Origin of the sequence: Pseudomonas bohemica (genome assembly GCF_002934685.1) — a bacterium.
Lineage (GTDB): Bacteria > Pseudomonadota > Gammaproteobacteria > Pseudomonadales > Pseudomonadaceae > Aquipseudomonas > Aquipseudomonas bohemica.
Genome location: NZ_NKHL01000094.1, coordinates 1 through 57,671, shown reverse-complemented (window position 1 = coordinate 57,671; position 57,671 = coordinate 1). Strand labels below are relative to the sequence as shown.

Below are 57,671 nucleotides of genomic sequence, written 5' to 3'. Positions count from 1 at the left end.
GCTTCCCTGCTTGAGTGATGTTGCACAATGCCACTACCGATAGTAACAACTGATCATTGCGCACAGAAACGTTTTGTATCATCCCTGATACAATATTTTTCAATCGATTATCACTGTCAGATTGAAGAATGAGATTTACAGGTTGGGAGGTAAGAAATCCCGGCTGGGTTCGTAGTCACGCTTGAGGTAAAACGATAAGACGTTGAGATCGTCTGGGCTAAGCGTACCCGCAGCGTACTTCAGTTTCAGGTTATCCAAGATGTAGTCATAGCGGGCATCGTTGTAGTCCCGCACCGCCGCATAGAGTTGACGCTCAGCGTTGAGTACATCGGCTACGTTACGTGAACCAACGTCGACGCCGACCTTGTTCGCCTCAACGGATTTGAGCCCTGAACGGATGCTTTGCCGACGCGCATTGATCTGCTCAATGTCTGCGTTGATTCCACGGAATGCATTACGGGTATTGAGCACCACCTCGCGACGGCGTTCTTCTTGCTCATCACGGGTTTGGTAGAGTCGCTCGGTTGATTCACGTACTTGCGAATTGACCATTCCGCCGGAATATAACGGGATGTTGAGCTCGATGCCGATACTGCTTTGCGCCACATCGCCACGATAGCCGTCTCGACCAAAATCCGTCGGATTGCTGTACCCAAAACTATCGTTGTCGCCCTTTCGGTAAGAGGCGACAGCATCCACGGTCGGGGCATGGCCAGCTTTGCGCTGGTTCAAGGTTTGTTCGGCAGCGTCAATAGCGTGCCCCGATGCCTGCAGTTGGAGATTTTGCCTGATGGCCGTGTCGACCCAAGTAGTCGAGTCGTTTGGTGTCGGCGGATTGACGGGCAACTGATGACCCATGCCGGCGATAGACCCATACGACTCTTTGGTCAGCCGCGACAAGGCTTCGTAAGCGTCGTCGACTTTACGTTGCGCTAACTGACGATTCGCCCGGGCATTGTCATAGGCAGCCTGCGCATCGTACACATCGGTAATGCTCGATGCCCCGTCTTCCAGCCGCCCTTGAGCTTGGTCTCGCTGTCGCAGCAATGCCGCTTCCTCAGCCTGCGCTGCGGCCAATGAGTCAAGTTGCCTTAGGGTCTCGAAGTACGCTTGTGCCGAAGTCAGGACAAGCTCCTGCTCCTTGGCCGATAGCTCAAGTTCTGATTGCAATACGGTGGACTGAGCGGCTTTCAGTTGGTACCAGCGATCAATTCTGAACAAAGGCTGGCTAAGGTTCGCCCGAAACGTGGTCCCACTTCGCTCTCGAGTCAACGATGGCTCATCACGATTGAGGCGAGTGACCTCGCTCGTCGCGCCAGCCGTCAGGCTAGGCAAAAGTCCTGAACGAGCCTGAGGGATCGCTTCGGTTTGGGCTTGGTAAGAGTGTCGAGCCGCGGAAAGCTTGGGATCGTTTTGGGTTGCGGCCTGGTACACAGACATAAGATCTGCGCGTTGAAGCGTCTCAACGGCAGACCACGCAGACAGCGAAAACATGGCGGCTGGAAGGCCAAGCCAAAGTCCAAAAACACGAATCTTCATGAGCAATCCCTGCAAAATCTTCAATGGCCCGCCAAAAGCGACATCAACCGGTATGCCCGGCCGCTCTCGGAGCGTGCGCAGGATATGATGGGATTTATACGTTCACAAGGTGGCCACGAAAGGATTTTGGCAATTGGCCATCAATCTGACGGATGGCCGTTGAGATGAATCCCAGAACTTGTCGATGAAGAAAGTCACTGAGTATTTGGTTATATCAATCTAGCCATCGTTTGTTGTTAGAAGCGTTGACGACCAAATCGTACTCAAAACATCCTTCAATTTTTCCATTTAAATAATATAGCCTCAGGGTCACGATATTGGCCTGGGTCGCACAATCACCATGACCCACAGCAGCGCGGTCAGCGTGATGATTGCCGACCGCGGAAGCAGTTGGGAATGAAGTTTGCCGATCTCTCGCAGCCTACCCCAAGAGACAGGGCGTCGACGGCGTAGAAGACTCTGATGAGTGCCACCATCCTTTTTATGGAGAAGACACGGTTTTGGCGCTCAAAACTGCTCAACAGACAGCAGGCTTGGATGTAGATTTTCGTTCATCCACGAGCAGCATCAAGAACTTCATGCAATTCAGCCCAAGGATGATCTGTAACTTCGCTCCGGACGGGACAAGACGCGGCATGCTGAAAAGCAGATTCTGCGTCAAGCAACGATTGAACTGACATGCAACTGGTACAGACTGCTAGGCCGGCTACAAGCGTCCAGGCCGCATTCCATGCTTCAATCTTCTCTCCGGTACCCATAAAGATATCCTCCTGCTCGATTGGTGCGTCAACATCCACAGGGGCCAGCATACTCATCCAGTCATGACACCGGAATCGTCAAACGGATACCCTCGAACGGAGATTTTATCCAAGCTTCATATGGGGCCATGAAGTTAAGTAAATCGGCATCGCCGAAGCCTGCTTTGAGGCCTGCAGTGGCGACCAGCACGGAAGAGTTGATGATGAAATGAGGCCCCCCTGACGCGGCTGCTTACGACGCAGCCGCATGTCAGACCTGCAGGTGCGCTATTCATGCGCCGTCAGCTTCCGGCGATCTCTCCGAAGTATCCCCTCAGCTATCAGACCAAACTCGTCTTCGACTGCTCCACCGTCTTCACTGAATAGGTTCTCGTGTTGAAGGCCGGCAATGCTCTGAAAGAAGCACCTCTCACATAGTGCAGCTCGTTGCGCTACCCATCATGCTTCGTTCCATCCCCCCAAAAGACTGAAGGTTGCGAATCGGATCTGATGGGCCTCTGCTCCAACTGCGTGAATTCGTACCATTTCGCTGTAAGCATCGCACAATCATTGCACCGGCTCATGAGAGGCCATGCCGTCGGCCCTATCGCCAATGCTGGGCTTCGACCGCTCGCGAAATTATCTTACATTTTTTGTAAGTTACATTTTTTGTAAGCTACATTTGAGACACATCTACTCTCTTTTCAATCACTTTCTGCTTAGCTGACTCACATGATCAAAGAGCCCGTGCCCCGTTCAGAACTGCTCAAAACCCTACTGCTATGGGGCGGCCGGCTAGGCAACGCGCGCCTGCGTGAGCTTCTTGGCATGAAGGTGACGCGAGTCAGTCAGCTCATGAGTGAATTTCAAAGCGAGCACCCCACCTGGGTGGAGTGGGATTCTGTGGCCCGGAGCTATCGAGCGACTCCTGCGGCTTATCGCACCAAAATCGACACATGTTCTTCACTGGGTCGCTATCTTTCGTTGGTCGGGATATCACATGCTCAAAGCGAGTCGACTCGGCACCGAATGATATGGAGCGCTTTTCCAGATATCTCCACTCCTGTTCCTCGCGTCTTTGCCCAGATCAGCGAGGCGATAGAGCTTTCAAAGCGAATCCAGATCAATTACCGCTCGATAAGCAATCCTGAACCCCATAGGCGCGAGATCTCTCCTCACAGCATCGTTCGAGCAGGGCGTCGATGGCATGTGCGTGCCTTTTGTTCAAATCGACAGGAATTTCGTGATTTTGCGCTTGGGCGAATTGACTCTCCAAAATTGCTACCCCTTTCAGCCGCAAAGCCAGCTGACGACGATTCTGCATGGAACACACAGATCCAAGTTCGGCTCATTGCGCACCCGAAACTGAACCTGGCTCAGCAGGACATGATTCGATTCGAATACTTTTCAGGCGCCGCTGCGCGCGTTGAGCGATGTCGCGCAGCGATGGTCTCGTACTTCATTCAAGACGTGCGGGCGGCAACGGATTTGTCCAAACACTCTCCCCCAGAGTATCAACTCGCGATCGAAAACATGGAGGAACTGCGACCATGGATGTTCACAACGTAGGTGGACTTGGGTCGAGGCTGTTCGAGCGTATCCCTGACCGCCTGTTCGGCCCGTTAGCATCCCCCAATCGACACCAATACTGGTCGCTTCTGTGCTACCTCTACCGTCGTCGTTTTGGCCCAGACGCACCGCTTCCGCCGAGCCGCGGTTTTGTTCCGCGTGACATCTTGCAAGATGTGGAAGATCACATCCGATACGCGCCTGATTGGCATCTGGAAGAAGGCGATGACTCAGGACTCAGCCTGGATCAACGAGCGGCAAATTACTTTCGCCGTCTGGTGCAAGCCGGCTGGTTCCGCACCGAAAAACACGGGTTGGCCCAAACCATTTCAATGGCGCCGTCCGTGAGCCAGATGCTCACACTACTCGTTGATTTCGCCGAGAAGGACCCGGTTTTCGTCTCTGGGAAAATCCATTCCATCGATGCGCTGATCTCCAAGATCTTGAATGGAGGTGGCGGCGGCGATGTCTTTCGTGAGGCGGCTGAGCAATGCCGAAACCTGCTCGTTTACATCCGAACTACAGGTACCAATGTTCGGGACTTGATGGCCTCAATCGCGACTCAGGAGACAACTGCCGAATATGCTCGGCGCTTCTTCCGCGACTATGTGCTCAACATGTTCATTGGCGACTACAAAGAGCTGCGCACCCAAGAGCATCCATTGTCCAGACGCCCACACATCCTGCAGGCGGTCGAAACGCTTTCCAGCGTTCCTGAACACCGCATGAGATTGATGGAGTGGTACACCTCTCGTCTGGCAGACGGTGACAAAACCAAAGCCACCGCCGCGTTTGATCGAGATCTAAGGCGCCTCGAAGAACTGAACCGCGTCGAGGAATATCTTGAGCGCCTGGACGACGAAGTCCGCAGTGCGAATAAGTGCGCATTGATTGTTTTGCAATATCGGATTCAGACGGTCCGCCCCATCGATGATCTTCTGCGGCAGGCCATCGACGGGCTGCTAGCCAACGGACAAGAGGAAAGCTTCGACGGCCCCATGGAAACCTGGCCTCATGTTTTTGCACCAGGGTCATTAATGAGTGGGGCCAAACTCGCGCAGCCGCGCAAGGAAATTCAGCGTCTCCCCCCTTCTCCGTTGCGTAAGGCGGTGCTATCGGAGCACACCCGAGCGATTGGCAATCTGGTCCGACGTGCCCAGGAACGCAGACGTATCACGCCGGCAAAATTAAGGGCCTATGCAACCTCAGCCCTGGACGGACAAGAGAAGATCGAGAGCGAAGTCCTACCCGTCGACAGCATCGAAAATCTCCGCGCTTATCAAAGCTTCAACACCCTCGCGAACTTGTTGAAATCGAAGATTGCCACCTCTGGCATGCAGGCCCGAAGGCAGATCGCAGGCTTTGATGTAGTGAGCGACGAAGACGGTCCGAACGAACACCCTTTTCTCATCGCGCAGTCGTTTGAGATTCGTCTGCGCAAGCCCAGATCCAACAACAAGGGGGATTAGTCATGAGCAGCTATTGGCAAGACCTTGCAATTAACTCTGACGGGTACTACGAAGCAGACGATTTTGCCTTGGCCACTTACCGATTGGTAACGGATCAAGTGATCTATTACTCGGACCGCGGCAGCCGAAAAGCCTTCGGCATCATCGACCAATATGAACGCCATGTCGCCAAAGCCTTGGCTCCCCTAGGAGTTACTGTTGGAGTGGACCGGCAGTTGATGTATGCCTACGCCCTTCCACAGCATTCCAGTCCTACCCCAGCGACCGTCCCTCAGACGATGTTCGCTCTCGTATTACGTGGGCTGTACGAAGACGGCATGCGCGCCGGGCAAGTATCTGATGAGAGCGGAGAGATCATCTGCGACTTCATCGAGTTGCAGGAAAAATACCGACTCATGACCAATCGAGAGCTTCCTCCCAAAGGTGAACTCGAGGCACTGATCCGAGCAGCCTCGCGGTGGGGCATTGTTCGCCGCTTGAAGCCCGGCAACACGGACCTATCCGGACTGGAAATCGAATCCGAAGACGGAGGCATCGCCATACGCCCCGCCATTCGCGTCATCCTGGGAGAGTCGGCTCTACAGCAGCTTGCCTTATGGGGCGCCAGGAACCAGGACACTGATTCGCCGGAGCAAGACAGCGATGCCGAAGAGCCAACGTTGGAGGACACTCCATGAAACGTCTTGAAAGCATCAAGCTGGTCCAGTTTTTACTGTATGAGAGCGAAGAATTCAGGGTAGGTGAGACAAGTGCCATATTTGGATCGAACGGCAGCGGCAAGAGCTCGGCGCTTGATGCAGTACAGATTGCGATGTTTGGCGCCAACAAAAGCCACATGGCATTTAACGCTCAAGCCGATGCCACCGGCTCTAAGCTAACCCGGTCGCTGCGATCCTATTGCCTAGGACAGTATGGCGATCAGATTGTCGACTGCGCGCGCCCTAATTCAACGACCTACATCACGTTGACATGGCGAAATACAGAAACAAACGAACCGACTACCACCGGCATTTGCATTGAAGCCTCGCTTGAAGCTGAAGATGCGACGGTCGTCGGCCGCTACGTGGTCAACGGGCTCGAACTGGCAATGTCTGATCATCTTCAATCTATCGAAGACGATTTCAGCCCTTTGCCGTGGAAAAGTTTTCGTACCCGCCTGAAGGAACGCGCAAACATCCTGGGCGAGGATCCTTTTTACGATGATCCCTCCAGCTTCACCAAGCAGGTGCTGTTCGCGTTAAGGGGCAAAAACGGACAGCCATCCTATGATGCCTTCATCAGAGCCTTTCGCTTCGCATTGCGGATGAAATTCGACAAGACCGTAGACCACATCGTCCGTAATGATGTGCTCGAGAGCAGGCCTACAAATGTTAAGAAATTCAAGGCCATCGTCGACACCTTCAAGCATCTCAATTTGCTCATCCAGAACGTAGAAAAGAAGATTGCCCAAGGCAAAGCAGTCGCCGGCCAATATCTCGCTGCACAGACCAAGCTTCGTCGCGCAGTATCTTGGCGAGCCATGGCAGCGATTGCTCAAGAGGAAGAGGCTCAGCTTGCGTATGAGAACGCTGACGACGTCCTTCAAAAAGCCATTCAGACCACGCAGCGGCTCACAACAACCAGCCAACGCCTGAGGGATTCTCTATTAGCGTCCGAATCTGAAATTCAGCACCTAACAACACGCCAGCACCTTCACGCTGCGCACAAGGAAAACGCTGATGCCCATTTGGGTCAGGTAAATGCCCAGCAGGCGTTGGCCAACGGCACACAAGCACTTCATGACGATCTTCAGAAAGTCTGCATTGCACTCGACACTGCTGTTGAATCGCCTTACCTGGCAGAGGTGCGAGAACATACGCAGTCTCTCGCAGCGCGTTTGCGCCTTTTGATCTCGACTCCGGGGCTAGCCAACGTGGCATCGCTTAGGGCGCCTCTTGAGGAGATGGCATCAGTCGGTATGGAGATCAAAACCATACTGGAAGCCATTGTTCATGAGCTAAGTGGTCAGGTGTCAGCCATTACTGAGGAAATTCGCGTCCTCGACGGTTCGCTGACACGAGTGATGGAAGGCCGAGCCCCCTTGAGCGACGATGCCCAAGTACTTTTGAGAGAGTTGCGCGATGAAGGACTCAATCCAACCCCGGTGTGCGATCTGGTCAAAATCATCGATCCTGGGTGGCAACCCGCAATAGAGGCCTACCTTGGCAAAAATACGGAAGCCTTATTGCTTCCTGAAGATCAAGAAGAGCAGGCGTTTGAAATCTATCGCGAATTGAAGGGTCGCAGAGCAGCGTTTGGCGTCAAGATCGTTCGCAGCAATCAGGTCAAGATCGCTCAGACCAGTCTGAAAGGTCTAGTTGCGGAACTGATTGAAGGTCTCAATCCGATCGCAGTCGGTTACCTGCGTGGCCAGCTTGGAAATTTGAAGCGAGCCGAGGGAAAAGATGACGCACTCAAGGGCGAACGGACCTTGACCATGGACGGGATGTACGTCAGCCCTCGAGATTTTGAACGCCTTAGATTGAACAATGAAAAATTGCGGATCGGTGCAGGCACGCGCAGTCAGGCAGATCGGCTCAAGGCGGAGCTCGCTTCGGCGAACCTCAAGCTGAGACGAAATCAGGATCAGCTTACGTCCACCAGGAGAACGCTGGATGTTATCTCAGGTCTGGGAAGCGAATTCGCCAGCCGCCTCATCCTCAGCCGGGCGACTGCGTATGAAGAAGCCGTTCGCCAGTGTGAGCTTGCAAATCAACGGGTTGCCAACATCGCGGATGCCGAATATGTCGAGATTTGCGAACGAATCAAGACGCTCCAGGCTGTCCTGAACCGACTCAAGACTGATGAGCGAAACGCGTCTAACGAAGCTATCAAAAGCGAGTCACTCATCCCGGGTATGGAACAGACGCTCGCCAGCAGCAAGCTTCGTTATGAACAGTGCATCCTGTTCAAGCAAAAATGCCGTGAGCACATCGATTATGACCCAGACTTTGTATCCGCTGAGTGGAGCAAGCTGATCGAGCGCTTTGATTCGCCCGACACAATGATTGCGCATTGCCAAGAAGCGTCACAAACAAACGAACGGACTGGTAACACGCAGGCGAACGGCGCGCAGAGAGATCTGTGGGCCTATCTTCAGGAGCATCGCGAAACGCTACCTCAGCAAGATGTGGAAGATTGGCGCTTGGCGAAGGCATGGATCGATAACTACGTGCAGAAGCTCGAAATCACCGAGCTTCCAGAATACAAAGCTCAAGCCGAAGAAGCCTACCGGGCTTCTCAGGAGACGTTTCGCCGAGACGTGGCGATCGCACTCAACACCAATCTCGAATTCCTTCGTCAAACCTTTGATCGCCTCAACGCAGCCCTTCTAAGCACTCCCCTGTTCACGAACGGGGAACGCTATCAATTCATGTACAAAAAACGGCCTCACCTTAAAGACTTGCTCGAATTCATCGAGAAGGTCGCGGACTACGGTGTAGACGGCGGGTTGTTTGGAGATGCCGGCAGCATCCCGCCCCAGTTCGAAGAATTGCTCAAGGATAAGGCTGCCCCGGGCAACTCTGGCGAAAAGAGCCCGCTGGATGACTATCGCGAGTTTTACGAATTCGACATTCGTATTGAGCAGGTCGCTCCCGACAACACCTTCAAAACCATCGGCCATTTGAGCAGCCGAATTGGCCCAGGCTCCGGAGGGGAGCACCGCGCCCCCCTGTACGTCATTGCGGGTGCTGGCCTTTGGTCTGCTTATCGTATGGACCATGGTGGCAATGATGGTCTGCGGCTGATCATGCTGGATGAGGCATTCGACAAAATGGATCCCTCCAACACTGTGGCCACGATGAAGTATCTGCAGGAGCTTGGCTTGCAGGTTTTGCTCGCCAGCCCGGGAGAAAACCTTGGAATTCTGAACGCCTTTCTCGATAGCTATTTTGAAATCCAGAAAGATGCTGTCCGTCACGTTGTCCAGGTAGATCGGATGGAGGTCACAGCGGCGATGAGAGACCAATTCCGCGAGGATCTTTGGGAATTCCACCCGGAACTGGTCGAAGAAGAAATCCTGGCAATAAGAAATCAGTCGAATGGATCGCAGCGCCTCGCCGATGGAGCGGCTCCATGAAGGACAAAATCGCCCAAGACATTCTTCTGAAATTGCTGACGATGGGTAACAAGTCGGCGGCAGGCGTGCGTAAACACGCCCCAGCCTTGACCGCGACCAAACTCAAAGCCTACGGATCGCTTAGAAACTGGCATCAAAAAAATCAATGCGAAGAAGTCTTCCTCGAAGCTCGGGACCTCGGAGCGATCAGAATCGTGCGCGACAAGCTCAATCCAAACGATGGGCTTATCGAACGGATTGAGCTTGTCGATACCGGCCTCCTTGCCCAGTTTTTGAATCAGACGACACATGCGGATGTCATGATCGATGCGATGACACTTCTTGAACCTTATTTGGCACAGCATGATGTGCTTGAAGAGGTCATCAGCAAATGGTCGCGCATGGCCAACGTCCGAGGCTCAGGACCGACAGATGCACGCGACTGGGTCGAAGCGATCACTGTTATCGATCGGTGCTCGCGCAGCCAAGATGCCACGCTCTCACCAGTGCGCGAAACCAGCGCTCGCCTGCTCCGCAATAGCAAGCGGATCGAGCAGTTGACCGCCCAACTGGATGTTCTCCTGCAAGGATCTATTGAAGCGGCCGCACGAGCACCAACAGAGGTATGGCAGGAACTGGGGCTGTTCAAGGAAGAGCAGCCGGTATTGCTGGCTGGCAATGTAACAATCGCCAGAACACGAGTGACAGCACTGCTTGATGAACCCTACACAGGGCTTCCCGCCAGCGCGGTACAGTCGATCTCAGGCCTGATCGATGCGGTGCTCACCATCGAAAACCTGACCACATTCCACTCTGAAGCTAAGCGTCATGCGAACCGCCCCACACTGCTGATCTATACCGCTGGCATGCCCTCTCCGGCATGGAGGGCGATGTATCATCGCTTGTTGACGGGAGTTCGCCCTGGAACGCCCATCTATCACTGGGGAGATGTCGACGAAGGTGGCTTTCGGATAGCTTCTGTTTTGGCCAAAACATCTTCAGCCGCAGGTCATACGCTCCTGCCCCACGCCATGACACCGGATCATGTTCCTGAAAAAATGAGACGAAGCGCCTCGAAAAGAACCCTGATGCGCATGAAGCATTTTGCAGAAGCTGCCGGCTGGCCAGACCTGGGAGAAGATCTGTTTAAAGCAGGATTTGTTGTTGAGCAGGAAGCTCTGTAGAGATTCGATCAGCACGATTACCGTGAAAGGCTGGGCAAAAGGGATCTAAACTGCGTTTACGATCAGGTCGTACGGGCACCATTGCTCGAGCAGCCTACTGATTTTTGAATTGGCTCTCTATCCCGCCTTGTCTCAGTTTTCGTATGCCTGAGCCCTAGGAGTAAGCACGGCTGTGCGCTATCGAGTAATGCTCCCATTCATGGCGGAATCAAGCTGAGATTATCCTTTGGTGATAACGCTATGCACATACTGACTGCTCGTGAAGCCGAGGCACATCTGGATCAGGTGATTGATGACGTCTGCAGAGATCATGAACCTACCGCCATCGTCCGCCGGCGCGGCCAGCCTGTGGTGCTGCTGTCGCTCGACGATTTCAACGCCATGAACGAGACAATCTATTTGCTCGCAAGCCCGTCAAACGCTTCCAGGCTTCGAAAATCCATCGTACAGGTAAGAGCTGGATTGGCCGCGTCTAAGCCGCTGAATAAGTCTGTCAGGTGAAAGCAAAGCCTCTAGGCACGGTGCGACGCGGCACCGTGCTGAGCCTGAGACAAGAAAGGAGCAAGTTCACCTGGCTGGCCACGTCAGATGTAGACGCCGTATTCGATCTGATAAAGGAGCGTGCGGACGCGCTGATAGCCCTGCGGAGTTGAAAGCACATCACACGGCGACTGGTAATTGAGCCCGCGAGCGGAATGAATCAACCACCGATCAGCGCCTTGCGCAGTTCCAAGCACTCGTTTGGCTTCATCCAGTGCCAATGCACGCCATATGATGAAATTGCGATGCTCGATGCTCCAGCATCTGCCATGAGCATGAAGCTCTCTCGAAAGCTTTTGGTAATTGCTCATTTAAAGACCTCAAGCCGCTGAGACCAAGACAAGGATATGACGACATACTACGCCGAGCCGCGCAGGCAGTAAGGAGTAAGCGACCAATTGCTTTCACCCCTGCGCGGAGCATCAGTGTCCATCTTTGAACATAGCCCTGCACAACGCCTGCCATCCAGTGATCAGCTTTCAGGGTCACACGCATCAGGGCCGAGACTGTGGAGATCCAGCGAGAATTCCCACAGGTTCCTCCCCCGCTGCTTGAGCGGCAGCCCGCAAAAAGCGCCCGCCCCTCTCCGGATCAGAAGCCAGCACGGCTCGGGCCTCCTTGATGAACAATTCCCGAAGCAACCACTTGTCCGTTCGAGCCTTACGACGCCCCTTCATTTCGCACCTCACTGACCAATTTCGATGATTTCTCAAACATAGCAAGGCGATGAAAAGCCTTCTATTAACGACCGGAATCCTTGAAAAAATCATCTCTGACAACGCTACCGAGATCACTGGAGAAATCCAGGGTGTTATCGCCTTTTCGGCTGCTCGTTGATTGCAGCGGACCTTACCAAAACCATGTTCTCGGCTCTCGCTCACGAAAATGCGGTGTTCGAAGACAAAGGGGACGCTTTCGAGCAAAGCACAATCGATCTTCTTCGAGAGCAAGGTCTGAATGCACGTAAGCTAAAAGTCAGACGAGGCCAGAACAATGAGCACGAATTCGACTATGACGTGGCGTTCACATGGGATGAGTACGTTTTCTTCATCGAATGCAAGAATCGCAGCATCCCATCAGGAAACCCGATTCTGATCAACAATTTCAATGAAGACATGCAGGCGCATCTGAATCAGGTACAACGCCTGCGACAAGGTCTGGTCGAGTACCCGGACATCTTGACCAGAGATTTTCCTGAGGCCGTCGGAAAGACACCTGTTTTCTGCATCCTCAACTCACTGCCCTACGCAATGGGGCAATACGAAGACATCTACGTAATTGACGATTCGATTCTGAGCCGGTTCTTCAGTGGCCCCACGTTTGGCGTTACTCAAGGACACTTGGACGGTGAGGGCCCTCAGGTACGAGAAGATCTTAAGCGCCTATGGGCGGGGTCCTCCCCCGGCGTGGCCGATTTCATCAAATACATTACTGACCCGCCTCAGATCAAGATTGCCATCAAGTACTACGAAGTGATTGGGCAGGTCCAACGCCTTTCGGTGAGAGCTGCTGCGGGTATCCATGACTATCGGAGAAAAGACTTCAGCAGTGACGCCCTGTCCTCTCTGCTGAGAGATCCTGATTAAGCTACCTTGCGTTCTGCTTTTGCATCATCGTCCAGAGTGCGTCCGCACTCTGGACGCTGGGTCCTGTACGCCCTCTGATAGCGTTAGCTGAGTGAAATGGACCTTCAGGATAGGTCCTTCAATCTGACCAGCACCGTCGCACGCTCTTGGCTGTCGCCTTCCTCTCAGAGCGCCTCCCACGGGTGCGGGGTGCAATAACCCATCCGCTGCTTCTGGCTGGGATTTGTGGGCGTCTTTTACGGTTGGTTGGAAGCTGGGACGACGGAGCAAGTGTTGACCCGTGTTGACAATCAGAGAGTTCGTGCTGATACTTTGCAGGCTGATGACCCGCTGCCGCCTTTCAGACAATGATCGGAGTAGGTAGATAATTGACCTGGCGGTGGGACCTGATAGCTGAAGATTACTAGGATCTCGACAGCGAGTCGCTTGCAGGCGACTGACTCACGCTCCGTCCAGATGACTGCCTCATATGCGCCCTAGTATTTCTGGCCCCTGCAAAAGCAATTACAGATATCACCCCTTAGGCACATGCCTAAGGGGTCTATTTTGCTTAAGGGATCAGCTATGGACATGTCAGCTTACTTCGATGAAGTCATTCGCATTGCTTCCAACACCGCAACCCTTGGGGGCGATCGTGTGACCGCTGCTGCGCTGGGAATGCACCTGCGCAAAGCCCATCCTTCGGTTGATTGGAAATCTTACGGTTTCAAAAAACTGTCCGATCTCTTGGCCGATCCTTTCTTTAGCTCCACGCTTGAACTCGTAAAGACAGAAAAAGGCGCTTTGGCCGTTGCTGTCATCTCCAAGAATACCCAGGGATCGACGCCTCACGTCGAGACGTACAATCCTTTGCGCAAGGCGGTTTGGGAAGCCTTTACCCTCCCTTCTCCACCTGGACGCCGGTTTTTCAATCGCCTGACCGGCGCCGTCAGAATTGGCCTCGATGCGACACCGACCCCTGCTGACGACTGGATCGAGCTGGAAAAAGTCGGATTGCCCGAACAACGCCGGTGGGCGGAATGCTTTGTCGAAGAACAACTCAAAGACACGCCGTCAGTTGATGACGCGAGAAACCTGGTTCACCTGCACACCTGGCATCCCCATCAATTCGGGCTGGACCTGGAAAGGCTCTGCGAAGGGCTAATGCGGCAGTGGAACCTGTATCGGTCTGCTCGCGTGTCTGCCTACGTCAAGAAGTGGCTTGCCGATCAAAACCTTCCGATCGACTGGGCATTTCAAACCAAGCTCAGTCTTCCAGAGCCGGCACAAGTTGAGACTTCATCACTGCCTTGGGCTCAGGAGGCGCTGCGCTGCTCTCCCGAAGAAACAAAGCGGCTTATTCTCGCCGCGCTCAGCCAGTTGCCCGTTGAACAGCTACTTGAGATCCCCATTCCTTCACGCCTGATTCTCTCTGCTCTTTCCTCTGCAAAGTCGCGCTAACGGAGGTGCGAAGCAGGAGGACTGACGATGACTTCACTGTACATGGGATTCCCGACCAACTGCTTTCTCGATGGAAGCAACGATATCGGTGCAGCCGTTGCGCGCCTGAGCCAAGCGTTCCCTGACGTGAAAATCAAGCATGTCATCTACGATGCCAACTGCTCACTGAACGTCCTTGATTTCTGTTCAATGGTCGGCCAAAAGCCAGGTCCGGTGCTGCTGTTGCAGCCGATCCAGGGGAACGTGCTTGAGCGTATCCGCGTACGTCTGGCCGCCAATGTCCCGGTCGAAGCCCCCACGATTGCAGGGGAGGCGGCGTTGCATGGCGCAGTGAAGGATGTCATCCGGCATTTCGACAACGGCGAACCACGAATCGCATTAGATATTGTCGTCGCGCTGCTCATCATGGCCAAGCTTGAGGCAAATCACATGTGGGCGGGCAACGCTAAAGGGTACATGTGGGCCGCTGACATTCCCAAAGGGCGTGGTGTCGACGAGAAATACAAGGATCGCACGCCCCATGTACTCAACCTCCTGCTCCAACACGACCTGTTGGTAAAGAAACCCAGCAAGGGCAAATCCAAATTCGCCCTCAACGATGAGAACAGAATCGAAATCTACGAAATCCTCAGAGGTAGAAAACTGCCTGCGCGTGTAGAGGGGTACCTGCAACGCCATCCGACCCTGGAATCGGTCAGAAGCCTCGATGCGTTACCGGACTACGAGGATTTGCGATAACCGTTTTGCAGAGAACCAGGCGCACCTTCGCCTACTAGCCGACATTTCCAACGATCCCACACGAGGACATGCTGTTGATAATGACAAACCTCAGGCGGCTGCATCAGAGCATGCTTGGCCAGTTGAATGAGTACGGCGAACCGATCGAGCATCAAAGCTTTCGCAGTGTGCATGGCGCCGTGTCATTCGAATGTATTTTTTCGACCAGTGAACGAGAGTACATGCTGTCCATGGTTAGCCGCGGTACCGAGCAACACCCGGACCCAGAGTTCTTTTTATTTGTCGTCAGCGATCGATATGAAATCTCACATCAATTCGATATTGAGGACTATCGGAGGCTGTCTCGTCTGCTACGAACCCGGAATGGAGAGGCTAACCACGTCTTGAGGCCTTTTGACTTCCTCACCCAACTGAATGCCAACACGCCAACCGTTGCCGCGCATCAAAGTACGCCGGACCTAAGAACCAGGCTGGAGAGCCGGCCAGACATCACCGAGGAACAGGATAAGCCGTATTTCAGCCACTGGCGGCACCCGCCACGAAGAGCGGACGGGACACCCGGCCAGGTGTCCAGAGGAAACCGCCAGAAGACCGCAATGATCAGTTCTGCCGCCCTCGCATATAGCAATCGGATGAGGCTGTCATCTTGCTGGAGCGCAGAACCCACCCAAGCGGATTGGCGACCACGAGATTAAGTCCGACGGACGACATGAGGGATTTCGTATGAGCGATGAGTTGGTAGCGACCGCCTGGGCATCAGATCAAATGCAGCGAGGTCCGGTTGCCTTGTTTCTGTCGAACTATCTGGACAGTCACAGCAAAATCAAGGTGCTGAACATCAATGCGCCTTGGGGCGCAGGCAAAACGTTTTTTCTCAACAACTGGATGTTGCAAGAGAAAACACACCGAGCCTGTGTCTACTTTAACGCATGGGAAAACGACTTCACCGGTGACTCGTTCGTGTCGCTGGTCTCCGCCATCCGTGACCAATTGCAAGACATCATCGGTCTTCCGGTGAAAGCTGATGGGATCGTTCAGGAATTCACCCAAAAGGCAGCCAAGGCAATGGTCGCCGCGACGCCTGCACTAGCCAAGGGCGTGCTCAAGAAGCTCACCGGGACGGATCTGGATGTCCTCAAGGAACTGATTGACGAAGATGCATTGGGAGATGCTGCAGAAAAGGCAGTGGAGACCATGATCACGTCCAGTCGTGACGCTCTTAATGCCGTGAACGATTTCAAGAAGGTCTTTCACGAGTTGCTCGTCGCGGCCGCGGACAAAGCACAATCCGGCGAAACTAAATGCCCCGTCTACATCTTCATCGATGAATTGGACAGATGTCGTCCGACGTTCTCGATTGAGCTGCTTGAGCGGCTGAAGCACCTGTTCGATGCCCCGAATTGCAAATTCATCATTGCAACGGATTCACAACAGCTCGGCGAGGCTATCAAGGCAGTTTACGGCAATGGCTTCGACTCACGGCGGTACCTCAAACGCTTTTTTGACTCAGAATTCACCTTGGACAACGCTGATTATGCGGCCTGGATCAAGGCCAATTTTGCACTGTTGCCTGACCCAGCACCGATGGAAATGGGGCATTCGATAGAAGATCCATTGGCTTCGCGCACTTATAGCTATGGCTCCGGTCGAGAGCGAGTTGCGGCAGACAAAGACACGGTACTGACAGGACCCCATAGGCTGGACGCAGACCAGGTCATATTTCTCGCGCTGGCATAAGCATTTCGCCCGCAGATTCGAGATCTGGAGCGCATAACGCTAAAAATCCGTGCGATGCAGGCCAGCATCAAATCTCACCGATTCTATTTCTTCTGGGCGGCCTACCTGGTGTTTCTCAAGGAAGAAAAGCCAAAGATTTACAGTGAAGCGATCGCAGGCGACCACAGCAAAATCAGAGACTTGCTAACAAGTGAGTTGCCTCCTGTGCGGCTCAGTTTTTTCACTGTAAACGTACTCATCAACGAGCTATTTCTCAGGTATGTGAACCTGTTCAGGTCTGGTTCAGAACAAGCCAGAAAAGCGGCACGGGAGGTTGATGAAGATCGACCGTTTTTGTACGCGATCAGTGATGCGTTCGCTCAGGACTACGCCAGCATAGCCAGCTACCCAAAGTTGGTGGACCTGTCCTATCACCTGCAATAGGACATGCGCCAAAAATTCGTGCTACGGATTCGACTTCCGCTATTCACCAACCCAAGCCTGATTGCTCGGAGCAAGCCTTGCATCCCCCTTTGAAACGCGTTCCTCCTCGCGACAACTTATGCACAACGGACGATGGAGAAGCTATTAAACAAGTCCACGGTACGGTGGTCGTTTGGTGGTATGAGCGTATCCGGGTAAACCCCGATGCAGCGACGATTCCAATGGTCGAGGTCGTATTTCGGTATCTGGACAAGCATGATCGGCCATCCGGAGTCACCATGGTTCCCATCGGTTTAAGTCGGATGGGCAGCTTTCGCATCGGCACTATCTGGCAAAGCGGGAAATGCATCGCGGAGGCAGACTTCGGTCAGGAGTATGAAGCGTCTGTCGACTTCACGGATGGCGCGTGGTCAATGCTGAGTGTTCCAGGCAAACACAACATTCCGTACTTGCGGCAGGACCATGAACTGCGTCGCACCAGCACCAACGGCATCGTCAGCGAACTGCTTAGCTTCCCCTTGCCCGGCAGGAACAAAAACCTGCTGATTCCTTGCATCGAGTTTCTGTTTCGTTGCTACGGGTCCACGTCCGATATCCCTAGAATTCTGGTTACGTACCCTTGGGAAAAAGTGCTGACGAAACTATACGCAACATTCGAGCACGACAACCCAGAGACCTGGGCAGTAAGCCCTGCAGATAACGTCCCTGACAGCGACGCGCTGTTGTTGGCCACGCTCAGGTACAACAAAAAAGCCGAGCTCGTTGCCAGACGCTTACATGCACAGCTTGATAATGCTCTGGCCGATAACAAAGCCTTGGAAAAAAGTCTGCAAGTCGAGCCTTGGTTTGAAGGTCCTGCGCGGCTGAGAATGCGGGGGCGCTGGATCAACGGCGGCAAGACGTTCTTATGCCTGGAGGTAACGGGCATGAGCGAGCCGCAACATCATTCCTACGACATCAGGCGCGAAAAGCAGTCAGAGGAACAACCAGAGCCACCAGATCCCGCAACGCCGCTGAAGACAACCACCATCGACAGGCCGAAGGATCAAGATCCATTCCGCATAACCGACCAGTTAGAGCCGGGTGGTAATGCGGGCTCTTGGGGTACACCAGATCCTCACTTTGTGACGCTGGGTACTCCCTGCCCATTCACTCGTACGCCGATTGCTCGCCCCAGAATCAAACGAGAGACGATGTCAGTCGAGGTCGCCCCCCCATTTATGTTCTCGACGGGCGATCCTCAGGGTGGACACAATGGTGTGAGTCACATCTACCATCGTGCCAAGCGGATTATTGGCAATGGCGGCGTGCTCAGCGCCCTATGGGCAGAGCTACAACACCTGAAACAGACCTACCCTGGCTTCACCAGCCTTGCCTGGTATTCAGAAAAGCAAGGATTCGTGCATACACCGGACTTCAGGCTCTATCCGCTCAAAGCATTCGCGGAAGACGACCGTCTGACGGAGGGGGCAAGCGCGTGGCTGAAGTACTCGGACAACGCGACGTTGAGGCGTGGTCTGCTGCTTATACAAGTGGTCATCCGTGGGCAAACGTTCTATCTGTTCGAATTGCAGCGCAAAAAGAGACGTGAGGGGAATGCATTCAAGGACGAGCAGATTTCGGGTTTGGTGGTAAACATCAATGACCCTCAAAAGGCTCGCGAGCTAATCTCCACAGTCTGCGATCAGATACGTAATGCGATGGGTAAATTTGCCCAGCTAGACATACCGGACTTTCCGCACAAGGTGTTTCGTCACTATAGCCGCAAGGGTGTTTTTACAGCCGATGTCACGTTGCGCAAAGCGTTCGAGCCACTAGGCATTTATCTGCCACACCGCAAATAGCCTCGCGTCCCTGAAGGCAAGTAAAGGGAAAAGCAGACGCCGTTCTCTTTCATTGTTCAGGTCTTTCAAGAGAGTCTGTGGAGCAGACAGCGACCCGAGCTGACTATGCCGTTGGTTCGATCGAAACAATGTCGAAATACTGAAACCGCTTTTTCTTGGCTGCCTTCTTCGCCTCTTGCTCCGCGACCAATGTACTCAAGGTGTTGGCTTCATAGACGAAAACCTCGACCAGGCCCTCGAATGTTTTTGTCACATTCATTGTGACCCTGAGCTTTGGTGTGAGAGGCCTACTCTTTGGCCGAGGTCCTGATGAAGGCGTTGGTTTGGTTGCTGGCGTTGCCGGTGTAGAAACAAGGCCGACTGAAGCTTCTTGCCCTGCCTTAACGCTATCCGAGCCAAACAACGCTCTACGCATTTCTTCTTCTGTCAGTTCTGCGTTCATTGCTTGATTCTCCGTCAGCCATTTGGCTTCGTTTCATTTACGCTGAAAAAGGTCGCCTGGTCCGTCGGACTGGGCACCCAATATTGTTTGTCTTTAAAGCTCACCCTAAAGCCTGAACGATCTCGAAAAACCTCTGGACAGTATTCCATCGCCTTCTTGTTCACGCGCTTCAGCCCGTGAAGCAACATGAGGGCTACCTTGATCCAGGCACGTTCAAACGCTTCGCCTGCACCGGCGCTGCGATACAGAGCGAGCATCTCTCCTTCCAATTTGCTCGTACGGGCCCGTGACGTTGCCAGAGCGTCTGCTGTGGTCTTGAGATCACAGTCATGCACCCGATTCAGGTAGCCAACGAATCCTTGAAGGGCTGCAGCTTGGCCAGGCGTATGAGCCAGGTATCCGGACACCGTTTTTTGCGAAGGTAATACGTCGAATGTTGGGGGCATCGTAGCGAGCAAATTGACCGCAGCCCTCAAAGAGAGGCGCACAGAACGGATGGAAGTCCGACCTTCCGCTTGCTTCGTCTGTAGATATGATCGATAGCCTTTCAGGGCATCAGCCGCGACGCCGGGAGAAACCAAATCGACCATCTGATCAATGCGGCGTTTTTCGGAATGATCTTCCTTCACCGTAGCGTCAGGCTCTGCGCCATAGCGAACTTTTAGCCAGAGCATTGGAGTCTGCATTCGGCGCAAACCGTCAGCAGTAAAATGTTCAAGCAAGGAAACGTAGGATGGTATGCCCTCTGGATGTCGATCCAGAAAGCTGAAAAACGTGAGGTAATTTTTCAGCTTGCGTGCTGCCGAATGAGTGCCCATTTCCTCTTTCAGCCACTGGCAGAAATCGGCGAATCGCTGGTGCGTAGCAGGATGTTCGAAGCTTTCAATGAACAGATTAGCTCGTCGTTTAAAGCTTTTCTCTCGCGAACAGTCATCACATTCTTGACCGCGACCTGCAGGCATCGGCTTATCACAAGCTTGGCACAAGCTCTCACCGACCTCGGTGCATCGCTTACAGCGTAGGCGACCATCCGGTCCCTTAATGAGGATCCTATGGCGTCTGCAATCAGGGCAGGTGGCAGCGTCCTGTCGAGCGCATTTTGGGCAAAGCCGGAGATCAGGATCAATGCTCAATACTCGCGACAGTCTTGTAGAAAGTTCGCCACACTTTTCACAAGGCTCAGGGTCACGGAAATAATGCGCGCAGCTACTACATGCAGGACCATATTTGGTCATTAAACCGACAGGCTTCTCGACCTGAGCACATCGCACACAGGGCGCCGTAGCCTCGCAGTGGCGACATACACCGTTTGGGTCCAACTCAGGGATCGGTAATCTGGCGTAGTTACCACAGCCTGGACAAAGCTTGCGCTTGAACACCCGTGCATAGCAGGTGCTGCAAAACGCAATTCCTTTGTAGACGCGATGTACTTTTTTTCCTACGCATAGGCATTCGGCGCGACGCTGCTTCGTCGAAGAGGCGTTCATCATCTTTGAAACTTCCTGAGCAAGCGGTTCCATCTCATCAATACGCTGGCAGGGGAACGCGGAGTGTCTGGATGAATGTGGCCACTCATGCCTCTTTGCCGAGCCTGCAGCACTGAAGCAAGCCCATCAAGAGCTACAGGCATACGACAGGAACGCGGCATCAAAAGCGAAGATCTGATTGTGTACTGAGTCGCGGCACTTATGAGTCTCTCGGGCCCAGCTGAGATCATTTTCCAAACATCAGAAAGCAAATTTGCGCGCTCTACAGGACTGAGCAGCTCGAACCGCAAACCGGTAGGTGGTTGATGCAATGTATCGAGATTGACTTGCAGGTTTTCGAAAAAACACGAAATGCATGGGTTGGCTGAGCGAACAGCGCTGCGCAATATACCAAGCATCCAGTGGGCAAGCTCGAACCACGCGCAAAGATCCAGTTGGACATTTCCATATTGCTGGGTGTAGCCACCAAACAATCTGTCAGTCGCTGCTTGAAATGCCGCTGCGTCCGGAGATTCGGGTTGGACTATTGCCTTGCTCAACGCAGCTGCGCATCGATGGCAATGACCGATATCTTCTTGGGGTGGTTTGACCAGATGCGGGCACAGAGGGGCATGGCAGCTCTCACAACGGTCCAACAAGATGACCTTATGGATGGGACAGCACGTATGCCAGGCAAGCCGACCCTGAATACGATAATAGGGTTCATCCTCAGCAAAACATCTCGGGCAGTACTGCAATCCGCCACATCTGCGACGGTTGCGAACACCCAGGCATAGAAACCAGAGCTCAGTTCCCTGCGCAAAGCAGGCATCGCCGGTGATGGATCGACACACCGGCATTAACGTCGAGGCTTGCAACGACTCTGGTGTCATGCCAGACAAGTCGCTCAAGACCTTCAAACGTTCGGGACTAAGACAACGGTCAGGATCGCTGCACCATATCCGATGCCCAGGCCAGACATCGTTAGTGAGTGTTGTAGGCTCACAGCCGTGCTTGAGGGCGCATCTCACCAGCCACGACGAGATAATTTCGTCCTCAAGCAACGAAGGTACGGCCGGCCATTGCGCGTTTACAGGACTCGTGTGCGCACGCCATTGGTAGCGGTTGGACGCATCCATGAATTTTTCTCGAGAAGTGATAGATCGATCACTTCTTTGCCGGTGTTGATGGCCTCTTTTGCGCACTCACGCAGAAGGTATTCGATGTTGCCGGTGTTACCTTCCGAGATGGTGTGGATGGATCGGGTGAGCTCAGGGCTGAACAACCGGGATGGCTTTTTCAACGGAAGTACTGATTCAAAAGACTTCAGGAATCGCTGCAGGTCCGGGTTGATGGACCAGTTGGGCAAGGCTGCGACTTCAAAACGACTGCAGTACTGAGGATCGAGTGCCAACAGTTGCAAAGCGGTTCTGGTGCCGACCAATACCAGAGGGATGTGCAAGGTATTCGAAAGCATCTTGATCTCGTTCATTGCATCCATTGCTTTGCGTGGCGAGCCGTTACTGATCGTATGAATCTCATCAATGACGAGCATACGAGTCCGCGCGACTCGCAGCAGATGGATTGCCTGATCTCGAAGCTTTGGAACTACAGCAGCCGGGTTGTGAGGAGCCCAGAACTCTCGGAGGATGGCGTTGTACAATTCCCGCTCGTCAGGCTTGTGAATTTCCACGTAGATGACGGGCCGGACGCTCACTGCATCATCGCTGACGTAGGGTTTTCCAGTGGTATTTTTGAAGCGAGTTACGACCGAGGTCTTGCCGGAGTTTGACATACCAACCAACAGTAGATTGGGCATGCGAGTCCGTTCAGGGACACGGAGCATTCCATCGAGAATGGCCCTTAGCTTGTTTGCAGCCGGATAGTCGATCCAGCGAGGCTCCTCCAGAAAATCCAGACGTTCGAGATCAGTCTTGAGCATGACCTCCCGAAACTGGGGAGCAATGTGCGAGTAATCGGTCACCAGACGTCTCCAAATGTGTCTACATCGTTAATCGATAGCAGCTCCGGAATATCTACAGGCTTCACCGGCTGAGACGAGACCGCTGGATTAGGGGCAGCAGGGGTCGTTTGTTTGGCGTTGTTGGTTCGCTTTTGAGTGTTTTTGCGGGCTGCCTTAGTACGTGCTGCAGCTTCAAGTTCTTGCTGGCGATTTTCTTCGATCAACCGCTCCAGGAGTTCATGGTCCACAGCGTCGCGGCCCATCTGCTTGGCTTTCTTCTTGGCCGCTACGTATTCGGCCACAGTGGTGCCAGCGTATCGACCTCGAAGGATCGGAATCTCAAAATACTCACGAAGGCCTGGATCGAAGAACCAGATACGGTTGATATCACGCGGATCGCGGCGAAACAGGAACTTGCGCGGATTACCGGTTGCTGGATCAATCGTACCGACGTAAGGCCTGAGGGCTTCGGCGTAATACATAGCGTCCATCTCGACGCCATCTGGCCGAATAGTGCGCCTGGAGGATGGCAAGAAATCCAGCTGAAATGCCCACGGGTCGGCCACTCGTGGCGGTAGCGGGAGCAGCGGGTTGGTTTCCTTGTCTCCAAAAAAAGCGGCATCCCACTTTTTGATGGGCGCGCAATCAAGTTCTTCGTGGTATTTGTTGTTATAGATAATGATATTTTTGACCAATCGCTCTTCGTACTCTGCGAAGGTGTACGTCGCTTTTTTCTCAGAGTTGTATTCACTGCGCTCTTGCGGATTGCTGAACGTCGCTCCCTTATCCCTCTTAGCCATTCCCGCGAATGTACCCATGAGACGCTCGATATGGCCGCCCCAATGAGGTTTCTTCTTGGGCCTGAACTCACGCTTGATCTCATGAAGGATGCACGACTGAATAAGGCTGTGGGAACGGAAGTCCGCACCGTTATCGCTGTGCAGCGTTCCCATTTTTCCCCATACAGGCCACTTGGCAGCGACGTTATGCAGAGCCAACCACTGCTCCTTGGGCAGAATCGAATGGACAACACACATTGCCACCGATACCGCGGACGGCGCATCCATCGATAGGTAATACCCAGTGACCATTCGGGTGTAGACGCAAATGGCCAAGGTCAGCCAAGGACGACCAATGGGACGGCGATGTATGTCGTCGACGAGTATCACATCCATAGGAGTGTGATCGATCTGAACGATTTGTAGCGGATACTCTGTGTGTAAGCCACCTGGTCGAGGCTCGTACTTGTTACCTGCCAACTCCTTGTCGCCGCGCTTGCGCAATCGAATGTGGTCGGGAATTTTGCGAATCCGGGCCTGAACTGTCGTGATGTTAGGGACCCGAAGTTTTAATTTCTTGCAACGCGTCCGGACTTCCTCGAACGTCGCCTTAGCGTTCGGCTTTTGTTCGGTGAGGTAATACTCCTTGAGCGTTTCAGCGATAACCGCTTCAACTTCTTCGGAAATCCTGGGGCGCCCCCTACTCCATCCTCTCTTGATCGGGATCAGGGCTGTAATATCGCCCTGTTCCTTGTATCGACGCATCCACCGATAGACAGTGACAGGATCAACGCCGGCCTCTTGTGCATGCCGTTCAACCACGCTTCGGGAATGACCCTCGATGCCGAGCAAAGGCGAAATGACCGCATACCTTTTTTGCGCTGCTGCCCACTGTTCTGCTCCCAACTCCTCAAGATCGTAGTCAGCGTAAGCGCCTCTAATTTTGTTGCCCAAAAACGGCTTGAGATCCGCGATCGGCATCACAGACGCTCGACCACTTTCTACATTGATTCCGAGCACCGACTGGAAATCGAGCACCTGGGTGATACGAAAAGTCTCTTTCTGGTAGCACACCAGAGCGCCAGGCAGCACATTCACAACGGAACGATCCAGCTTGGTTCCACGAACCGCTTCGCTACTGAGATTGTTCATTCCGGCATCACCACTTCGAGCGAATCATCCAAGGCTTCTGAGATGTCGCAGTCAAGCCTTCGAGTAGCGATCAGGTGGAAGATGTGGGACTTACCTAACGCCTCGGCACCGTTGAAATGAAGTGCCACAAGGTACTGCACTGTGGCAATCCCCATAATCGCGACCGTACGAATGACGGCTTCCAAATCCACCGCTTCGTAGGCCGCCCTTTTGAAGCGCTCCAGGTACTGGATGTTTTTCAGAGACTGCCCCCGGATTCGGGATTCATCGTAAATGTGAAAGCTCCATCCCTGCTGCTTGGCGTGGCGTAGCGCTGCCTTCCACTTTGGAAACGAATCGCGCCAGGACTTACGCCAGTTTTCTTCAGGTTTCACCTCAACGAGGATGGGCATTTGTTGCGTATGGGGATGAAAGCGGACAAGAAAATCAGGGGTGTACGTGTAGGAGCGACCATTATTCGATGCAAAATCGAGCTGTATCGGCTGCGACACGACAGACAACACATCCGTCCGAAATTCCATGCGACTGAGGAAGTCGCGCTCGAGACCAGATTCGAACGCAACGCCCTCTCCGCGAAAAGCGAACACTCCAGACAGGCTACGCGTCGTAGATTTCACGCGCCTCGCCACAGAGAACGGGATCTGGTTGCAGCTATTGCTATCCATATCAGACCTAGTTGCACGTATTAATAGAGTTGTGTTGCATCTATTGTTGGTTGATCATACGACAGAATGCGGGCTTCAGAAGAAAAGCGTTGCATCTATTTTCAGATGTCACAGCGGCAGCCGTCCGCAACCTGGTGAAATTACCCTGGCTCACTACGGAGTGCTGTTCCTCGATGAGCTTCCGGAGTTTGATCGACGAGTGCTGGAGGTTTTGCGCGAGCCTCTGGAGTCGGGGCATATTGTGATTTCACGGGCCCGTGATCGCGTGCGCTTTCCCGCGCGATTTCAGTTGGTGGCGGCAATGAATCCCTGCCCTTGCGGTTATCACGGCGAGCCGACCGGGCGTTGCCGTTGCTCCACTGATCAGATTCAACGCTACCGCAACAAACTGTCCGGCCCGCTGCTGGATCGGATCGACCTGCACCTGACCGTCGCCCGCGAGGCGACCTCACTGGCCGCCACGCCGCAAACCGGCGAGACCAGCGCCAGCTCGGCAGTTCTGGTCTGCGAAGCGCGGGAGCGGCAGCAAAAGCGGCAGGGATGCGCAAACGCGTTTCTCGACCTCCCCGGCTTGCGTCAGCATTGCGCGCTGCTGGCCGAAGACGAGGCCTGGCTCGAAACCGCCTGCGAACGTTTGAGCCTGTCGCTGCGCGCGGCCCATCGCCTGCTGAAAGTAGCGCGCACGCTGGCAGATCTGGAGCGGGTAGACGCGATTTCCAGGAGTCATATTGCCGAGGCGTTGCAGTATCGGCCTTCGACCGGGTGAGATCCCTCGGACAGATCGCGGAAGACTCAAGGCTGTCGATCCTGGCCGCAGGCCGTAGTCGTCCAGCTTGCTGACGATCTAGTAAAACCTCACGACAGCGTCTGCCTGACACGACCAAGGCGCCTGAATTTACTCTGTGGGAGTAAACTTGCTCACGAAGATAGCGTCAAACGTCTACGATTCTGCGTATGTATTGACGCTTTCGCGAGCAAGCCCACTGTCACAAATTGCGCCGCTCTCGTGACCTGGTGCTATCGCAATCAAATCACCGAAACCGATCCACTTCCTTGCGCAAATCCGCCGCCAGTGCATTCAACTCTTGCGCAGTCACTGCCAGATTCGAGACCACTTCGCGCTGCTCGCTGTTGGCCAGGGCGATGCTTTGCAGGTTGGCGCTAAGGAGCGTCGCCGTGTTGCTTTGCTCTTGGGTTGCAGTAGTGATGGACGCGAACTGCTCGCCGGCCGAGCGGCTTTGTTCATCAATATGAGCCAGGGCAGCAGCGACTTTGGCGTTGCGCGTCAGGCCTTCCTGCATCAGCGTGTTGCCGTGTTCCATGGTGCTGATGGCATTGCCGGTTTCCTGCTGAATGCTGGCGATCATGCCGCAGATTTCATCGGTGGCCTGGCGAGTGCGCGACGCCAGATTGCGGACTTCATCAGCCACTACGGCAAACCCGCGACCCTGTTCACCCGCACGCGCCGCTTCGATGGCTGCGTTGAGCGCCAGAAGGTTAGTCTGTTCGGCGATGGAGGTGATGACGCTGACGATGCCGCCGATCTCTTGCGAGCGCTGACCCAGAGTGTCGATCACCGCGGCGGTGCTGCCCAGAGAGCCGGCAATCTGCTCGAGTGAGGCCGACGCCTCTTCCATCGATGCGCGCCCGATGCGGGTCTGCTGGGCGTTGCCCTGCGCCAGCCGCTCGGTGTTGCCCATGTTGTCGGCGATGGTCAGGGCCGTGGCGCTGAACTCTTCGACCGCGCCGGCCATGCTGGTGATTTCGCCGGACTGCTGCTCCATGCCTTCATAGGCACCGCTCGACAGACCGGACAGCGCCTGGGCACGCCCGCTGACTTCCTGAGCGGCGGCGCGGATATGCGAGACCATGGTTTCCAGCGCGCCGCCCATCTTGTTGAAGCTGCTGGCGAGTTGGCCGATTTCGTCGTGGCTGGTGATGTTCAGGCGCACGCTAAGATCCCCGGCGCCGAGGGCTTCAGCCTGGCTCACCAGATCCGACAGCGGCTGCAATTTGCTGCGCAGCAGCCAGATCGCCGAGCCCACGGCAATCAGCATCGCCAACAGGCTGCCGATCGCCAGTTGAGTGCCGACGCTCCAGGTCACCGCGCTGATCTCATCCCTGGGCATGGTCGCCAGAATCGACCATGGGCCGCCGGGGAAGGGTTCGGCGACGGTATAGAAATCAGCTCCTGCGTCCTGCCAGAAACCGCCTTTTCCGGGCGTCTTCACGAACTCGGTCAGGGTCTTGCCCGCCTGATCCAGGTCCTTCACACCCGATGGCGGCACCAGCCATTTGGTCTGCTCGTCGAGCAAGGCCAGCGAGCCGGTCGAGCCAATGCGAAAGCTTTTGAGATTGTCGAACTGCGCTTTCTGCGCGTCGGTGTAATCGAAGCCCACGAACAACACGGCGATGACCTTGCCGCTGTCGTCGCGTACCGGGGAATACTGGGTCATGTACAGACGATCGAACAGCACCGCGCGACCAACGTAACCCTGGCCCGCCAGCAGTTTTTCGTAGGCTGGGTGCTTGTGGTCAAGCACAGTGCCGATGGCGCGAGAACCGTCCTGCTTGCTCAACGAGGTGCTGACGCGGATGAAGTCGTCGCCACTGCGCACAAAAACCGTCGCCACGCCCGCCGTCATCTTCCTGAAGTCATCGACATCGACGAAATCGTTATTCAGAGGCTTGCCGTCTAGCAGCAGTGCGGGGGTCTGCATGCCTGCCACGGCGATTTGCTGATCGGCCTGCAACGTCAGGCCACCGCTGAACCGCTTCTCGAACAGCCCGCTCAAGCGCTGGGTGCTGTCGCGCAAGGTGCTGTGGAAGGTGTTCAACTGGTCAGCCAGCAACCGCGCTTCGCTGCCCATGTGCTCTTCGCGGATGACGAGGTTTGCCGAATCCAGCGAGCGCAGGGCGAACAAGGTACTGCCGCTGATAACGACGGCCAGAATAACGGCCAGGGCGATGCCAAGCTGCGAGGCAATGCGGGCACGAGGCTGGGGCATGAAAACTCCTTGCCGAACGACTGGACCATCCTGATCTCAGGCAAACCATTCGGGCTGATATTTGATAGAGGGCGTTGATACACCGATAGAAGAATCGGTTCTGCAATTACAGATTCGGCTGACAGGAAGAATACTTGAGTCCTACGCATGGTCTTAAGATCGGAGCTGGATGAAACGTGCTCGCCTCTGCCGCAGGACATAAGAGTGCGGGCAGAAGCGGTGCACAGCCGACGCTGAACCATCACTCCAGTATCGTCACATCCGGCAATTCCATCGCGTGTACTTCGCCCTGCAGAAAATCGCTGAGCCTGCGCAGACGCTCGCCGCCCGGCCGGGTTTTGGGCCAGACCAGGTAATAGTTCTCGCCGCTGACCACCGCAGTGCGCCACGGCAGACTGAGGCGGCCCTGGCTCACATCCTCGGCCACCATCAGCAGATCACCCATGGAAACCCCATAACCCCGTGCCGCCGCAATCATCCCGAGTTCCAGCGTATCGAACACTTGTCCGCCCTTGAGCGAGATCTGATCCGACAACCTCATCCGCTCCAGCCAGCTGCGCCAATCTCGACGATCAGGCGTGGGATGCAGCAGTTCAGCACTGGCCAGCCTTTCTACGTCCCATGGCGCGTCATCGAGCAGGCTGGGAGAACCCACCGGAATCAATAGCTCCGGAAACAGGTAAGTCGCCTCCCAGTCCGGCGGAAAATGCCCGCGACTAAGCAGCACCGCGCAGTCGAACGGCTCTTGAGTGAAGTCGACATTGTCGATGTCCATCCAGGCACTGGTCAGTTGCACTTCATTACCGACCTGCAAATGACGAAAGCGGCTGAGCCGCGCCAGCAGCCAGCGCATGGTCAATGTCGACGGGGCCTTCATGCGCAAAATACCCTCTTCCGCCATCAGCGCACTACAGGCCCGCTCCAGCGCGGAAAACCCTTCACGCACGCCCGGCAGTAGCTCCCGTGCAGCTTCGGTCAATTGCAGGTTGCGGCCGTTGCGGCGAAACAAACGACAGGCGAAGTGCTGTTCAAGGGTGTGGATATGTCGGCTGACCGCGCTCTGGGTGATCGACAGTTCCTCGGCAGCGCGAGTGAATGAGCTGCGTCGCGCTGCGGCTTCAAATGCACGCAGCGCATACAAGGGCGGGAGACTACGGGGCATAAAGCGCTTTTCCTCTTTGCGTGACGGCGATACCAGGTACTGTAGCGGAGAACTCTCAGGATGAGTTTTACTCATGCCAACGATCGTATTTATCCCTTTGTGCATTAAGCTCCGAATCACGACAATGGGCCGCTCATCAATGCCTCATCCTCCCGAGCGCCAAGACCATGCAACAGCACGCCTTTAAAGAACTGTGGATCATCCTGCGCCTGGCCGGGCCGCTGATCGCTTCGCAGATGGCGCACATGTTGATGGTGTTCACTGACACCGTGATGATGGGCAAGCTCGGCCCGGAATCCCTCGCCGGCGGTGGCCTGGGCGCCGCCAGCTATAACTTCGTTTCGTTTTTCTGCGTCGGCGTGATGGCGGCGGTCGGCACCCTGGTGGCCATTCGAAAGGGGGCGAACGACGACGCGGGCGCAACCCGACTGATTCAGGCCGGGCTGTGGCTGGCGTGGGGGATGGCACTGATTGCCGCGCTGATTCTGTGGAATCTTGAGCCGATCCTGCTCAACTTCGGCCAGGATGAAGCCAACGTGCACATGGCCAGTCAATTCCTCCTCACCTTGCCACTGGCATTGCCTGGCTTACTCAGTTTCATGGCGCTGCGGGGCTTTACCAGCGCGCTGGGCCGTGCAACGCCGGTGATGGTGATCAGCTTGGTAGGAGTCGCACTGAATTTCGGCCTCAACTACGCCTTCATTCATGGTCTGTTCGGCTTGCCGCACTGGGGCTTGATGGGGATCGGGCTGGTCACGGCGATCGTTACCAACAGCATGGCGCTGGCCCTCGCGCTGCACATTCGTTATCACAAGGCCTACGCGGCGTACCCGATCCACAAGGGCCTGATGAAAATCTCCAGCACCTGCCTCAAGGAGTTGTGGCGTCTGGGCCTGCCGATTGGCGGCACCTACGCGGTGGAGGTCGGTTTGTTCACCTTTGCGGCATTCTGCATGGGGGCGATGGGCAGCAACGAAATGGCGGCGCACCAGATCGCGCTGCAATCTGTGTCGATGGCGTTCATGATCCCCGTCGGAATTTCGTACGCAGTGACCATGCGCATCGGTCTACATTATGGCGGCGGCAATGTACTGCTGGCGCGCACCGCCGGACGCATGGGAATTGCTTTTGGCGGCCTGCTGATGCTGACTTTTGGCATTCTGTTCTGGGTCGCGCCCCAGTTGGTGATCGGGCTGTTCGTGGACGTCAACGACCCGAAATACCAGGGCGTGGTCGAACTGGCGGTGAAGCTGTTGGCGATCGCTGCGTGGTTCGAAATTCTCGACGGCACGCAGACCATTGCGATGGGCGCGATTCGGGGCTTCAAGGATGCCAAGACCACATTTCTCATCGGGCTGGCGAGCTACTGGGTAGTCGGCGCGCCGCTGGCATGGGGCTTCGGCTTTCTCGCGCACCAGGGCGCGGTCGGGGTCTGGTGGGGTCTGGCGGTCGGCCTGCTGTGCTCGGCGGTGGCGCTGACCTACGCCTTCGAACGCAAGAGCGCGAAGCTATTGCGTAAAGAGGCAACGGATGTGGTGGTAATGGGCTGAGGAAGAACACTTGTAGAAGCGTGCTGGGTCTGGGCCTGCATCCGGACGAAGGCGCCGTGCCAGGTACAATCGATGTCTCTGGCATGACGCAATCGTCCGGATGCGGCCCGGACCAGGCGCGTTGCTATGGGTAAAAGGTCACAATCCCCGCAAAACCCGGCCTTCACCCTGATCGAATGTCAGATAATCCAGCAATTGCGGCAACGCCAACGGGTGGCTGATCAGATAACCCTGCGCCTGATCGCAACCGAAACTGCGCAGCAACGCCAGCTGTTCTGGCGTTTCGACGCCCTCGGCCACCACTTCCAGACTGAGGTTGTGCGCCAGGTTGATCATGGCGTGAACCAGCTTGCGGTTTTCCTCGCGCTGCTCCATCTCGCCCACGAAGCTTTTGTCGATCTTGAGCAAGGTAATCGGCAGGCTGTTCAGGTGCACGAACGACGAAAAACCCGTGCCAAAGTCATCCAGCGAAAACCGCACCCCTAGCCGCCCCAGCGCGTCCATGGTCTGCTTGACCAGATCGCTGCGGCGCATGACAGCGGTTTCGGTGAGTTCGAATTCCAGCCACTGCGCATCCACACCGCGATCGCTGATCAATCGGCTCAGGGTCGGCAATAGCTGGTTGTCCTGGAATTGCCGGAATGACAGATTGATCGCCATGTGCAACGGTGGCAGCCCCTTCTCGCGCAGCGTCTGCATATCGCGCAGGGCGCGGGAGATGACCCAGTAACCCAGCGGCACGATCAGCCCGCTTTGCTCGGCCAGTGGCACGAACTCACTCGGTGGCAACAGGCCTCGCTCGGCATGACGCCAGCGCACCAGGGCCTCAAGCCCGAGAATGTTTCCAGTATCCAGGCACAGGCGCGGCTGATAATGCAGCTCCAGTTCGTCGCGACGCAGGGCCCGGCGCAGTTCGCTTTCCAGATCGGCAAGGCTGCGGGCGTTGCGGTTGATGCGCTCGTTGAATACATGAAAGGTGCAGCCTTGGGTGCCCTTGGCCTGCTGCATGGCGATATGCGCGTGCCACATCAGCGGGTCGGCACCCGCGTCGACGCGCGCATGGGCAATACCCACGCTGCAGCCGATCAACAGGCTTTCGCCGTCAATCCAGTAAGGCTCGGACAACGCCTCGGTGATGCGCTCGGCCATCCATTCGGCGCGTTCTGGCGCACGACGGGTATCGATCAGCAGGGCAAATTCGTCGCTGCCCAGGCGCGCCAGTTGATCGCAGGCTTCGAGCTGACTTTTCAATCGCGCCACCACTTGCAGTATTAACCGATCGCCGGCCTGATGCCCCAAGGCGTCGTTGGCGCGGCGAAAGTTGTCCAGATCCAGATGCCCCAGCGCCAGCCCGCGGCCATCGAACTCCGCCAGTCGTGCTGCGAGCAGGGTCTGAAAGCCCTGCCGATTGGCGATGCCGGTCAAAGGGTCCTGCTCGGCCAGGCGCTGAAGGGTGTTTTCCAACAGGCCGCGCTCGCGCAAATGACGCAGGCAGCGGCGCAGGCTCTGGGTTGACAGCGCTTCACGTCCCAGCCAGTCGCTGACGCCCAGCGGGTCGGTATCGGGTTCGACATCGAGCAACAGTACTGTCGGCCAACTGCACTGACCGGCCGCAGGCTGCAAGGCGAGCGTGGTGAAAAGAATGAAAGAATGCGAAGGGTCGCCGGGCTCGCCAATAGCGTCCCAGCTCGCCGCGCAGTCGAGAAATACGGCTTCCCCAAGGGGTGCCAGGCACTCGCGCATCAATGCTGGCCATTCCGGCGTGTCAGCCAGAAGCAGCAAACGCAAGGGTTCGACAGGCGTAGACAAGCTAGCTCCCCACACAAACGATAGACATTGGCACCCACTCAAACGGGGGTTGCCAAACGCGGCAATCCACCCCGCGATGCGCAAATGTAACAAAACGGCGAAATATAGATAGCGTGACGCATCACAGTGTCGGACGGTCGCTGCACAATCCTCGGACCCTGTTAAAATGCCCGCCCATTTTGCAGGCGATTCCCTTTTTCTCTCATGTCCCGACTCAATCCCCGGCAACAAGAAGCCGTGAACTACGTCGGCGGCCCTCTTTTGGTGCTCGCCGGTGCAGGCTCCGGCAAGACCAGCGTGATCACACGCAAGATTGCCCACCTCATCCAGAACTGCGGTATTCGTGCCCAGTACATCGTCGCGATGACCTTTACCAACAAGGCAGCGCGGGAAATGAAGGAGCGGGTCGGCACCCTGCTGCGCAGCGGCGAAGGGCGCGGCCTGACGGTGTCGACGTTCCACAACCTGGGCCTGAACATCATCCGCAAGGAGCACGCTCGCCTGGGTTACAAGCCTGGCTTCTCGATCTTCGACGAGACCGACGTCAAGGCGCTGATGACCGACATCATGCAGAAAGAATACTCTGGCGACGACGGCGTCGACGAGATCAAGAACATGATCGGCGCCTGGAAAAACGACCTGATCCTGCCTGCCGAGGCGCTGGCCAACGCGCGCAATCCCAAGGAGCAGACCGCCGCCATCGTCTACACCCACTACCAGCGCACGCTGAAAGCGTACAACGCGGTGGACTTCGACGACCTGATCCTGCTGCCGGTGAAGCTGTTCGAAGAGCACGCCGACATTCTGGAAAAGTGGCAGCACAAGGTGCGCTACCTGCTGGTGGACGAATATCAGGACACCAACGCCAGCCAGTATCTGCTGGTGAAAATGCTCATCGGCACCCGCTGCCAGTTCACCGTGGTGGGCGATGACGACCAGTCGATCTATGCCTGGCGTGGCGCACGGCCGGAAAACCTGATGCTGCTCAAGGACGACTACCCGTCGCTCAAAGTGGTGATGCTGGAGCAGAACTACCGCTCCACCAGTCGCATCCTGCGCTGCGCCAACGTGCTGATCGCCAACAACCCCCATGCGTTCGAGAAGCAACTCTGGAGCGAGATGGGCCACGGCGATGAAATCCGCGTGATCCGCTGCAAGAACGAAGACGCTGAAGCCGAGCGTGTGGCAGTCGAGATCCTCAGCCTGCATTTGCGCACCGACCGGCCCTACAGCGACTTCGCGATCCTCTATCGCGGCAACTATCAGGCAAAGCTGATCGAGCTGAAATTGCAGCACCACCAGATTCCCTATCGCCTGTCGGGCGGCAACAGTTTCTTCGGGCGTCAGGAAGTCAAAGACCTGATGGCCTACTTCCGCCTGTTGGTGAACCCGGACGACGACAACGCCTTCTTGCGCGTGATCAACGTGCCGCGCCGGGAAATCGGCTCGACCACGCTGGAAAAACTCGGCAACTACGCCACTGAGCGCAAGGTTTCGATGTACGCGGCTACCGACGAGATCGGCCTGGGCGAGCATCTGGACAGCCGCTTCACCGACCGGCTCAAGCGCTTCAAGCACTGGATGGACGGCGTGCGCCAGCAGTGCGCGACCCAAGACCCCATCGCAGCCCTGCGCAGCATGGTCATGGACATCGATTACGAGAACTGGATTCGCCAGAACAGCTCCAGCGACAAGGCCGCCGACTACCGCATGGGCAACGTGTGGTTTTTGATCGAGGCGCTGAAAAACACGCTGGAGAAGGACGAAGAAGGCGGCATGACCATCGAGGAGGCCATCGGCAAGCTGGTCCTGCGCGACATGCTCGAGCGTCAACAGGAAGAGGAAGACGGCGCCGAAGGCGTGCAGATGATGACCCTGCACGCCTCCAAGGGTCTGGAGTTTCCCTACGTGTTCATCATGGGCATGGAGGAGGAAATCCTCCCGCACCGCTCCAGCATCGAAGCCGACACCATTGAGGAAGAACGCCGCCTGGCCTACGTGGGCATCACTCGCGCCCGTCAGACCCTGGCCTTCACCTTCGCGGCCAAGCGCAAGCAGTACGGCGAGATCATCGACTGCCTGCCGAGCCGTTTCCTCGATGAACTGCCCCCGGACGATCTGGCCTGGGAAGGCAATGACGACACACCTACCGAAGTGAAGGCCGTACGCGGCAATACGGCATTGGCGGACATTCGCGCCATGCTGAAAAGATAAACACTACATTTCGCGCTTATGCGCTCTAAGGAACAGCAACGTGGAAGCACTGCACAAGAAAATTCGCGAGGAAGGCATCGTACTTTCCGACCAGGTATTGAAGGTCGACGCGTTTCTCAACCATCAGATCGATCCGGTCCTGATGCAGCAGATTGGTGACGAGTTCGCCACGTTGTTCGCAGGCGCCGGCATCACCAAGATCGTCACCATCGAAGCGTCGGGCATCGCGCCCGCGGTGATGACGGGCCTGAAACTGGGCGTTCCGGTGATTTTCGCACGCAAGCATCAGTCGCTGACTCTGACTGAAAACCTGTTCTCGGCGAGCGTCTATTCGTTCACCAAGCAGACCGAAAGCACCATCGCGATCTCCACGCGCCACCTGACCAGCAGTGATCGCGTGCTGATCATCGATGACTTCCTGGCCAACGGTAAGGCGTCCCAGGCGCTGATCTCAATCATCAAACAGGCCGGCGCCAGTGTGGCGGGGCTTGGTATCGTCATCGAGAAGTCGTTCCAGGGCGGCCGCGCGGAACTGGACTCGCAAGGCTATCGTGTGGAGTCTCTGGCACGCGTCAAATCGTTGAACGGCGGGGTGGTGACGTTCGTCGAATGACTGCGGATCAATTGTAAAAGAGCCCGCTGGCGCGCGATGGCGGTCTGTCAGCTGATGTATTCGTAGCAGGCAGACAGCAAACGTGGGCAAGCGCGCTGCTACAAGGTCCTCGCTGGCATCGCAAAACTATGGAGAGCACACATGGACATTGGCAAATCACTGAGCGTAGAAGCGTTCTTCGATCCGCAGACCTCGACCATCAGTTATCTGGTCCTGGACCGCTCGACCCTCAAGGCTGCGCTGATCGACAGTGTGTTGGACTACGACCCGAAATCCGGACGCACCGGCACTGAATCGGCGGACAAGCTGATCGCCAGAGTCCGTGATCTGGGCGTTTCTGTGGAATGGATTCTGGAGACCCACGTTCATGCCGATCATGTCTCCGCGGCCGCTTATCTCAAGGAAAAGCTGGGTGGCACCGTCGCTATCGGCAGCCACATCACCCGCGTGCAGAAAGTCTTCGGCACCTTGTTCAACGCCAAAGGCGAGTTCGCCCGCGACGGCAGCCAGTTCGATCGGCTGCTGGAAGATGACGCCCACTTTCAGGTCGGCGCGCTACAGGCCCGGGCGATGCACACCCCAGGCCACACCCCTGCCTGCATGACCTACCTGATCGAAGCCGAGGGCGAAATCGTGGCCTTCGTCGGCGACACCCTGTTCATGCCTGACTACGGCACCGCACGCTGTGACTTCCCGGGCGCCGACGCGCGCATGCTGTATCGCTCGATCGGCAAGATCCTCAGCCTGCCGCCGCAGACACGGCTGTTCATGTGCCACGACTATCTGCCCAACGGCCGTGAGTTGATGTACATGACCACCGTGGCCGAGCAGCGTGCGAACAACATCCATATTCGCGAAGGCATCGATGAAGAAGCCTTTGTGCAGATGCGCGAAAAACGTGATGCGACGCTGGACATGCCGGTGCTGATCCTGCCGTCGGTGCAGATCAACATGCGCGGCGGCCATATGCCGGAGCCTGAAGATAACGGCGTGCGCTACCTGAAAATCCCGATCAATGCGTTGTGATGATTCTTCTGCATGCACATTGAACCCGTGGAAGTGAGCTCGCTCACGAAGACTGATTTCCAGGCCATTAAGAGGCTGTGAATGTACGGCCTCTTCGTCCGACGACGGCCCCGAGCAGGCTCACTGCCGCAGAAGATTATCGTCGTCGAGTGCATGGGGTGAAAAACCGCCCAATGAGTTGATTAACCCCACTACAAAAAGCCCCACTGAACATGAATGAACACGAACTGATCGGAGCCGGCCTCGGTACGATCATTGGAGCGGTACTGGCGCTGACGGGCGCAGGCGGCGGGATTCTGGCGGTGCCGTTGCTGGTATTCGGCCTCGGCCTGACGATGGTCGAGGCGGCGCCGGTCGGATTGCTGGCGGTCGGGCTGGCGTCGGCGGTGGGCGCGTTGCTGGGGTTGCGTCAGGGCATCGTGCGCTATCGCGCGGCATTGTTCATCGCGGCAATTGGCATCTGTTTCGCGCCGCTGGGTCTGTGGTTGGCCCACCAGGTGCCCAACACTCCATTGGCAGTGGCTTTTGCGCTGGTGCTGCTGTATGCCTGCGGCAGAATGTATCGCAAGGCGGCCCATGAGCTGCAGCACGGAAAACCGCTCGACCGCGCAGCGTTTTTGCCGTGTGTACTCAATCCGCTGGAAGGCCGCTTGCGCTGGACCCTGCCCTGCGCCCGCTTTCTGGCTTTCACGGGGATGTTGTCGGGTTTGATGTCCGGCCTGCTCGGGGTGGGTGGCGGTTTCGTGATTGTCCCGGCACTGACCCGCTACACCGACCTGAACCTGAAAAGCATCGTGGCGACCTCACTGGCAGTGATCGCCCTGGTTTCCACCGGCAGCGTGGTCACCGCCAGCCTCAGCGGGGTCATGCATTGGGCGGTGGGTCTGCCCTTCGCAGCGGGTGCCGTGGCGGGATTGATGGCAGGGCGACAGCTGTCGCGATTCCTGGCGGGGCCAAGATTGCAGCAATTGTTTGCCGTGACCGGTTTTTTTGCTGCGGCGTTGTTGATCATCAAATCCGTTTTCTGACATCCGACATCGAACTGTGGGAGTGAGCTTGCTCACGAACGCGTCAGTGTCAGACACCATTACTGTGACTTAAGCGCCGCTTTCGTGAGCAAGCTCACTCCCACGGAGGTGTTGCGTATTGCCAGAGGTCTAACTCGTCGCCTGCAAGCCTGCCAGCACCAGCCGCTGATACAACTCCTCTCGCAAGCCCTGCGGCTCATCCAGCCCCATGCGCCGCAAATGCTCGGCAAACGCGCCGGGCTCGGGCGCTTCGAGGGTAGCCCTGCCCAACTCGATGATCTCTGTGAGTTTGAATTTGCTTTTCAACCAGTTCAGCGCCCGCAGCAAATCACGCTCCTGCACGCTGAAATCGCTGCCCAGCGGGTACTCGACGAACAAGGACGGGAACTGATCGCGGATCTCTTTCAGCCGTTGCGGCGTGTTCTGGGTAAACAGCGGGTCAAGGCGAAATCCCTTTGGCAGCTTACCCGCCTTCTGCGCCTGATCGATCAGACCCGGCTGAAAGCGAGAGTCGGTGATGTTGAGCAAAGCTTCGATTACCGCCGCGTCAGTCTTGCCGCGTAGATCGGCAATCCCGTATTCGGTGATGATGACATCGCGCAGGTGCCGAGGAATCGTTGTGTGGCCGTATTCCCAGACGATATTCGAACTCACCTCACCGCCCGATTCGCGCCAGCTGCGCAGGATCAGAATCGAGCGGGCGTCTTCCAGCGCATGGGCCTGGGCCACAAAGTTGTATTGCCCTCCCACACCGCTGACCACGCGCCCATCGGCCAGTTGATCGGACACCGCCGCGCCCAGAAGCGTCACGGTAAACGCGCTGTTGATGAACCGCGCATCGCGCCGCTGCAAGCGCTTTAAAACCTCATCGCCATACAGTTCGTTGATGTAGCTGATCGCCGTCATGTCGATCTGCTCCAACTGTGCGGGCGAGAACTCGCGCAGGCGCTCATAGAAGCTTCGCGGCCCCAGAAAAAACCCGCCGTGGATCAGCACGCCGTTGCCATGAAGCGTTTCGTCCAGCGCGCCGGCGTTAGCCAGTTTCTGCAGTTCCACATCCGGGTAAACCTTGCGCCGAACGATGCCTGCGTCGAGCAACACCAACAGGCCGTTGACCAGCATTTCGCTGCAGCCATAAAGCCCGGCGACAAAGGGCATCACCCCGCCTTGCGCTTCGATCAGCGGCTTCCAGGTGCAAATCCCTTCCAGCTCGGCAAGGCAGGCACGATAGGTCTCGTTGTCGGCTTGCCGCGCCAGCAATGCTGCAGTTAATGCATCGCCCATAGAACCGATACCGATCTGCAACGTGCCGCCATCTTTCACCAACGTGCTGGCATACAGGCCAATAAAGTGGTCCTGAAAGCCCACCGGCATATTCGGCGTGGAGAATAACGTGCTGCGTTCTTCGTATTCGATCAACAGGTCGAACGTGTCAACGCTCACCTCGGCGTTGCCCGGCATGTCCGGCATGTAAGGCAGATCGGCATGAACGTGGCCAAGCACGAGGATGTGTTCGCCGGCGGCACGACGCTTTTCAAGCATATGCAGCAGATCAAGGGTGATGTCAGGGTTGCAGCTCAGGCTCAGGTGATCGGGATGTTGTGGGTCATGTGCCACCAACTGCGCAACCAGATTCACGCCATTGGCGTTGATGTCCCGAGCGGCATGGCTGTAGTTGCTGCTGACATACTCCTGTTGCGCCTGCGCGCTGCCCAGCAGGCTGCCGGGCTGCATGAAGAATTGCTCGACCTGTACGTTCGGCGGCAGGTTGCTCTTGTGCAAGTCGGCGAGGAAATCCAACTCCAGATAATCGCCAAACACGCGCTCGAGAAACGGCTCAAGAAAGCGCCGCTGCAAGCCGTCGCCCGCCTTTGGCCGCCCCAGGCACAGCGCGGTGTAGATGGTCAGCTGGCGATCAGGCAGGGATTTGATCCGAGCATAAAGTGCGTTGGCGAACCGGTTGGGCTTGCCCAGCCCCAAAGGCATCCCCATGCGAATGTGCGCCGGCAGCTCGGCCAGCACATGATCGACAGCTTGCTCGATCGAGCAGGAATGCGGCATCCGGCCTCTCCTGGTTTGTTATTCGATGGAGCTTGGACCGGGGATGAGGCGCAATTGCTGCAAACGCCAATGATTCAGCAGGATTTTGATCCTGCCAGGAGGGTGTAGGAGCAAAGCTTGCTCGCGATCTGGCGCGTGGCGGCAGCAAATGTTGACCACGCGTTTTGTCTGACCCGGCGAATGCTCTGGTTTTACTGCCGGTACCCGGCAGGTCGCGAGCAAGCTGCGCTCCTACGGCCCTCGGCCAGAAGCGAGACCCCGGTCTGGCCAGGTCAGTTTCTTCGTGTATCGATCGCCACCAGCTTGTCGTCAAGGAACCGCAGATGGTGGTACGCACCATTGCGAGGGCCGTAAACCCAGAGGGCGACCTTGGCAGCGTTAAACGGTCTTGCACTACCGCTTCGCATAACTGGAAGCTGCTCAACACTGCTATCCGGCGCGCCGCATTTCTCACGGACCACGCTGACCGTATCGCCAAGGCTGATCAGCGAAGTCCCACATCGCATCGTGGCGTCTGCCGTACCGGTGAACATCACGAAAGGAAGCGTCCATATCAGTAGTGTTTTCTTGAACATACGATCCTGTTTACCCATGCCCAGAACCGGTCACAGCCCAGACATTTTCTTGATCGCGCCTTTCAACTCGTCATCCGAGCAATCGGCGCAGGTGCCTTTGGGTGGCATGGCTTTGATGCCGGTAATCGCCTTGGCAAGCAGCTCGTCGAGCCCGCCCTGTTCCTTGGCGCGTTTGCCCCAGTCCGCGCTATCGCCGATCTTTGGTGCCCCCAGCAGGCCGGCGCCGTGGCAGGTGTTGCAGTGTTTGCTGATGACATCATCGGGGGATTTTGCGCCGCCCGCGCTGCCTGGGGTAGCTGCGACGTCCATACCCGAACATTCCTTACCCTGAATGCAGACTTGTCCGACCGGCTCCAGCCGTTTGGCGAGGTCATCTTGGGTGGAGGCCTGGGCGGCAAAGACCCAGCAGGCAAGAAGTGCAACGGCAGCCAGGATCCTGTTAGTCAGGTTCACATTTTCACCCTCATGGTGGCTATAACGCGCCTGCGATCGGGCCGCAGGTGGCGAAAGTATAGCCCGTTGACCGTAACATCCCTGAGCGGAGCAAGGGTATTAGCGCGTCGACCGTTCGCTCCGGCACAAGCGTCCAATCCCCCCGGCACGTGGCAGGGAGCGGCTGTGGCTGATCAGAAATTCGCGGGCGTGGCGGCGCTGATGAGTCGCGCCGGGACGTCGAACGGGTTGCGAAAGCGATGAGGTCGCGTGCTTTCGAAATAGTAGCTGTCGCCTGCTTCGAGCACGTAGGTGTCGAGGCCCACCACCAGTTCCAGGCGACCTTCGACCAGAATGCCGGTCTCTTCGCCTTCGTGGACGAGCATTTCTTCGCCGGTGTCGGCGCCTGGCGGGTAGACCTCGGTCAGGAAGGCGATCGCCCTGCCCGGGTGGGATTTGCCGACCAGTTTCATGGTGACGGCGCCGTCTGAAATATCGATCAGTTCGCTGGCTTTGTAGACCACCTGGGTCGGGTTTTCCGGCTCGAGCTCTTCGGAAAAGAACTCCACCATCGACATCGGAATGCCGCTCAGCACCTTGCGCAGGGAGCTGATCGATGGGCTGACGCTGTTCTTCTCGATCATGGAAATGGTGCTGTTGGTCACGCCCGCTCTTTTGGCGAGTTCACGTTGCGACAGACCTTTGAGTTTGCGAATGGATTGCAGTCGTTCACCGACGTCCAATGCGGGGGTCCTCCGGATAATCAAGCACGGTCAAGTGGCCGCCATCATGGCAACAGCGTTCAGTATTTACAACACTTGGAGCCGTTGGCTGATTAGCCGAGAGGCTTACGGCGGCAGGGCGCCGCGATGGGATTGTAGATACGATGCCGTCAGGCCCCGGAATAGAGCCTTGGCACCCGCTTGAGGTTGCAGAAGATCTGATAGGGAATGGTTCCGGCGCTGGCAGCAACGTCGCTGGCCAGCACATTTTTGCCCCACAATTCGACGCGACTGCCCAAGCCTGCGCCCGGCACATTGGTCAGGTCGACGCAGAGCATGTCCATCGATACGCGACCCAGCAACTGGCTGCGCTGGCCGTCGATCATCACCGGCGTGCCGGTCGGCGCCTGGCGTGGATAGCCGTCGGCATAGCCCATCGCAACCACACCGATGCGCATGTTGCGGTCGGCGACGAATGCGCCGCCATAACCTACGGGCTCGCCCGCTGGCAGTTCGCGCACGCAGATGACTTTGGACTCCAGGGTCATGACCGGCTGCAGACGATCGGCGACCGACTGCGGCTGATCGAAAGGCGTAGCGCCGTAGAGCATGATGCCGGGACGAACCCAATCGCTCGGTACGTTCGGCCAGCCCATCACCGCCGGCGAGTTGCGCAGGCTGACTTGCGCCGTCAGCCCTTCGCGGGCTGACTCAAAGATTGCCACTTGCTCGTCGGTGCGCACGCTGCCCAGTTCATCGGCGCGAGCGAAGTGGGTCATCAGCACGATTTTGGCCGTTTTACCGGTAGCCAGCAGGCGCTGATAGGCGGCCTGGTATTCACCCGGATGAATGCCGACGCGATGCATGCCCGAATCCATCTTCAACCAGATGTGCAGCGGCTTGCCGACGTTGGTTTTCTCGATGGCTTCGAGTTGCCAACTCGAATGAACCACGCACCAGATATCGTGCTCGACGATGAGCGCCAGTTCCTCGGCTTCGAAAAAGCCTTCCAGCAGCAGAATCGGCGCGCCAATACCGGCCTGCCGCAGTTCCAGTGCTTCTTCAATGCAGGCGACGGCGAACCCGTCGGCCTCGGTTTCCAGCGCCTGCGCGACACGCACGGCGCCATGCCCATATGCATCGGCCTTGATCACGGCAAGAGCCCTGGCTCCCGCGATTTCACGGGCCAGTTGATAGTTGTGGCGCAGGGCCGAAAGATCGATGAGGGCGCGGGCTGGACGCATGGTGGCGTGATTCTGATCGTAGGGAGTTGGGAGATCTGTGGGAGTGAGCGTGCTCACGAAGGCGTCGCGTTGGACGACTCATTTGCGTCGTCCGGCAAGACGCCTTCGCGAGTAAGCTCGCCCCCACGGAGACGATGGTAGATCAACTGTTTACGGCAATGCCGCGGTTACGGACAGCTCAACCAGAATCTGCGGCTCGCACAGCTTGGCTTCAACCGTTGCGCGGGCCGGCGCGAAGCCTTTGGGCAGCCACTTGTCCCACACGCTATTCATCCCGGCGAAATGCGCGTCTATGTCCTTGAGATAAATCGTGACCGACAGAATGCGGCTCTTGTCGGTGCCAGCCAGGTCCAGCAGGCGCTCGATGTTGGCCAGCACCTCGCGGGTCTGCTGTTCGATACCCGCTGTCATGTCGTCACCCACTTGCCCGGCGAGATAGACGGTGCCGTTGTGGACGACGATCTGACTCATGCGCTCATTGGTGAGCTGGCGCTGTACTGACATGCTTGGCGATCTCCTTGGAACTACCGTAGCGGGAAATGTCGAGGCCTTCGGCACTGATCTGTGGCTTTTTGCGGGCGATCAGATCAGCCAGCAAGCGACCGGAGCCGCAGGCCATTGTCCAGCCCAGTGTGCCGTGGCCGGTATTGAGGAACAGATTGCGATATGGCGTGGCACCGACGATTGGCGTGCCATCCGGCGTGGTCGGACGCAGACCGGTCCAGAAACTCGCCTCGCTCAGATTGCCGCCCTGAGGATAGAGATCGCTGACGATCATCTCCAGCGTTTCGCGTCGGCGAGGATTGAGCGAGAGGTCAAAACCGGCAATCTCGGCCATGCCGCCAACCCGGATGCGGTTGTCGAAACGGGTGATTGCCACCTTGTAGGTCTCGTCGAGAATGGTCGAGGTCGGTGCCATGTCTGGGTTGGTGATCGGCACGGTCAGCGAGTAACCCTTGAGTGGATAGACAGGCGCCTTGATGCCCAAAGGTTTGAGCAATTGCGGCGAGTAACTGCCCAGCGCCAGCACGTAGCGATCGGCCGTTTCCAGCTTGCCGTTGACGCGCACGCCATTGATCCGGTCACCCGCGAAGTCAATCGACTCGATGGACTGGCCGAAACGAAATTCAACGCCTAACTTCACACACATCTCGGCCAGACGCGTGGTGAACAGCTGGCAATCGCCGGTCTGGTCGTTTGGCAGACGCAGCGCGCCACTGAGGATATTGCTTACGCTGGCCAACGCGGGTTCGACGCGGGCGATGCCTGCGCGGTCAAGCACTTCGTAAGGCACGCCAGCCTGCTCGAGCACGGCGATGTCCTTGGCGGCGTTATCCAGTTGTTCCTGGGTGCGGAACAGTTGCGTGGTGCCCAAGCGACGGCCTTCGTATGCGATACCGGTCTCGGCGCGCAATTCGTCGAGGCAATCGCGGCTGTACTCGGACAGACGCACCATGCGCTCCTTGTTCACGGCATAACGGCTTTGCGTGCAGTTGCGCAGCATTTGCGCCATCCACAGATACTGATCGATGTCGGCGGTCGCTTTGATCGCCAGCGGCGCGTGGCGCTGCAACAACCATTTGATGGCCTTGAGGGGCACGCCAGGCGCGGCCCATGGCGATGCGTAGCCAGGCGAAACCTGGCCGGCGTTAGCGAAACTGGTTTCCAGGGCAGCAGCGGGCTGACGGTCGACGACAGTCACCTCAAAGCCCGCTCGGGCCAGATAGTAAGCACTGGTAACACCGATTACGCCACTTCCAAGGACCAGGACGCGCATGTTGATTCCCTCATCGCGGATATCCGCTGACGTTTTGAAGTTTTAAGCAAGGATGTGCGCAGTATAAAAAGCATCGAGCAGTGCTTTTCACTATATAACCGCCTATATTCGGCGTTAATTATCGGCAACCGACGCTTTCGCAGAGGGGATTTTTCAATGCGCACCCAACACCAGTCAAAACGCGAGCTGGACAAGATAGATCGCAACATCCTGCGCATCCTGCAAAGCGACGGCAGAATCTCTTTCACGGAGTTGGGAGAACGCGTGGGGCTGTCTACCACGCCGTGTACGGAGCGAGTCCGCCGGCTCGAGCGCGAAGGCATCATCATGGGTTACAACGCCCGGCTCAATCCGCAGAATTTGAAGGCTAGCCTGCTGGTATTCGTAGAGATCAGTCTGGATTACAAATCAGGCGACACTTTCGAGGAATTTCGCCGAGCGGTCCTCAAATTGCCCCATGTCCTGGAGTGTCATCTGGTGTCAGGGGATTTTGATTACCTGGTGAAGGCGCGCATTTCCGAGATGGCGTCGTACCGCAAGCTGCTGGGCGACATCCTGCTCAAGCTGCCCCATGTGCGTGAATCCAAGAGCTATATCGTGATGGAAGAGGTGAAGGAGAGTTTGAATTTGCCGATTCCGGAGTGAGTTGGCGAAAGCCCGTTACACCAATACCTGCCGGGTCGAGGCGATAAATTCATGCACCTGCTTCTCGACTCGCGGGTGAATCAGGGTTTCGGGGCGGCGGCCATTGGGGCATGGCAACGTAGCCGTAGTGCCGAACAGGCGGCAGATCAGCGGGCGCTCGTCGTACACCGTGCAACCGTCCGGCCCCAAGTGCACGCAGTTGAGCTCGTTGAGCGCTGCCTCCTGCTCTGCCGCGGTCTTGCGCGGCAAGCGCGCCATCTCTTCGGACGACGTCGTCACCGGCCCACAACAATCATGGCAACCCGGCACGCAGGCGAAGGATGGAATCTGCCGCCGCAGATCGCGGATTTTCTGGCTATTGCAGCTCATTGCGAGAGTTTTCCCTGTGAGAGGCGGCAATTGTGCATCAGCGAACTTCAGACCAACAGAGGCCTCGTCCTGTGGGGGCTTGCTCGCGAAGCTGACTCGCAGGCACCGAAGATTCCAAACAGCCCCTGTCGTGAGCAAGTTCACTCCCACAAAGGCTTCGCACCTTGTCCAGGGTCTGGATTCCTTGCCCCTCCATCTCGACGCCGCTACCCTCCGTAAAATTCCAGACAGCAGTCCAGAGATCCTCCTATGAATGCCTCTCGCCACGCCGCGTCCTATTACGCGGCCAGCAGCCACGCACAGCCTGACTACCCTACCCTCACCGGCGAGCGAACGGTTGATGTCTGTGTGGTCGGCGGTGGGTTCTCCGGCCTCAATACCGCTATCGAACTGGCAGAACGAGGCCTGAGCGTGGCGCTGTTGGAAGCGCACAAGATCGGCTGGGGCGCCAGCGGACGCAATGGCGGACAGTTGATCCGCGGCGTCGGTCATCACGTCGAGCGCTTTCACGATCAGGTCGGCATTGAGGGCGTGCGTCAATTCAAGCTCATGGGGCTTGAGGCCGTCGAAATCGTCCGACAGCGCGTCGAGAAGTACCAGATCGACTGCGACCTGACCTGGGGTTACTGCGACCTGGCCAACAAACCCAAGGAGTTCGACGGCTTTATCGAAGATGCCGAGGAACTGCGCAGCTTGGGCTATCGTCACGACTTGCAGCTCATCAAGCCGCAGGATATCCGCAGCGTGATCGACTCCGGCGATTATGCGGGCGGCCTGCTCGATATGGGTTCGGGCCACTTGCACCCGCTTAATCTGGCGCTGGGTGAGGCACGCGTTGCTCAAAACCTCGGTGTGGAATTGTTCGAACAGTCTGCCGTGACCCGCCTCGAATATGGCTCGCAAGTCAAAGTGCACACGGCCCAGGGTCTGGTCCGGGCCAACACACTGGTCCTCGGTTGCAACGCCTACCTGAATGATCTGGACCCGACACTCAGTGGTAAGGTCCTGCCAGCGGGCAGCTATATCATCGCCACCGAGCCACTGAGTGATGACCTCGCCCGACAGCTGCTGCCCCGCAACACTGCGATGTGCGACCAGCGCGTGGCTGTGGATTATTTCCGGCTTTCAGCGGACAGGCGTCTGCTGTTCGGCGGTGCCTGCCATTATTCCGGCCGCGACCCGCAGGACATCGGCGCATACATGCAGCCGAAGATGCTCAAGGTGTTCCCGCAGCTCAAGGATGTGAAGATCGATTTTCAGTGGGGCGGCATGATCGGTATCGGCGCCAACCGGCTGCCGCAGATCGGACGTCTGAAAGAGCACCCCAATGTGTTTTATGCGCAGGCGTACTCAGGACATGGCCTGAATGCCACGCATCTGGCGGGCAAGTTGCTGGGTGAAGCCATCAGCGGTCAGCACAGCGGCGGTTTCGAATTGTTTGCCAAGGTACCGCACATGACGTTTCCCGGAGGCAAGCATTTGCGCTCGCCGTTGCTGGCATTGGGGATGCTTTGGCATCGCCTGAAAGAGCTGGTCTGAACCGGATAAAAACTGCGGGAGTAGCTTGCTCACGAAACCGGAGTGTCAGGCACAGTGGGCCAGGCCTGCCGCATTCGTGAGCAAGCTCACTCCCACAGGTTGATAGCGTGCGTCCGATGACGCCCCACCACTGGTCAATCCCTCCAAAACGGCTTGGCACCTTCGATTCGCGCCTGCTCGTAACTCAGGCCGATATCGCGTAGCTGGTCATCCGTCAGCCCGAGCAAAGCCTGCCGGGTGCGCCGCCGGTGTTGAAACAGGCCCCAGAGACTCAAACCTTTCGGCGCGTTGAGCCGGACCCTTGGCTCATGCTCCTCAACCAGCTCCCGTGCATACAGCGTTAATCGAACATCGCTCATTCCGCTCATTTCCAGACACCTCTTCATGGTTTCAACTGACTCCATGATGCGTCTGTATGAAAAACCATTACAGATCCAAACAATTCTATTTTTTTGCATACAGCTTCAATACATCGGCGCCTGAATGCTGTATTTTCGCCCCATCTGTATCGGTCAGCCGACGGAACTGTGCGGGAGTACGCTATGACCCTCTACGTCAATCTTGCCGAGCTGCTCGGCACACGCATCGAAAACGGCTTCTATCGTCCCGGCGATCGGCTGCCCTCGGTTCGGGCTTTGAGCCTTGAACACGGCGTCAGCCTGAGTACCGTGCAGCAGGCCTACCGATTGCTGGAGGACAATGGTCTGGCCTCGCCACGTCCAAAATCGGGCTACTTCGTTCCCGCCGGACGCAAGACACCGGCCCTGCCTGCCGTAGGACGTCCAGCGCAGCGGCCTGTGGATATTTCGCAATGGGATCAGGTGCTGGAACTGGCCCGTGCCATTCCCAGCCCTGACATCGTGCAGTTGGCGCGCGGGATGCCGGACATCACCAGCCCAACCCTGCGCCCGCTGACTCAGGCACTGGGCAAGATCAGTCGCCGCCAGGACATGCCCGGCCTGTATTACGACAACATCTATGGCACCCAATGTCTGCGTGACCAAGTGGCGCGCCTGTTGCTGGATTCGGGCACGCGCATCGATCCGAACGATCTGGTCATCACCACCGGCGCACAGGAAGCATTGGCCGTCAGCATCCGATCGATCTGTCAGCCGGGCGATATCGTGGCGGTGGATTCGCCCAGCTTTCACGGCGCGATGCAGGCGCTGAAGGGGCTGGGAATGAAAGCGCTGGAGATCCCCACCGACCCGGTCACCGGGATCAGTCTCGACGCGCTGGAGCTAGCGCTCGAACAGTGGCCGATCAAGGCCATACAGCTGACGCCCAGCTGCAACAATCCGCTGGGCTACATCATGCCCGAGGAGCGCAAACGCGCGCTGCTGACCCTCGCTCAGCGCTACGACGTGGCGATCATCGAAGACGACGTGTATGGCGATCTGGCGTACACCTATCCTCGCCCGCGCACGATCAAATCCTTCGACGAAGACGGGCGCGTTCTACTGTGCAGTTCGTTCTCGAAAACCCTCGCTCCCGGCCTGCGCGTCGGCTGGATCGCCCCAGGTCGCTATCTGGACCGGGTGCTGCACATGAAGTACATCAGCACCGGCTCGACGGCTACCCAGCCGCAACTGGCCATCGCCGAGTTTCTCAAGGCCGGCCATTACGAGCCACACATGCGTCGGATGCGTGGCCAGTACCAGCGCAGCCGCGATTTGATGACCGATTGGGTGACGCGCTATTTCCCGGAGGGCACCCGCGTCAGTCGTCCTCAGGGAGGCTTCATGCTGTGGATTGAGCTGCCCGAGGATTTCGACTCCTTGCGACTCAATCGAGCGCTGGAAGGTGAAGGCGTACAGATCGCCGTGGGCAATATCTTTTCGGCTTCAGGCAAATACAGAAACTGCCTGCGCATGAACTTCGCCGCCAAGCCCACGCCGCAGATCGAGGAGGCTGTACGCAAGGTCGGCGCGATGACCGCGCAACTGATGGCTCAGGCCGATTCGGCATGACTTAACCTTTTGCGGAAAATGCGGTCATATCGCCATGATGTGACTTCTGGATGATTTCGTTGACCAAAACATGGCCACTCCCCCTTCTTCTGGCCTTTGCCCTCGGCGTCGGGGGATGCGCGCGCACGACTGCGCAGCAAGACGCGCCGAGCCAGGCGCTGCCGGCTGCGGGGTCGGCCTTTGGGCGCTCGATCCTCGCCGAAGCGGCGCCCCATGAGGGCCGATCGGGTTTTCGTCTGCTGCCCAACAGCACTGAAGCCTTCATGGCGCGTGCCGAGCTTATTCGTAACGCCAAGACCAGTCTGGATCTGCAGTACTACATCGTTCATGACGGGCTCAGCACCCGTGCGCTCATTGACGAGCTGCTCAAGGCAGCGGACCGCGGCGTGCGCGTGCGCATTCTGCTGGACGACACCACCAGCGACGGTCTGGATGAAGTCATCGCCACCCTCGCCGCCCATCCGAACATCCAGATTCGCCTGTTCAACCCGCTGAACCTGGGGCGCAGTACCGGCGCCACGCGGTCGCTCGGTCGGCTGTTCAACCTCTCCCAGCAGCACCGACGCATGCATAACAAACTGTGGCTGGCCGACAGCGCCGTGGCGATCGTCGGTGGGCGTAATCTGGGTGATGAGTACTTCGACGCTGAGCCAAATCTGAACTTCACCGACATCGACATGCTCAGCGTCGGGCCGGTGGCCGAGCAGTTGAGCCACAGTTTCGATCAGTACTGGAACAGCACCCTGAGCAGGCCGGTCGATGATTTTATCTACTGGCCGCCGGACGCCAGGGATCTGGCACAGGGGCGCAAACAGCTGGAGGCCTCGCTGGAACAGGCGCATGTCGAGAAAAAAGCGCTCTACGAACGGCTGATGGCTTACAAGGCTCAGCCGCGCATGAAAACCTGGCTCAACGAGCTGATCTGGGCCCACAACCAGGCGCTGTGGGATGCCCCGACCAAGGTGCTGTCCCGTGGCGAGCCCGATCCGCACCTGCTGCTGACCACTCAGTTGAGTCCGGATCTGCTGAACGTGCATCAGGAACTGATCATGATCTCGGCCTATTTCGTGCCGGGTCAGGAAGGCCTGACGTACCTCACCGGGCTGTCGGATAAAGGTGTGTCGGTCAATCTGCTGACCAATTCGCTTGAGGCAACGGATGTGCCTGCGGTTCACGGTGGCTATGCGCCCTATCGCAAGGCTTTGCTGGCTCATGGCGTGAAGCTGTTCGAACTGCGGCGCCAGCCCGGCGATCCAAGTAATGCGCGAGGCAGCGGGCCGAGGTTTCTACGAACCAAAACCCTCAAGGGCGGGTCGGAATCCAGCCTGCATAGCAAGGCGATGATCTTCGATCGGCAGAAAACCTTTGTCGGTTCCTTCAACTTTGACCCACGCTCGGTGCTGTGGAATACCGAAGTCGGTGTGCTGGTCGACAGCCCCGAACTCACCGGATACCTGCGGGATCTGGCCCTGCAAGGTATGGCACCTGCGATCAGTTATCAGGCGAAGCTGGAAAATGATCACGTGGTCTGGGTCACCGAGGACAACGGCAAGATTCACACGTTGTACAAGGAGCCCGGCGACTGGTGGCGCCGACTGAACGCGTGGTTCAGCAGCGCCGTGGGTCTAGAGCGGATGCTCTAGGCGGTTGCCGGTTGCACGCCGAACGCCCGAGGTCGCTGCGACAGGATCACCAGGCCCAACGCCCCGGCGGCCATCAGTAGCGGCAACGCCTGACCGCTGACCCATTGGCTGCCAGCCCCGGCGGCCAATGGCCCCAACAAGCAGCCGATGCCCCAGAGCTGCGCCACATGGGCATTGGCGCGCACTAACGCGTCGTCACGATAGCGTTCGCCGATGAGAATCAGCGACAGGGTAAAAAGCCCACCCGCACTGGCGCCGAAAAGCACCCATAGCGGCCAGATGGCAATGGAGTCCACCAACAACGGAATCGCCAGGCTCGACAGCATCAGCGCCAGCGCACAGCCCGAGAACAGTCGACGGCGGGAAATCCGGTCGGCCAGCGCGCCAATCGGCAATTGCAGTAAGGCATCACCCACCACCACCGTGCTGACCATTGCCAACGCCACTTCGGGAGTGAAGCCTTGTTGAAGGCAATACACCGGTAGCAGCGTCAGGATCATCGCTTCGAACCCTGCGAACAGCGCGATGGCCCACGCAATGGCAGGCAGTTTTCTACAGAAACCACCAAGATCACGCAGCGAAACATGACTCGATTCAGCACTCGGCGCACCGGTTCGGCCCAATAACAATAAGGGCGAAGTCGCGAGCAGTGCAGCACCGACCCAAAAACCGTAATCGTGTTCGGTACCGATCCCGCCGAGCAGCAGCGGGCCGCCCAGCTGGCTCAAGGCGTAGCAGCTGCCGTACAGCGCCACCAGCTTGCCGCGCAGGTTTTCGGTAACCAGTTGGTTGATCCAGCTTTCGCCGAGGATGAACACCATGGTCAGGATCACCCCAAGCATCAGGCGCAGCACCAGCCAGATCCAGTAATTGGGCAGCAGCGCCAACAAGCCGACGGAGATCGAGCCGCCCCACAGACACAGGCGCATAACATTAGCCGTACCCAGGATGGAAGCCATGCGGCTGGCCAGACTGGCGCCCAACAGAACGCCGATGGCCGGCATCGCAGCCATGACACCAATGGCAAAGGCACCGTAGCCCCAGGCTTCGAGGCGCAACGACACCAGCGGCATGCTCACGCCCAGCGCCAGACCAACGCTCAGCACGGACGACAGCACCGCGAAATATGTACCCCAACGCATCACCACGCTCCTGTGGCTCAAAGAGATGAAACGAAACAGCCGGGCTTTTTTGGGGAAGCCCGGCTGTTTTCAGATTCGACTCGCCCTGCAGCAGTCCGGGTTGTCGGCGGTGGCGACCTCAAGTACGTCACCGCCGGCAAGCCGGGCTGCTGCGGGGAAACCCCTAACGTGTCGCGACCTTACAATTTGATCCAGGTCGCTTTCAGTTCGGTGTACTTGTCGAACGCATGCAGCGACTTGTCGCGCCCATTGCCGGATTGTTTGAACCCGCCGAATGGCGCAGTCATGTCGCCGCCATCGTACTGATTGACCCACACGCTGCCTGCGCGTAACGCTTTCGCGGTCAGGTGAGCCTTGGACAAGTCGGCCGTCCATACCGCCGCTGCCAGGCCATAGGGCGTGTCGTTGGCGATTTGCACCGCTTCTTCAGCGGTATCGAAGGTCAGCACCGACAGCACCGGGCCGAAGATCTCTTCCTGGGCGATCTTCATGGCATTGGTCACACCGTCGAAAATCGTTGGCTCGACGTAAGTCCCGCCGGTCTCCTGCAGGATGCGCTTGCCACCGGCGACCAGCTTGGCGCCGTCGGTGTGACCGGATTCGATGTAGGAGAGCACGGTATTCATCTGCTGGGTGTCCACCAGCGCGCCGACGTTTGTTGCAGGGTCGAGCGGGTTGCCCGGCTTCCAGGCTTTGAGCGCCTCGATCACCATCGGCAGGAATTTGTCCTTGATCGAGCGTTCCACCAGCAGACGCGAGCCTGCGGTACACACCTCGCCCTGGTTGAAAGCGATGGCGCTGGCAGCCGATTCGGCAGCGGCTTGCAGGTCCGGGGCGTCGGCGAAGACGATGTTCGGGCTCTTGCCACCGGCTTCCAGCCAGACGCGCTTCATGTTCGATTCGCCTGCGTAGATCAGCAGTTGCTTGGCGATCTTGGTCGAGCCGGTGAATACCACCGTATCGACGTCCATGTGCAGCGCCAGCGCCTTGCCGACGGTGTGGCCATGGCCCGGCAATACGTTGAGCACGCCTTTCGGAATACCCGCCTCGATTGCCAGCTGCGCGACGCGGATGGCGGTCAGCGGCGACTTTTCCGACGGTTTGAGAATCACCGAGTTACCGCTGGACAGCGCCGGGCCAAGTTTCCAGCTCGCCATCAGCAGCGGGAAGTTCCACGGCACGATGGCCGCGACGACGCCTATCGGCTCGCGAGTGACCAGACCCAACTGGTCGTGCGGGGTGGCAGCAACTTCGTCGTACAGCTTGTCGATAGCCTCACCGCTCCAGCTCAACGCCTGCGCGGAGCCTGGAATGTCGATGCCGTATGAGTCGCCGATCGGTTTGCCCATGTCGAGGGTTTCGAGCAGGGCGAGTTCTTCGATGTTTTCTTTGATCAGGGCGGCGAAACGAATCATCGCGGCCTTGCGCTTGACCGGCGCCAGACGCGACCAGACGCCGGAATCGAAGGCGGCGCGGGCGCTTTCGACAGCACGCTGGGCGTCGGCGCCATCACAGCTGGCCACTTTTGCGAGGAAACGACCATCGACCGGGCTGATGCAGTCGAAGGTGGCGCCGGATGCGGCGTTGGTGTATTCGCCGTTGATGAAGGCGCGGCCTTCGATCTTCAAACTCTGGGCGCGTTTTTCCCAGTCAGCATGAGTCAGGGTGGTCATGAAACGTCCTCCTCTTAAGAAATGTGCGCGCCCTCGCGCTCTTGAACCGTGCTGCAGGACATCGCCTGACGTGCTGTCGGATCGGCCAAAGGCATCCGTCACCCTAAACCAGCGCCAAGAGAATTTCCAATATATTGGACAAAAATAGGCAAAACGGCGTTTTATCGTGCATTTTATTCAACAGTTGCTTTTTACGACGCGCCATTGGGTTTGGCACTATCGCCAAAAACCTTCCTCCAATAATCATCTTCCACTGCGATCCAGGAGCCAGAGACATGAGTATCGAAAGCATCGTCGACTTCAGCGAAGCCTCCCCCGTTGCGGAGCGCTACAAACCCGATGCAGAGAAGATTCTGAAGGGCGATCCCGAGCAAACCATCTACAACCATTACAACAGCCCTTGCGGCCAGATGAGCGCGGGCGTGTGGGAAGGTGAAGTCGGACAGTGGAAGGTCAACTACACCGAGCATGAATACTGCGAGATCGTGCAGGGCGTGTCGGTGCTGCGCGATGAGCAAGACAACGCAAAAACCCTGCGCGCGGGGGATCGATTCGTGATTCCAGCGGGGTTCAAAGGGACATGGGAAGTGCTGGAGGCGTGCCGCAAGATTTATGTGGTGTTCGAGCAGAAGGGTTGAGCCATATCTGTAGGAGCGCGTTTGCCGGCGGTGACGATCTGTCAGTCGCACATCTGTTGCCTGTCATAACGCGATCGCGGGCAGGCGCGCTCCCGAAGGATCAATACGATACAAATCACCCGCCCACGAAAAAGCCCGCATCGCTGCGGGCTTTTCGTAAGAGGCAAAGATCAATTACTTGATTTTGGCTTCTTTGTAGATCACGTGCTTGCGAACAACCGGATCGAATTTTTTAATTTCGATTTTGTCCGGAGTGGTGCGTTTGTTCTTGTCGGTGGTGTAGAAGTGGCCGGTGTTAGCGGTCGACACCAAACGGATCAATTCACGCATGATTTTCTCCCTTAAACCTTAGCGCCATCACGGCGAATTTCGGCCAGAACGACATCAATGCCGCGCTTGTCGATGATACGCATGCCTTTGGCAGATACGCGCAGACGTACGAAGCGTTTCTCGCTCTCAACCCAGAAGCGGTGATGCTGCAGGTTTGGCAGGAAACGACGACGGGTTTTGTTGTTTGCGTGGGAAATGTTATTCCCGGTTACCGGACCCTTACCGGTAACTTGACATACTCTCGACATGCCTCAGCCCTCTAAAACCACATGCCCAACCCGGCATGGGTTGGCCGCTTAATCTCTCAGTCATGGCGCTAGGCGCCGCGTTTCTTCAGGGGTCTTACCGGCCACACCTACGAAGAAGGAAGCGGGCCCCTAGAAAAGAGCGCTGCTTTATACCAGAAAGCCCAGGGTGCAACAACAGAAACGACTAATTACCTGCTAGAAAATCAGGGTATCAAGCCTGACAAAGCCAGCGGCAGTGGGCGGGACGGGAAATATACCACTCGTCGCACCGGATAGATTGTCCTGTGCCGATGCATGGTCTAGGGTAACTCCCTCTCCAGACTGCGCCGGCAGATGGGCTATCTCTGAAAGGAAAATCGCCATGCGCCTAGCTGTTTTACCCTTTTTGCTCGCGTCCCTGACCGCGCCGTTGATGGCTCAGGCGGCCACCAGCCTGAGCGTCTGCACTGAAGCCAGCCCCGAGGGTTTCGACGTGGTGCAGTACAACTCGCTGACCACCACCAATGCCTCGGCCGATGTGCTGATGAACCGTCTGGTGGACTACGATGCCCAGACCGGCAAGCTGGTGCCCAGTCTGGCAGAAAGCTGGACGGTCCAGCCTGACGGCCTGACCTACGACTTCAAACTGCGCTCGGGGGTGAAATTCCATCACACCGACTACTTCACCCCCACTCGCGATTTCAACGCCGATGACGTGGTGTTCAGTTTCCAGCGCATGCTCGACCCGGCCAACCCGTGGAACAAAGTTGCCGCGCAGGGCTTCCCGCATGCTCAGTCGATGCAATGGCCGTCGCTGATCAAGAAGATCGAAGCGCCAGACGCCAATACCGTGCGCGTCACCCTCGACCACCCGGACGCGACGTTCCTCGCCACCTTGAGTATGGGCTTCGCTTCCATTTATTCTGCTGAATACACCGCACAGCTGCTCAAGGCCGGGACTCCGGAGAAGCTCAATAGTCAGCCGATCGGCACCGGGCCGTTTATCTTCAAGCGTTTCCAGAAAGACTCGGTGGTGCGTTACACCGCCAACCCGGATTACTTCGCGGGGAAGCCTAATGTCGACACCCTGATCTATGCGATCACGCCAGACGCCAATGTTCGGCTGCAGCGGATCAAACAGAACGAGTGCCAGGTCGCCCTCTCGCCCAAGCCATTGGATGTCGCAGAAGCAGCCAAGGATCCGAACCTGAAAGTCGAAAAAACTGACGCTTTCATGACCGCGTTCCTGGCGATCAACAGCCAGCATCCACCGCTGGATAAGCCGGAAGTGCGTCAGGCGATCAACCTCGCGTTCGACAAGGACACCTACCTCAAGGCTGTATTCGAAGGTTCGGCCCGCCCGGCAAATGGCCCGTACCCGCCCAACACCTGGGGTTACGCCAGCGACCTGCCGGGCTACAAGCATGACGTCGCCAAGGCTAAAGAGCTGTTAGCCAAGGCTGGCCTGAAAGATGGCTTCAAGACCACCATCTGGACCCGCCCTTCCGGCAGTTTGCTCAACCCGAACCCGAGCGCCGGCGCGCAATTGCTGCAAAATGACCTCGCCGCAGTTGGCATCAAGGCGGAAATCAAGGTGATTGAATGGGGCGAGCTGATCCGCCGCGCCAAGCCCGGCGAGCATGATTTACTGTTCATGGGCTGGGCGGGCGATAACGGCGACCCCGATAACTTCCTGACACCGCAGTTTTCCTGCGCAGCGGTTAAATCCGGCACCAACTTCGCGCGCTATTGCGATGATGGCCTGGACAAGCTAATCGGCCAGGGCAAGGCCGTGACCGATCAGGGCCAACGCAGCAAGCTTTACCATCAGGTCCAGGAGCAGATCCAGAAACAGGCCCTGTGGCTCCCGTTGGCCCACCCGACCGCTTTCGCTCTGGCACGCAACAATGTGCAGGGTTACGAGGTCAGCCCGTTTGGGCGGCAGGATTTTTCCAAAGTGACGGTCAAATAAGCCAGGACTATGACAGTGGGCTTACACCTGTAGCAATCCGGCTTGCCGGCAGTAGCGCGCAAAATCGCTACCGCCGGAAGCCGGAGTGCTACAAGGCATCGGCGCCCGGCAGACCGCTGCGAAAAAACGCAATCGGGCGCCTGTTACATCAACCCATGTTCGACCATCGACAACGGATCACCGTCGCCGACGATGATGTGATCCACCACCATTACGTCAACCATCGCCAGGGCGCTCTTCAGATGTTTGGTCAGGTCGATATCGGCCTGGCTCGCGTCGCACACACCGGAAGGATGGTTGTGACAGTTATGTAACATGTCACCAAATGTGTTGCATTGGTGCTCGACATGATTCATCCCGCATCCTCCATCCAAATTCGAAAACTGACCGGTTCCAACGGTGAGCTGTGGCCTGTTCTGCTGAGGGACGGGATCCCGCTCATCTTGCCAAATCTTTGGGTCGACGAGGTCTGCATGGCTTCGGCTCCAAACACCGCTGAAGCCTACCTCAGAGACATCGCCTTGATCTACAGATGGGCTGCTTCGAAGGGAGTGAACCTAGGACAGTGCCTAAGGAGCCTCAGGGGCTTCACCGCGCCCCAGCTTCGAGCTATCGCCAAGGAGCTATGTACCACCCGGCACGGCGAGGAAGCTAGCAGAGCCACCTGCATACGGCGCTCTGAGGCTGTTCGCAGCTTCATGAGATTTGCATTTGGGTATTACACAGAAACCCAGAAGGTGTCTCTGCAAGAGCAAGCTCAGGCCGACAAAAATTTGTCTACACAGCTCGCGAATTTCCTAAGGCACGTACGTCGCCATGTGAACGTCGCAAAACCTGCAAACTGAATCGCCCCCTGGTTTCATAGACACCTCCAAGCCTCATAATGAGGCCCAAATAGGAGGTGCCATGAGTCGTCAGCGTTACCCCGAA

The 57,671-nt window shown here is 57.1% G+C and carries 48 protein-coding genes and 2 pseudogenes; 25 read left to right on the top strand and 25 right to left on the bottom strand.

From position 1 onward, the window contains the following. Window positions 1–135: 135 nt before the first annotated feature. Window positions 136–1,494 (bottom strand): TolC family outer membrane protein, encoded by a 1,359-nt coding sequence (locus CE491_RS07795; RefSeq protein ID WP_234407540.1) that lies wholly within the window; start codon window positions 1,492–1,494, stop codon window positions 136–138. 1,514 nt (window positions 1,495–3,008) lie between these two features. On the opposite strand from CE491_RS07795, the gene CE491_RS07785 reads away from it, so the two are divergent. The 6 genes from CE491_RS07785 to CE491_RS07760 all read left to right on the top strand — a co-directional run bounded on the left by CE491_RS07785 (window position 3,009) and on the right by CE491_RS07760 (window position 11,098). Continuing rightward, window positions 3,009–3,845, top strand: a complete 837-nt coding sequence (locus CE491_RS07785) for a helix-turn-helix transcriptional regulator (protein WP_110947769.1) — start codon at window positions 3,009–3,011, stop codon at window positions 3,843–3,845. Further along, complete coding sequence (locus CE491_RS07780) at window positions 3,827–5,314, top strand: Wadjet anti-phage system protein JetA family protein (RefSeq protein WP_110947768.1); 1,488 nt, start codon at window positions 3,827–3,829, stop codon at window positions 5,312–5,314. The genes CE491_RS07785 and CE491_RS07780 overlap by 19 nt, the downstream gene beginning before the upstream one ends. A gap of 2 nt (window positions 5,315–5,316) precedes the next feature. Then, complete coding sequence (locus CE491_RS07775; protein WP_110947767.1) at window positions 5,317–5,991, top strand: DUF4194 domain-containing protein; 675 nt, start codon at window positions 5,317–5,319, stop codon at window positions 5,989–5,991. Further along, window positions 5,988–9,434: an SbcC/MukB-like Walker B domain-containing protein gene (locus tag CE491_RS07770; protein WP_110947766.1), complete on the top strand. Its 3,447-nt coding sequence runs from the start codon at window positions 5,988–5,990 to the stop codon at window positions 9,432–9,434. Before CE491_RS07775 ends, CE491_RS07770 begins: the two co-directional genes overlap by 4 nt. Then, window positions 9,431–10,597 (top strand): Wadjet anti-phage system protein JetD domain-containing protein, encoded by a 1,167-nt coding sequence (locus CE491_RS07765; RefSeq protein WP_110947765.1) that lies wholly within the window; start codon window positions 9,431–9,433, stop codon window positions 10,595–10,597. Before CE491_RS07770 ends, CE491_RS07765 begins: the two co-directional genes overlap by 4 nt. A gap of 240 nt (window positions 10,598–10,837) precedes the next feature. Continuing rightward, window positions 10,838–11,098: a type II toxin-antitoxin system Phd/YefM family antitoxin gene (locus CE491_RS07760; protein WP_110947764.1), complete on the top strand. Its 261-nt coding sequence runs from the start codon at window positions 10,838–10,840 to the stop codon at window positions 11,096–11,098. A gap of 83 nt (window positions 11,099–11,181) precedes the next feature. Here the strand turns inward: CE491_RS07760 and CE491_RS07755 are convergent, their stop codons facing one another. Further along, the gene (locus CE491_RS07755) at window positions 11,182–11,448 is read right to left on the bottom strand and encodes an MbcA/ParS/Xre antitoxin family protein (RefSeq protein ID WP_110947763.1); all 267 of its coding nucleotides are present in this window, start codon (window positions 11,446–11,448) and stop codon (window positions 11,182–11,184) included. A gap of 579 nt (window positions 11,449–12,027) precedes the next feature. On the opposite strand from CE491_RS07755, the gene CE491_RS07745 reads away from it, so the two are divergent. From CE491_RS07745 to CE491_RS07715, 7 genes are all read left to right on the top strand, one after another. Beyond that, window positions 12,028–12,723: a hypothetical protein gene (locus CE491_RS07745; RefSeq protein ID WP_199885027.1), complete on the top strand. Its 696-nt coding sequence runs from the start codon at window positions 12,028–12,030 to the stop codon at window positions 12,721–12,723. A 564-nt stretch (window positions 12,724–13,287) separates the two neighbouring features. Continuing rightward, window positions 13,288–14,163, top strand: coding sequence for an OST-HTH/LOTUS domain-containing protein (locus CE491_RS07740; RefSeq protein WP_199885026.1), 876 nt, complete (start codon window positions 13,288–13,290; stop codon window positions 14,161–14,163). A 42-nt stretch (window positions 14,164–14,205) separates the two neighbouring features. Then, on the top strand, window positions 14,206–14,901 hold the full coding sequence (locus tag CE491_RS07735) for a hypothetical protein (protein WP_199885025.1): 696 nt from the start codon (window positions 14,206–14,208) through the stop codon (window positions 14,899–14,901). Window positions 14,902–14,969: 68 nt separating this feature from the next. After that, window positions 14,970–15,596, top strand: a complete 627-nt coding sequence (locus tag CE491_RS31215) for a DUF6037 family protein (protein ID WP_110947758.1) — start codon at window positions 14,970–14,972, stop codon at window positions 15,594–15,596. A 28-nt stretch (window positions 15,597–15,624) separates the two neighbouring features. After that, window positions 15,625–16,638, top strand: coding sequence for a KAP family P-loop NTPase fold protein (locus CE491_RS07725; protein ID WP_110947757.1), 1,014 nt, complete (start codon window positions 15,625–15,627; stop codon window positions 16,636–16,638). A 54-nt stretch (window positions 16,639–16,692) separates the two neighbouring features. Beyond that, complete coding sequence (locus CE491_RS07720) at window positions 16,693–17,061, top strand: hypothetical protein (RefSeq protein ID WP_110947756.1); 369 nt, start codon at window positions 16,693–16,695, stop codon at window positions 17,059–17,061. A 278-nt stretch (window positions 17,062–17,339) separates the two neighbouring features. Next, complete coding sequence (locus CE491_RS07715; RefSeq protein WP_110947755.1) at window positions 17,340–18,905, top strand: hypothetical protein; 1,566 nt, start codon at window positions 17,340–17,342, stop codon at window positions 18,903–18,905. A gap of 103 nt (window positions 18,906–19,008) precedes the next feature. Here the strand turns inward: CE491_RS07715 and CE491_RS07710 are convergent, their stop codons facing one another. The 6 genes from CE491_RS07710 to CE491_RS07680 form a co-directional block, all read right to left on the bottom strand. After that, a complete protein-coding gene (locus CE491_RS07710) occupies window positions 19,009–19,347 on the bottom strand; it encodes a hypothetical protein (protein WP_110947754.1) in 339 nt (112 codons plus the stop codon). Between the two features lie 14 nt (window positions 19,348–19,361). Next, a complete protein-coding gene (locus CE491_RS07705; protein WP_199885024.1) occupies window positions 19,362–20,309 on the bottom strand; it encodes a hypothetical protein in 948 nt (315 codons plus the stop codon). Window positions 20,310–20,833: 524 nt separating this feature from the next. Continuing rightward, window positions 20,834–21,952, bottom strand: a complete 1,119-nt coding sequence (locus CE491_RS31210) for a TniQ family protein (protein WP_110947751.1) — start codon at window positions 21,950–21,952, stop codon at window positions 20,834–20,836. After that, window positions 21,904–22,797, bottom strand: a complete 894-nt coding sequence (locus tag CE491_RS07690; RefSeq protein ID WP_110947750.1) for a TniB family NTP-binding protein — start codon at window positions 22,795–22,797, stop codon at window positions 21,904–21,906. Before CE491_RS07690 ends, CE491_RS31210 begins: the two co-directional genes overlap by 49 nt. Further along, entirely contained in the window at window positions 22,794–24,707 is a 1,914-nt protein-coding gene (locus tag CE491_RS07685; protein ID WP_110947749.1) for a Mu transposase C-terminal domain-containing protein, read from the bottom strand. Before CE491_RS07685 ends, CE491_RS07690 begins: the two co-directional genes overlap by 4 nt. Continuing rightward, complete coding sequence (locus tag CE491_RS07680) at window positions 24,704–25,324, bottom strand: TnsA endonuclease N-terminal domain-containing protein (RefSeq protein ID WP_324880294.1); 621 nt, start codon at window positions 25,322–25,324, stop codon at window positions 24,704–24,706. The genes CE491_RS07685 and CE491_RS07680 overlap by 4 nt, the downstream gene beginning before the upstream one ends. Window positions 25,325–25,487: 163 nt before the next feature. Between CE491_RS07680 and CE491_RS07675 the strand changes: the two are divergent. Continuing rightward, window positions 25,488–26,138: pseudogene (locus CE491_RS07675) on the top strand (ATP-binding protein); the annotation flags it as partial. A gap of 265 nt (window positions 26,139–26,403) precedes the next feature. On the opposite strand, the gene CE491_RS07670 reads toward CE491_RS07675, so the two are convergent. Continuing rightward, on the bottom strand, window positions 26,404–28,380 hold the full coding sequence (locus tag CE491_RS07670) for a methyl-accepting chemotaxis protein (protein ID WP_110947747.1): 1,977 nt from the start codon (window positions 28,378–28,380) through the stop codon (window positions 26,404–26,406). Window positions 28,381–28,621: 241 nt separating this feature from the next. Then, on the bottom strand, window positions 28,622–29,542 hold the full coding sequence (locus CE491_RS07665) for a LysR substrate-binding domain-containing protein (RefSeq protein WP_110947746.1): 921 nt from the start codon (window positions 29,540–29,542) through the stop codon (window positions 28,622–28,624). Window positions 29,543–29,709: 167 nt separating this feature from the next. Between CE491_RS07665 and CE491_RS07660 the strand changes: the two genes are divergently transcribed. Further along, entirely contained in the window at window positions 29,710–31,092 is a 1,383-nt protein-coding gene (locus CE491_RS07660; RefSeq protein ID WP_110947745.1) for a NorM family multidrug efflux MATE transporter, read from the top strand. Window positions 31,093–31,230: 138 nt separating this feature from the next. On the opposite strand, the gene CE491_RS07655 is transcribed toward CE491_RS07660, so the two are convergent. Then, a complete protein-coding gene (locus tag CE491_RS07655; protein ID WP_110947744.1) occupies window positions 31,231–32,901 on the bottom strand; it encodes a putative bifunctional diguanylate cyclase/phosphodiesterase in 1,671 nt (556 codons plus the stop codon). Between the two features lie 204 nt (window positions 32,902–33,105). Between CE491_RS07655 and rep the strand changes: the two genes are divergently transcribed. From rep to CE491_RS07635, 4 genes are all read left to right on the top strand, one after another. After that, window positions 33,106–35,115 carry a DNA helicase Rep gene (rep, locus tag CE491_RS07650; protein WP_110947743.1) on the top strand — a complete coding sequence of 670 codons (2,010 nt, stop codon included), beginning with the start codon at window positions 33,106–33,108 and terminating at the stop codon, window positions 35,113–35,115. A 40-nt stretch (window positions 35,116–35,155) separates the two neighbouring features. Continuing rightward, complete coding sequence (locus CE491_RS07645; protein WP_110947742.1) at window positions 35,156–35,728, top strand: xanthine phosphoribosyltransferase; 573 nt, start codon at window positions 35,156–35,158, stop codon at window positions 35,726–35,728. Between the two features lie 141 nt (window positions 35,729–35,869). Next, the gene (locus CE491_RS07640) at window positions 35,870–36,754 is read left to right on the top strand and encodes an MBL fold metallo-hydrolase (protein ID WP_110947741.1); all 885 of its coding nucleotides are present in this window, start codon (window positions 35,870–35,872) and stop codon (window positions 36,752–36,754) included. Between the two features lie 212 nt (window positions 36,755–36,966). Then, window positions 36,967–37,782, top strand: coding sequence for a sulfite exporter TauE/SafE family protein (locus CE491_RS07635; protein WP_110947740.1), 816 nt, complete (start codon window positions 36,967–36,969; stop codon window positions 37,780–37,782). A 129-nt stretch (window positions 37,783–37,911) separates the two neighbouring features. On the opposite strand, the gene CE491_RS07630 is transcribed toward CE491_RS07635, so the two are convergent. The 7 genes from CE491_RS07630 to dadA all read right to left on the bottom strand — a co-directional run bounded on the left by CE491_RS07630 (window position 37,912) and on the right by dadA (window position 44,593). Further along, entirely contained in the window at window positions 37,912–39,843 is a 1,932-nt protein-coding gene (locus CE491_RS07630) for an acetyl-CoA hydrolase/transferase C-terminal domain-containing protein (protein WP_110947739.1), read from the bottom strand. Window positions 39,844–40,115: 272 nt separating this feature from the next. Then, window positions 40,116–40,436, bottom strand: coding sequence for a DUF2845 domain-containing protein (locus CE491_RS07625; RefSeq protein ID WP_234407539.1), 321 nt, complete (start codon window positions 40,434–40,436; stop codon window positions 40,116–40,118). Between the two features lie 12 nt (window positions 40,437–40,448). Then, window positions 40,449–40,871 carry a c-type cytochrome gene (locus tag CE491_RS07620; protein ID WP_110947738.1) on the bottom strand — a complete coding sequence of 141 codons (423 nt, stop codon included), beginning with the start codon at window positions 40,869–40,871 and terminating at the stop codon, window positions 40,449–40,451. Between the two features lie 173 nt (window positions 40,872–41,044). Further along, window positions 41,045–41,593: a cupin domain-containing protein gene (locus tag CE491_RS07615; protein ID WP_110947737.1), complete on the bottom strand. Its 549-nt coding sequence runs from the start codon at window positions 41,591–41,593 to the stop codon at window positions 41,045–41,047. A 149-nt stretch (window positions 41,594–41,742) separates the two neighbouring features. Beyond that, window positions 41,743–42,816: an alanine racemase gene (gene alr / locus CE491_RS07610; protein ID WP_110947736.1), complete on the bottom strand. Its 1,074-nt coding sequence runs from the start codon at window positions 42,814–42,816 to the stop codon at window positions 41,743–41,745. Window positions 42,817–42,966: 150 nt separating this feature from the next. Next, window positions 42,967–43,320: a RidA family protein gene (locus CE491_RS07605; protein ID WP_110947735.1), complete on the bottom strand. Its 354-nt coding sequence runs from the start codon at window positions 43,318–43,320 to the stop codon at window positions 42,967–42,969. Further along, on the bottom strand, window positions 43,292–44,593 hold the full coding sequence (gene dadA, locus CE491_RS07600; protein WP_110947734.1) for a D-amino acid dehydrogenase: 1,302 nt from the start codon (window positions 44,591–44,593) through the stop codon (window positions 43,292–43,294). The genes CE491_RS07605 and dadA overlap by 29 nt, the downstream gene beginning before the upstream one ends. Window positions 44,594–44,749: 156 nt before the next feature. Here dadA and dadR point away from each other — a divergent pair, with 156 nt between their 5' ends. Beyond that, on the top strand, window positions 44,750–45,238 hold the full coding sequence (gene dadR, locus CE491_RS07595) for a transcriptional regulator DadR (protein WP_074754679.1): 489 nt from the start codon (window positions 44,750–44,752) through the stop codon (window positions 45,236–45,238). Between the two features lie 15 nt (window positions 45,239–45,253). Here dadR and CE491_RS07590 read toward each other — a convergent pair whose 3' ends face one another. Then, on the bottom strand, window positions 45,254–45,607 hold the full coding sequence (locus CE491_RS07590) for a YkgJ family cysteine cluster protein (protein WP_110947733.1): 354 nt from the start codon (window positions 45,605–45,607) through the stop codon (window positions 45,254–45,256). Between the two features lie 249 nt (window positions 45,608–45,856). Here CE491_RS07590 and CE491_RS07585 point away from each other — a divergent pair, with 249 nt between their 5' ends. Continuing rightward, window positions 45,857–47,146 (top strand): NAD(P)/FAD-dependent oxidoreductase, encoded by a 1,290-nt coding sequence (locus CE491_RS07585; RefSeq protein ID WP_110947732.1) that lies wholly within the window; start codon window positions 45,857–45,859, stop codon window positions 47,144–47,146. A 134-nt stretch (window positions 47,147–47,280) separates the two neighbouring features. On the opposite strand, the gene CE491_RS07580 is transcribed toward CE491_RS07585, so the two are convergent. After that, window positions 47,281–47,514 carry a DUF1127 domain-containing protein gene (locus CE491_RS07580; RefSeq protein WP_110947776.1) on the bottom strand — a complete coding sequence of 78 codons (234 nt, stop codon included), beginning with the start codon at window positions 47,512–47,514 and terminating at the stop codon, window positions 47,281–47,283. A gap of 174 nt (window positions 47,515–47,688) precedes the next feature. Between CE491_RS07580 and CE491_RS07575 the strand changes: the two genes are divergently transcribed. Next, the gene (locus CE491_RS07575; protein WP_110947731.1) at window positions 47,689–49,116 is read left to right on the top strand and encodes an aminotransferase-like domain-containing protein; all 1,428 of its coding nucleotides are present in this window, start codon (window positions 47,689–47,691) and stop codon (window positions 49,114–49,116) included. Window positions 49,117–49,166: 50 nt separating this feature from the next. Next, on the top strand, window positions 49,167–50,759 hold the full coding sequence (locus tag CE491_RS07570; RefSeq protein WP_407681335.1) for a phospholipase D family protein: 1,593 nt from the start codon (window positions 49,167–49,169) through the stop codon (window positions 50,757–50,759). Here the strand turns inward: CE491_RS07570 and CE491_RS07565 are convergent. Together CE491_RS07565 and CE491_RS07560 are read right to left on the bottom strand one after the other, a co-directional pair. Beyond that, window positions 50,756–51,901 (bottom strand): MFS transporter, encoded by a 1,146-nt coding sequence (locus tag CE491_RS07565; protein ID WP_110947730.1) that lies wholly within the window; start codon window positions 51,899–51,901, stop codon window positions 50,756–50,758. The two genes, CE491_RS07570 and CE491_RS07565, sit on opposite strands and share 4 nt — an antisense overlap. Window positions 51,902–52,080: 179 nt before the next feature. Then, window positions 52,081–53,574, bottom strand: a complete 1,494-nt coding sequence (locus CE491_RS07560) for an aldehyde dehydrogenase (protein WP_110947729.1) — start codon at window positions 53,572–53,574, stop codon at window positions 52,081–52,083. Between the two features lie 275 nt (window positions 53,575–53,849). Between CE491_RS07560 and CE491_RS07555 the strand changes: the two genes are divergently transcribed. Beyond that, window positions 53,850–54,212, top strand: a complete 363-nt coding sequence (locus CE491_RS07555) for a cupin domain-containing protein (RefSeq protein ID WP_110947728.1) — start codon at window positions 53,850–53,852, stop codon at window positions 54,210–54,212. Between the two features lie 174 nt (window positions 54,213–54,386). Here the strand turns inward: CE491_RS07555 and rpmG are convergent, their stop codons facing one another. After that, on the bottom strand, window positions 54,387–54,542 hold the full coding sequence (gene rpmG / locus CE491_RS07550; RefSeq protein WP_010225867.1) for a 50S ribosomal protein L33: 156 nt from the start codon (window positions 54,540–54,542) through the stop codon (window positions 54,387–54,389). Between the two features lie 11 nt (window positions 54,543–54,553). Continuing rightward, on the bottom strand, window positions 54,554–54,790 hold the full coding sequence (gene rpmB / locus CE491_RS07545; RefSeq protein WP_108236194.1) for a 50S ribosomal protein L28: 237 nt from the start codon (window positions 54,788–54,790) through the stop codon (window positions 54,554–54,556). Between the two features lie 361 nt (window positions 54,791–55,151). Between rpmB and CE491_RS07540 the strand changes: the two genes are divergently transcribed. Beyond that, a complete protein-coding gene (locus CE491_RS07540; protein ID WP_110947727.1) occupies window positions 55,152–56,741 on the top strand; it encodes an ABC transporter substrate-binding protein in 1,590 nt (529 codons plus the stop codon). A 143-nt stretch (window positions 56,742–56,884) separates the two neighbouring features. Here CE491_RS07540 and CE491_RS07535 read toward each other — a convergent pair. After that, a pseudogene (locus CE491_RS07535) lies at window positions 56,885–57,058 on the bottom strand (JAB domain-containing protein); the annotation flags it as partial. Between the last annotated feature and the right edge of the window lie 613 nt (window positions 57,059–57,671).

Excerpts from the sequence above, each read along its gene's own strand:
- CE491_RS07795 (WP_234407540.1), bottom strand. The coding sequence starts at position 1,494 with ATGTTTTCGCTGTCTGCGTGGTCTGCCGTTGAGACGCTTCAACGCGCA.
- CE491_RS07785 (WP_110947769.1), top strand. The coding sequence starts at position 3,009 with ATGATCAAAGAGCCCGTGCCCCGTTCAGAACTGCTCAAAACCCTACTG.
- CE491_RS07780 (WP_110947768.1), top strand. The coding sequence starts at position 3,827 with ATGGATGTTCACAACGTAGGTGGACTTGGGTCGAGGCTGTTCGAGCGT.
- CE491_RS07775 (WP_110947767.1), top strand. The coding sequence starts at position 5,317 with ATGAGCAGCTATTGGCAAGACCTTGCAATTAACTCTGACGGGTACTAC.
- CE491_RS07770 (WP_110947766.1), top strand. The coding sequence starts at position 5,988 with ATGAAACGTCTTGAAAGCATCAAGCTGGTCCAGTTTTTACTGTATGAG.
- CE491_RS07765 (WP_110947765.1), top strand. The coding sequence starts at position 9,431 with ATGAAGGACAAAATCGCCCAAGACATTCTTCTGAAATTGCTGACGATG.
- CE491_RS07760 (WP_110947764.1), top strand. The coding sequence starts at position 10,838 with ATGCACATACTGACTGCTCGTGAAGCCGAGGCACATCTGGATCAGGTG.
- CE491_RS07755 (WP_110947763.1), bottom strand. The coding sequence starts at position 11,448 with ATGAGCAATTACCAAAAGCTTTCGAGAGAGCTTCATGCTCATGGCAGA.
- CE491_RS07740 (WP_199885026.1), top strand. The coding sequence starts at position 13,288 with ATGGACATGTCAGCTTACTTCGATGAAGTCATTCGCATTGCTTCCAAC.
- CE491_RS07735 (WP_199885025.1), top strand. The coding sequence starts at position 14,206 with ATGGGATTCCCGACCAACTGCTTTCTCGATGGAAGCAACGATATCGGT.
- CE491_RS31215 (WP_110947758.1), top strand. The coding sequence starts at position 14,970 with ATGCTGTTGATAATGACAAACCTCAGGCGGCTGCATCAGAGCATGCTT.
- CE491_RS07725 (WP_110947757.1), top strand. The coding sequence starts at position 15,625 with ATGAGCGATGAGTTGGTAGCGACCGCCTGGGCATCAGATCAAATGCAG.
- CE491_RS07720 (WP_110947756.1), top strand. The coding sequence starts at position 16,693 with ATGCAGGCCAGCATCAAATCTCACCGATTCTATTTCTTCTGGGCGGCC.
- CE491_RS07715 (WP_110947755.1), top strand. The coding sequence starts at position 17,340 with ATGGTTCCCATCGGTTTAAGTCGGATGGGCAGCTTTCGCATCGGCACT.
- CE491_RS07710 (WP_110947754.1), bottom strand. The coding sequence starts at position 19,347 with ATGAACGCAGAACTGACAGAAGAAGAAATGCGTAGAGCGTTGTTTGGC.
- CE491_RS07705 (WP_199885024.1), bottom strand. The coding sequence starts at position 20,309 with ATGCCTGCAGGTCGCGGTCAAGAATGTGATGACTGTTCGCGAGAGAAA.
- CE491_RS31210 (WP_110947751.1), bottom strand. The coding sequence starts at position 21,952 with ATGGATGCGTCCAACCGCTACCAATGGCGTGCGCACACGAGTCCTGTA.
- CE491_RS07685 (WP_110947749.1), bottom strand. The coding sequence starts at position 24,707 with ATGAACAATCTCAGTAGCGAAGCGGTTCGTGGAACCAAGCTGGATCGT.
- CE491_RS07670 (WP_110947747.1), bottom strand. The coding sequence starts at position 28,380 with ATGCCCCAGCCTCGTGCCCGCATTGCCTCGCAGCTTGGCATCGCCCTG.
- CE491_RS07665 (WP_110947746.1), bottom strand. The coding sequence starts at position 29,542 with ATGCCCCGTAGTCTCCCGCCCTTGTATGCGCTGCGTGCATTTGAAGCC.
- CE491_RS07660 (WP_110947745.1), top strand. The coding sequence starts at position 29,710 with ATGCAACAGCACGCCTTTAAAGAACTGTGGATCATCCTGCGCCTGGCC.
- rep (WP_110947743.1), top strand. The coding sequence starts at position 33,106 with ATGTCCCGACTCAATCCCCGGCAACAAGAAGCCGTGAACTACGTCGGC.
- CE491_RS07640 (WP_110947741.1), top strand. The coding sequence starts at position 35,870 with ATGGACATTGGCAAATCACTGAGCGTAGAAGCGTTCTTCGATCCGCAG.
- CE491_RS07635 (WP_110947740.1), top strand. The coding sequence starts at position 36,967 with ATGAATGAACACGAACTGATCGGAGCCGGCCTCGGTACGATCATTGGA.
- CE491_RS07630 (WP_110947739.1), bottom strand. The coding sequence starts at position 39,843 with ATGCCGCATTCCTGCTCGATCGAGCAAGCTGTCGATCATGTGCTGGCC.
- CE491_RS07625 (WP_234407539.1), bottom strand. The coding sequence starts at position 40,436 with ATGGGTAAACAGGATCGTATGTTCAAGAAAACACTACTGATATGGACG.
- alr (WP_110947736.1), bottom strand. The coding sequence starts at position 42,816 with ATGCGTCCAGCCCGCGCCCTCATCGATCTTTCGGCCCTGCGCCACAAC.
- CE491_RS07605 (WP_110947735.1), bottom strand. The coding sequence starts at position 43,320 with ATGTCAGTACAGCGCCAGCTCACCAATGAGCGCATGAGTCAGATCGTC.
- dadA (WP_110947734.1), bottom strand. The coding sequence starts at position 44,593 with ATGCGCGTCCTGGTCCTTGGAAGTGGCGTAATCGGTGTTACCAGTGCT.
- dadR (WP_074754679.1), top strand. The coding sequence starts at position 44,750 with ATGCGCACCCAACACCAGTCAAAACGCGAGCTGGACAAGATAGATCGC.
- CE491_RS07590 (WP_110947733.1), bottom strand. The coding sequence starts at position 45,607 with ATGAGCTGCAATAGCCAGAAAATCCGCGATCTGCGGCGGCAGATTCCA.
- CE491_RS07585 (WP_110947732.1), top strand. The coding sequence starts at position 45,857 with ATGAATGCCTCTCGCCACGCCGCGTCCTATTACGCGGCCAGCAGCCAC.
- CE491_RS07580 (WP_110947776.1), bottom strand. The coding sequence starts at position 47,514 with ATGAGCGGAATGAGCGATGTTCGATTAACGCTGTATGCACGGGAGCTG.
- CE491_RS07575 (WP_110947731.1), top strand. The coding sequence starts at position 47,689 with ATGACCCTCTACGTCAATCTTGCCGAGCTGCTCGGCACACGCATCGAA.
- CE491_RS07570 (WP_407681335.1), top strand. The coding sequence starts at position 49,167 with ATGATTTCGTTGACCAAAACATGGCCACTCCCCCTTCTTCTGGCCTTT.
- CE491_RS07565 (WP_110947730.1), bottom strand. The coding sequence starts at position 51,901 with ATGCGTTGGGGTACATATTTCGCGGTGCTGTCGTCCGTGCTGAGCGTT.
- CE491_RS07560 (WP_110947729.1), bottom strand. The coding sequence starts at position 53,574 with ATGACCACCCTGACTCATGCTGACTGGGAAAAACGCGCCCAGAGTTTG.
- CE491_RS07555 (WP_110947728.1), top strand. The coding sequence starts at position 53,850 with ATGAGTATCGAAAGCATCGTCGACTTCAGCGAAGCCTCCCCCGTTGCG.
- rpmG (WP_010225867.1), bottom strand. The coding sequence starts at position 54,542 with ATGCGTGAATTGATCCGTTTGGTGTCGACCGCTAACACCGGCCACTTC.
- rpmB (WP_108236194.1), bottom strand. The coding sequence starts at position 54,790 with ATGTCGAGAGTATGTCAAGTTACCGGTAAGGGTCCGGTAACCGGGAAT.
- CE491_RS07540 (WP_110947727.1), top strand. The coding sequence starts at position 55,152 with ATGCGCCTAGCTGTTTTACCCTTTTTGCTCGCGTCCCTGACCGCGCCG.